The sequence below is a fragment of the Cellulomonas algicola genome (assembly GCF_019024305.1).
Lineage (GTDB): Bacteria > Actinomycetota > Actinomycetes > Actinomycetales > Cellulomonadaceae > Cellulomonas > Cellulomonas algicola.
The window spans coordinates 1-57,545 of record NZ_JAHKSJ010000008.1; the positions used below are offsets into that span (position 1 = coordinate 1).

48 protein-coding genes, 2 tRNA genes and 1 pseudogene are annotated in these 57,545 nt (G+C 70.9%); 23 read left to right on the top strand and 28 right to left on the bottom strand.

Annotated elements, in window-relative coordinates; all coding sequences use genetic code 11:
- Together KOV94_RS07310 and KOV94_RS07315 are read right to left on the bottom strand one after the other, a co-directional pair.
- The coding region (locus KOV94_RS07310; protein ID WP_218051670.1) for a hypothetical protein at positions 1-609 on the bottom strand (609 nt) is incomplete at its 3' end.
- A gap of 260 nt (positions 610-869) precedes the next feature.
- A complete protein-coding gene (locus KOV94_RS07315) occupies positions 870-1,469 on the bottom strand; it encodes a DUF6318 family protein (RefSeq protein ID WP_124344333.1) in 600 nt (199 codons plus the stop codon).
- Between the two features lie 164 nt (positions 1,470-1,633).
- Here KOV94_RS07315 and KOV94_RS07320 point away from each other — a divergent pair, with 164 nt between their 5' ends.
- The 5 genes from KOV94_RS07320 (at position 1,634) to KOV94_RS07340 (ending at position 7,855) form a co-directional block, all read left to right on the top strand.
- Positions 1,634-1,990, top strand: coding sequence for a VOC family protein (locus KOV94_RS07320; RefSeq protein WP_218051671.1), 357 nt, complete (start codon positions 1,634-1,636; stop codon positions 1,988-1,990).
- Between the two features lie 388 nt (positions 1,991-2,378).
- On the top strand, positions 2,379-4,409 hold the full coding sequence (locus KOV94_RS07325; RefSeq protein WP_308160420.1) for a family 43 glycosylhydrolase: 2,031 nt from the start codon (positions 2,379-2,381) through the stop codon (positions 4,407-4,409).
- A 60-nt stretch (positions 4,410-4,469) separates the two neighbouring features.
- Positions 4,470-5,954 (top strand): glycoside hydrolase family 10 protein, encoded by a 1,485-nt coding sequence (locus KOV94_RS07330; RefSeq protein WP_218051673.1) that lies wholly within the window; start codon positions 4,470-4,472, stop codon positions 5,952-5,954.
- A gap of 71 nt (positions 5,955-6,025) precedes the next feature.
- Positions 6,026-7,531: a non-reducing end alpha-L-arabinofuranosidase family hydrolase gene (locus KOV94_RS07335; protein WP_218051674.1), complete on the top strand. Its 1,506-nt coding sequence runs from the start codon at positions 6,026-6,028 to the stop codon at positions 7,529-7,531.
- Positions 7,532-7,782: 251 nt separating this feature from the next.
- A tRNA-Arg gene (locus KOV94_RS07340) sits at positions 7,783-7,855 on the top strand.
- 207 nt (positions 7,856-8,062) lie between these two features.
- Here the strand turns inward: KOV94_RS07340 and KOV94_RS07345 are convergent.
- On the bottom strand, positions 8,063-8,656 hold the full coding sequence (locus KOV94_RS07345; RefSeq protein WP_218051675.1) for a hypothetical protein: 594 nt from the start codon (positions 8,654-8,656) through the stop codon (positions 8,063-8,065).
- Between the two features lie 272 nt (positions 8,657-8,928).
- Here KOV94_RS07345 and KOV94_RS07350 point away from each other — a divergent pair, with 272 nt between their 5' ends.
- Positions 8,929-10,896 carry a hypothetical protein gene (locus KOV94_RS07350; RefSeq protein ID WP_218051676.1) on the top strand — a complete coding sequence of 656 codons (1,968 nt, stop codon included), beginning with the start codon at positions 8,929-8,931 and terminating at the stop codon, positions 10,894-10,896.
- A gap of 1 nt (position 10,897) precedes the next feature.
- On the opposite strand, the gene KOV94_RS07355 is transcribed toward KOV94_RS07350, so the two are convergent.
- The 4 genes and pseudogenes from KOV94_RS07355 to KOV94_RS07365 all read right to left on the bottom strand — a co-directional run bounded on the left by KOV94_RS07355 (position 10,898) and on the right by KOV94_RS07365 (position 14,983).
- The gene (locus tag KOV94_RS07355; protein ID WP_308160421.1) at positions 10,898-12,436 is read right to left on the bottom strand and encodes an ATP-dependent DNA helicase; all 1,539 of its coding nucleotides are present in this window, start codon (positions 12,434-12,436) and stop codon (positions 10,898-10,900) included.
- Positions 12,437-12,995: 559 nt separating this feature from the next.
- Positions 12,996-13,313: pseudogene (locus tag KOV94_RS20650) on the bottom strand (relaxase domain-containing protein); the annotation flags it as partial.
- Positions 13,252-13,914, bottom strand: coding sequence for a MobF family relaxase (gene mobF / locus KOV94_RS20655; RefSeq protein ID WP_263974734.1), 663 nt, complete (start codon positions 13,912-13,914; stop codon positions 13,252-13,254). The pseudogene KOV94_RS20650 and the gene mobF, both read right to left, overlap by 62 nt.
- A gap of 235 nt (positions 13,915-14,149) precedes the next feature.
- The gene (locus KOV94_RS07365; protein ID WP_218051677.1) at positions 14,150-14,983 is read right to left on the bottom strand and encodes a hypothetical protein; all 834 of its coding nucleotides are present in this window, start codon (positions 14,981-14,983) and stop codon (positions 14,150-14,152) included.
- An 846-nt stretch (positions 14,984-15,829) separates the two neighbouring features.
- On the opposite strand from KOV94_RS07365, the gene KOV94_RS07370 reads away from it, so the two are divergent.
- The 4 genes from KOV94_RS07370 (at position 15,830) to KOV94_RS07385 (ending at position 20,096) form a co-directional block, all read left to right on the top strand.
- On the top strand, positions 15,830-17,668 hold the full coding sequence (locus tag KOV94_RS07370; RefSeq protein WP_218051678.1) for an AAA family ATPase: 1,839 nt from the start codon (positions 15,830-15,832) through the stop codon (positions 17,666-17,668).
- Positions 17,668-18,531: a GHKL domain-containing protein gene (locus KOV94_RS07375; RefSeq protein ID WP_218051679.1), complete on the top strand. Its 864-nt coding sequence runs from the start codon at positions 17,668-17,670 to the stop codon at positions 18,529-18,531. Before KOV94_RS07370 ends, KOV94_RS07375 begins: the two co-directional genes overlap by 1 nt.
- Entirely contained in the window at positions 18,524-19,924 is a 1,401-nt protein-coding gene (locus KOV94_RS21195; RefSeq protein ID WP_218051680.1) for a phosphotransferase, read from the top strand. The genes KOV94_RS07375 and KOV94_RS21195 overlap by 8 nt, the downstream gene beginning before the upstream one ends.
- 34 nt (positions 19,925-19,958) lie before the next feature.
- Positions 19,959-20,096 (top strand) — tRNA-OTHER (locus tag KOV94_RS07385).
- Between the two features lie 49 nt (positions 20,097-20,145).
- Here the strand turns inward: KOV94_RS07385 and KOV94_RS07390 are convergent.
- The 9 genes from KOV94_RS07390 to KOV94_RS07425 form a co-directional block, all read right to left on the bottom strand.
- Complete coding sequence (locus KOV94_RS07390) at positions 20,146-21,765, bottom strand: LCP family glycopolymer transferase (protein WP_218051681.1); 1,620 nt, start codon at positions 21,763-21,765, stop codon at positions 20,146-20,148.
- 215 nt (positions 21,766-21,980) lie between these two features.
- Positions 21,981-22,667 (bottom strand): Type 1 glutamine amidotransferase-like domain-containing protein, encoded by a 687-nt coding sequence (locus tag KOV94_RS07395; protein WP_218051682.1) that lies wholly within the window; start codon positions 22,665-22,667, stop codon positions 21,981-21,983.
- An 86-nt stretch (positions 22,668-22,753) separates the two neighbouring features.
- Positions 22,754-23,023 carry a metal-sensitive transcriptional regulator gene (locus tag KOV94_RS07400; RefSeq protein ID WP_218051683.1) on the bottom strand — a complete coding sequence of 90 codons (270 nt, stop codon included), beginning with the start codon at positions 23,021-23,023 and terminating at the stop codon, positions 22,754-22,756.
- A gap of 63 nt (positions 23,024-23,086) precedes the next feature.
- Positions 23,087-23,206, bottom strand: coding sequence for a DUF8730 family Cys-rich protein (locus KOV94_RS21450; protein ID WP_504739650.1), 120 nt, complete (start codon positions 23,204-23,206; stop codon positions 23,087-23,089).
- Between the two features lie 34 nt (positions 23,207-23,240).
- Complete coding sequence (locus KOV94_RS07405) at positions 23,241-25,058, bottom strand: FAD-dependent oxidoreductase (protein WP_218051684.1); 1,818 nt, start codon at positions 25,056-25,058, stop codon at positions 23,241-23,243.
- Between the two features lie 178 nt (positions 25,059-25,236).
- Complete coding sequence (locus tag KOV94_RS07410; RefSeq protein ID WP_218051685.1) at positions 25,237-25,752, bottom strand: putative immunity protein; 516 nt, start codon at positions 25,750-25,752, stop codon at positions 25,237-25,239.
- A 59-nt stretch (positions 25,753-25,811) separates the two neighbouring features.
- Positions 25,812-26,099: a hypothetical protein gene (locus tag KOV94_RS07415; RefSeq protein WP_218051686.1), complete on the bottom strand. Its 288-nt coding sequence runs from the start codon at positions 26,097-26,099 to the stop codon at positions 25,812-25,814.
- A 97-nt stretch (positions 26,100-26,196) separates the two neighbouring features.
- Positions 26,197-26,898 (bottom strand): ribulose-phosphate 3-epimerase, encoded by a 702-nt coding sequence (locus tag KOV94_RS07420; protein ID WP_218051687.1) that lies wholly within the window; start codon positions 26,896-26,898, stop codon positions 26,197-26,199.
- Complete coding sequence (locus KOV94_RS07425; RefSeq protein WP_218051688.1) at positions 26,895-27,890, bottom strand: sugar-binding transcriptional regulator; 996 nt, start codon at positions 27,888-27,890, stop codon at positions 26,895-26,897. Before KOV94_RS07425 ends, KOV94_RS07420 begins: the two co-directional genes overlap by 4 nt.
- A 110-nt stretch (positions 27,891-28,000) precedes the next feature.
- On the opposite strand from KOV94_RS07425, the gene KOV94_RS07430 reads away from it, so the two are divergent.
- From KOV94_RS07430 to KOV94_RS07455, 6 genes are read left to right on the top strand one after another with little or no spacing between them, the layout of a single operon-like run.
- Positions 28,001-29,092 carry an ABC transporter permease gene (locus tag KOV94_RS07430; RefSeq protein WP_218051689.1) on the top strand — a complete coding sequence of 364 codons (1,092 nt, stop codon included), beginning with the start codon at positions 28,001-28,003 and terminating at the stop codon, positions 29,090-29,092.
- 41 nt (positions 29,093-29,133) lie between these two features.
- Complete coding sequence (locus tag KOV94_RS07435; protein ID WP_124342704.1) at positions 29,134-30,153, top strand: substrate-binding domain-containing protein; 1,020 nt, start codon at positions 29,134-29,136, stop codon at positions 30,151-30,153.
- A 1-nt stretch (position 30,154) separates the two neighbouring features.
- Positions 30,155-31,762, top strand: coding sequence for a sugar ABC transporter ATP-binding protein (locus KOV94_RS07440; RefSeq protein ID WP_218051690.1), 1,608 nt, complete (start codon positions 30,155-30,157; stop codon positions 31,760-31,762).
- A gap of 52 nt (positions 31,763-31,814) precedes the next feature.
- On the top strand, positions 31,815-32,459 hold the full coding sequence (locus KOV94_RS07445; RefSeq protein ID WP_218051691.1) for an SIS domain-containing protein: 645 nt from the start codon (positions 31,815-31,817) through the stop codon (positions 32,457-32,459).
- Positions 32,459-33,931 carry a xylulokinase gene (gene xylB / locus KOV94_RS07450; protein ID WP_218051692.1) on the top strand — a complete coding sequence of 491 codons (1,473 nt, stop codon included), beginning with the start codon at positions 32,459-32,461 and terminating at the stop codon, positions 33,929-33,931. The genes KOV94_RS07445 and xylB overlap by 1 nt, the downstream gene beginning before the upstream one ends.
- A gap of 2 nt (positions 33,932-33,933) precedes the next feature.
- Positions 33,934-34,575, top strand: a complete 642-nt coding sequence (locus KOV94_RS07455) for a transaldolase family protein (RefSeq protein WP_218051693.1) — start codon at positions 33,934-33,936, stop codon at positions 34,573-34,575.
- Positions 34,576-34,601: 26 nt separating this feature from the next.
- On the opposite strand, the gene KOV94_RS07460 is transcribed toward KOV94_RS07455, so the two are convergent.
- From KOV94_RS07460 to chvE, 7 genes are all read right to left on the bottom strand, one after another.
- Positions 34,602-35,810: a Fic family protein gene (locus KOV94_RS07460; RefSeq protein WP_218051694.1), complete on the bottom strand. Its 1,209-nt coding sequence runs from the start codon at positions 35,808-35,810 to the stop codon at positions 34,602-34,604.
- Positions 35,811-35,962: 152 nt separating this feature from the next.
- Positions 35,963-36,409, bottom strand: coding sequence for a hypothetical protein (locus tag KOV94_RS07465; RefSeq protein ID WP_162350995.1), 447 nt, complete (start codon positions 36,407-36,409; stop codon positions 35,963-35,965).
- A complete protein-coding gene (locus tag KOV94_RS07470; RefSeq protein ID WP_124342711.1) occupies positions 36,406-37,185 on the bottom strand; it encodes an ATP-binding cassette domain-containing protein in 780 nt (259 codons plus the stop codon). Before KOV94_RS07470 ends, KOV94_RS07465 begins: the two co-directional genes overlap by 4 nt.
- A gap of 58 nt (positions 37,186-37,243) precedes the next feature.
- On the bottom strand, positions 37,244-38,428 hold the full coding sequence (locus KOV94_RS07475; protein WP_124342712.1) for an ROK family transcriptional regulator: 1,185 nt from the start codon (positions 38,426-38,428) through the stop codon (positions 37,244-37,246).
- 132 nt (positions 38,429-38,560) lie between these two features.
- On the bottom strand, positions 38,561-39,742 hold the full coding sequence (gene mmsB / locus KOV94_RS07480; protein WP_218051695.1) for a multiple monosaccharide ABC transporter permease: 1,182 nt from the start codon (positions 39,740-39,742) through the stop codon (positions 38,561-38,563).
- Positions 39,742-41,277, bottom strand: a complete 1,536-nt coding sequence (gene mmsA / locus KOV94_RS07485; protein ID WP_218051696.1) for a multiple monosaccharide ABC transporter ATP-binding protein — start codon at positions 41,275-41,277, stop codon at positions 39,742-39,744. Before mmsA ends, mmsB begins: the two co-directional genes overlap by 1 nt.
- 115 nt (positions 41,278-41,392) lie before the next feature.
- Positions 41,393-42,550: a multiple monosaccharide ABC transporter substrate-binding protein gene (gene chvE, locus KOV94_RS07490; protein ID WP_225916283.1), complete on the bottom strand. Its 1,158-nt coding sequence runs from the start codon at positions 42,548-42,550 to the stop codon at positions 41,393-41,395.
- Between the two features lie 394 nt (positions 42,551-42,944).
- On the opposite strand from chvE, the gene KOV94_RS07495 reads away from it, so the two are divergent.
- Both KOV94_RS07495 and KOV94_RS07500 read left to right on the top strand, forming a co-directional pair.
- Positions 42,945-44,471 (top strand): MATE family efflux transporter, encoded by a 1,527-nt coding sequence (locus tag KOV94_RS07495; RefSeq protein ID WP_218051697.1) that lies wholly within the window; start codon positions 42,945-42,947, stop codon positions 44,469-44,471.
- 170 nt (positions 44,472-44,641) lie between these two features.
- A complete protein-coding gene (locus KOV94_RS07500; protein WP_218051698.1) occupies positions 44,642-46,636 on the top strand; it encodes a hypothetical protein in 1,995 nt (664 codons plus the stop codon).
- A gap of 168 nt (positions 46,637-46,804) precedes the next feature.
- On the opposite strand, the gene KOV94_RS07505 is transcribed toward KOV94_RS07500, so the two are convergent.
- Positions 46,805-47,221: a DoxX family protein gene (locus KOV94_RS07505; protein WP_218051699.1), complete on the bottom strand. Its 417-nt coding sequence runs from the start codon at positions 47,219-47,221 to the stop codon at positions 46,805-46,807.
- Between the two features lie 75 nt (positions 47,222-47,296).
- Here KOV94_RS07505 and KOV94_RS07510 point away from each other — a divergent pair, with 75 nt between their 5' ends.
- A complete protein-coding gene (locus tag KOV94_RS07510) occupies positions 47,297-48,061 on the top strand; it encodes a glycerophosphodiester phosphodiesterase family protein (protein ID WP_218051700.1) in 765 nt (254 codons plus the stop codon).
- Positions 48,062-48,138: 77 nt separating this feature from the next.
- On the opposite strand, the gene KOV94_RS07515 is transcribed toward KOV94_RS07510, so the two are convergent.
- The 4 genes from KOV94_RS07515 to KOV94_RS21200 form a co-directional block, all read right to left on the bottom strand.
- Entirely contained in the window at positions 48,139-48,642 is a 504-nt protein-coding gene (locus KOV94_RS07515; RefSeq protein ID WP_124342726.1) for a GrpB family protein, read from the bottom strand.
- Between the two features lie 7 nt (positions 48,643-48,649).
- Complete coding sequence (locus tag KOV94_RS07520; protein WP_218051701.1) at positions 48,650-49,135, bottom strand: PPOX class F420-dependent oxidoreductase; 486 nt, start codon at positions 49,133-49,135, stop codon at positions 48,650-48,652.
- Positions 49,136-49,139: 4 nt separating this feature from the next.
- Complete coding sequence (locus KOV94_RS07525; RefSeq protein WP_218051702.1) at positions 49,140-50,414, bottom strand: WS/DGAT domain-containing protein; 1,275 nt, start codon at positions 50,412-50,414, stop codon at positions 49,140-49,142.
- A gap of 66 nt (positions 50,415-50,480) precedes the next feature.
- Positions 50,481-51,773, bottom strand: coding sequence for a GntR family transcriptional regulator (locus tag KOV94_RS21200; protein ID WP_218051703.1), 1,293 nt, complete (start codon positions 51,771-51,773; stop codon positions 50,481-50,483).
- A 116-nt stretch (positions 51,774-51,889) separates the two neighbouring features.
- Here KOV94_RS21200 and KOV94_RS20970 point away from each other — a divergent pair, with 116 nt between their 5' ends.
- The 4 genes from KOV94_RS20970 (at position 51,890) to KOV94_RS07550 (ending at position 57,503) form a co-directional block, all read left to right on the top strand.
- A complete protein-coding gene (locus KOV94_RS20970) occupies positions 51,890-54,208 on the top strand; it encodes a MucBP domain-containing protein (RefSeq protein ID WP_218051704.1) in 2,319 nt (772 codons plus the stop codon).
- 174 nt (positions 54,209-54,382) lie between these two features.
- Complete coding sequence (locus KOV94_RS07540) at positions 54,383-54,760, top strand: YciI family protein (RefSeq protein ID WP_124344503.1); 378 nt, start codon at positions 54,383-54,385, stop codon at positions 54,758-54,760.
- Complete coding sequence (locus tag KOV94_RS07545) at positions 54,757-55,959, top strand: RNA polymerase sigma factor (protein WP_218051705.1); 1,203 nt, start codon at positions 54,757-54,759, stop codon at positions 55,957-55,959. The genes KOV94_RS07540 and KOV94_RS07545 overlap by 4 nt, the downstream gene beginning before the upstream one ends.
- A gap of 239 nt (positions 55,960-56,198) precedes the next feature.
- Positions 56,199-57,503: a family 16 glycosylhydrolase gene (locus KOV94_RS07550; RefSeq protein WP_225916284.1), complete on the top strand. Its 1,305-nt coding sequence runs from the start codon at positions 56,199-56,201 to the stop codon at positions 57,501-57,503.
- The last annotated feature ends 42 nt before the right edge of the window (positions 57,504-57,545 follow it).

Sequence of the window (57,545 nt, forward strand, 5' to 3'; positions counted from 1 at the left end):
GTCGGTGCAGAGGTCGTCGACGAGCCGCGACCTGCGCTCGACGACCTCGAAGGGCGCGCTCGTCGTCGACGTCTGGGCCGTGCCGGTCACCGGGTACCAGGTGCCGTCGCCCGCGATCCGGTACCGACCCGACCACTCGGTGGTGAGCGTCACCGTGTACGTGCCCGTCGCCTCGTAGACGCGGAACGTGTCGTGGTCGGGGTAGGGGTGACCGGCCGACCGGGTCCAGAGGTCGGTGCCGTCGCCGAAGTCGTAGTGGAACCGCTCAGGGCTCGCGACGACCTCGACGTCGTACCCGGCGAGGTTCGTCTGGAACGTCTGCTCGACGCGCTCCGTCCGGACGATCGTCTCCTTGTTGACCAGCACCCACCCCCGATCCGGCTGCAGGATCAGCACGGGCGGCGCCAACGGCAACCGCCGAAAGTCCTCGACGGTGAAGACAGGCAGGTTCTCGCCGCACCCGCCTGCGTCGATCTGCTGCCACGGGGTCCAGTCCGCGGCACCAGCAGGCAGCCTGCGCCACAGTGGCTGTTGGAACTGCTCACCCTGGCAGTCGATCGTCATCGCCTCGTCGATGCCGGTCGGGCACGAGCCGTCTTCGTTGCCCATCACCCACCGACCCGCCGCCTCGCGACACGCGGCCGCCCGCCGGAACTCCGGTTGACGAGTCGGAGCGCCGTCCACGTACTGCGCCCGCGCTCGGGCCGCCGCTTCTCGCGCCTCGCTGCCCCACAGCTCGAACACCTCGCCGCCTGCTGCATTGGCCCGGTGGCCCGCCAGTCCCTGCTTTGGCGGTGCCGCAGGTGTGGGAGCCGGCGCGCCGAGCGTCAGGGCGGTGAGAACGACAAGAGCCGGGGCGACGAGTCCGTTCACCACTTCGGGGCTTCGTCAGGATCGAGGACGTCCACCTCGTCTACTTTCCACCCGTCAGCCCAGCTCAGCGCCAGCGCCAGACGGAACTCACCGCCGTCGTCGGTCGCCACGGTCGCCCCGGTCGCGTCGACCTGAGTGGAAGGGGCCTCTCGGACGATCAGGTCCGCTCCGAACCACTTCGCCGGCTCGATCATCCAGACCCTGGACGTGACGATCGACGTCGGCTCGTTCAGCGTGCGGTTCCCGCTCTGACCGATCTCTGCCACGTCGGCCGCGATGTCTCGGCAGAAGTCACACGTCTCGCTCGCCAAGCCGTTCCATGGCTCGAGGTTGCCCGAAGCGAACGAGTAGTCGTAGAGCTGCACGAAGTACTCGGCAGCGGCTGCGGCTCCGGCCTCGTCAGGTGACGTCATGGCGGCGTCAGGAATGGGCCGGACGACCGGGTCGACAGAAGATGTGGAAGCGGACGTCTCGCGGCCGTCCGCGGTCGGTGTCGGCGGGGCAGGATCGTCGTCGAGGGCACATGCTGCCAGGGCTGGACCAAGGGTCAGCAGTGCGATGGCGAACGCCCCCTGCGCGGTTCGTCGTCGAAGCATGGGCGCGAAACTACCGAAATCGGACAAGTGACGGTGGGGTCGGCTCGAATCTGTGGACAAGCCATCACCCCCGAGCCAGACGGCAGGCCCGAGCGTTAGGGGGACGGCGCAGCCCGCCAGCGCAGCAATCGAGCGTGTGGGTGGCGCGGCGTAGCGTCCGGCGCATGGCCATCGCCCGATACCCAGGTCTCGTCATCGACTGCCCCGACCCGCCGGCGCTCGCGCGGTTCTACGGGGAACTCCTCGGATGGGAGGTGTCCGGCGACGACGGCTGGGCGGAGATTCGCGAGGGCGACACCCAGTGCATCTCGTTCCAGCGGGTCGAGCCGTTCACGCCTCCGCAATGGCCCGGTCAGGACGTGCCGCAGCAGATGCACCTCGACGTGATGGTCCTGGACCTTGACGCCGCCGAGCCGGAGGTGCTGGCGCTCGGTGCGACGAAGGCGGAGCACCAGCCGGGGGAGACGTTCCGCGTGTTCCTCGACCCGGCGGGTCATCCGTTCTGCCTCTGCGTGAGCTGACCCGGCACGTCGGTAGACGTGCCGCTGCTTGATCAGCCGGCACGTCCGCCGCGTCGCCTCGCACCAGGGTGGCGCAGCGCTTCGACGCGGTCCGCACAGCCACCTCCCCGACACGGCGACGCGGTCGCGCGCGTCCCGAAACGGTCCGGTCCCTTCACCGGTGAAGAACTGCCCTCTTCCGAATCGTTTCGCATCCGGTCGTTTCTGCCCTGCTCCGTGCCAGAGTGTCCGCGTCCTGCCGTGTTAGCGCTAACACACGGCGACGCGTGAGCCCTCACACCCGCACCTGGAGACGGCCATGAGCGACGACGACGTCGACTTTCGTGAGCGAAGCGGTTCGACCCGAACGAGAGCACCCCACCGACGACGCACCTGGGCCGGCGCGCTCGTGCTGACGCTGGCCGTCACGGCCGCGTTCGCGGCGACCGCGTCGCCCCCGGCGGAGGCGGCGTCGATCGACACGAGCGCGTCGTACGTGCTGGTCAACCGCGGCAGCGGCAAGGCGCTCGACGTGTACAACCTGGCGACGACCGACGGCGCGAAGATCGTGCAGTGGGCGCGCAACGACGGCGCGCAGCAGCAGTGGCAGTTCGTCGACTCGGGCGGCGGCTACTACCGGCTCAAGTCGAAGCTGTCGGGCAAGGTGCTCGACATCAACGCCCGCTCGACCGCCGACGGCGCAGCCGTCATCCAGTGGTCCGACGCGAACTCCACCAACCAGCAGTTCAGCGTCCAGGACGTCGACGGGTACATCCAGCTGATCGCGCGGCACAGCGGCAAGGCCGTCGAGGTCCAGGGCGCGTCGAACGCCGACGGTGCCGCCGTCGTCCAGTACTCCGACTGGAACGGCGCCAACCAGCAGTGGCAGCTCGTCCGCGTCGGCGGCACGGACCCGGACCCCACCCCGACCCCGACGCCGTCAGGGACGTTCACCAACCCCGTCGTCTGGCAGGACTTCGCCGACGGCGACATCATCCGCGTCGGCGACGCCTACTACTACTCCGCGTCGACGATGCACTACTCGCCGGGCGCCCCGATCCTGCGCTCGTACGACCTCGTCAACTGGGAGTACGCCGGCCACTCGGTCCCGCGCCTCGACTTCGACGACAGCGGGTACGACCTCAACGGCGGCCGCAAGTACGTCAAGGGCATCTGGGCGTCGGCGTTGACCTACCGCCCGAGCAACAGCACCTATTACTGGCTGGGCTGCACGGAGTTCAACCGCACGTACGTCTACACGGCGCCCGCGGTCGACGCGACGTGGACCAAGAAGGCCCGCATCAACGGCTGCTACTACGACGCGGGCCTGCTGGTCGACGACAACGACACGATGTACGTCGCGTACGGCAACGGCACGATCAGCGTCGCGCAGCTCAACGCGGACGGCACCGCGCAGGTGCGCGCGCAGCAGGTGTTCCAGACGCCGTCGAGCGTCGGGACCCTCGAAGGCGCGCGCTTCTACAAGCGCAACGGCTACTACTACATCTGGCTGACGCGGCCGGCGAACGGCCAGTACGTGCTGCGCTCGTCGTCGCCGTTCGGGCCGTACGAGATGCGTCAGGTGCTGCTCGACCTGCCGGGCCCGATCTCGGGCGGGGGAGTGCCGCACCAGGGCGGCATCGTCCAGACGCAGGCGGGCGACTGGTGGTACATGGCGTTCACCGACGCGTACCCGGGCGGCCGCGTCCCGACGCTCGCGCCGCTGACGTGGAGCGCTGACGGCTGGCCGTCGGTGCAGACGGTCAACGGTCGCTGGGGAACGACGTACGACAAGCCGCGGATCTCGACGACCAAGACGGTCGCGTCGATGATCGGCCGCGACACGTTCACCGGCCCGACGCTCGGGCACCGGTGGGAGTGGAACCACAACCCCGACACCAGCCGGTTCAGCGTGAACAACGGCCTGCGGCTCCAGACGGCCACCGTCACCAACGACCTGTACAACGCGCGCAACACGCTGACGCACCGCATCCAGGGGCCGACGTCGACGGCGACCGTCGAGCTCGACTACTCGACGATGGCCGACGGCGACCGGTCGGGCCTGGCGATGCTGCGGCAGTCGTCGGCCTGGATCGGCGTGGTCAAGAACAACGGCCAGACACGCGTCGTGATGACCGACGGCCTCACGATGAACAGCTCCTGGGCGACCACCGGCACGGGCGTCGAACGCGCCGGCGCCAACGTCAGCGGCGGCCGGATCTGGCTGCGCGCGAAGGCCGACATCCGCCCCGGTTCCGGCCGGACGGCGACGTTCTCCTACAGCACCGACGGGACCACCTTCGTCCCGCTCGGGCCCTCGTTCACCCTGAACAACTCGTGGGAGTTCTTCATGGGCTACCGGTTCGGGATCTTCAACTACGCCACCCGAGCCCTCGGCGGAGCCGTCACGGTCCGCAGCTTCGACCTCACCACGCCCTGACGAGGCGTGCCCCAGTCCGACGGCGCACCGGTGCGCCGTCCCGGCAGAGAGCGAGTGACGATGCACACGAACCACCAGACCCGACGCCACGGTTGGCGACCACGGGTCGCGGCCCTGGCGGCCACGACCGGCCTGGTGCTGACGACGTTCGCCGCCGTGGCGAACCCGGCGCAGGCCGCGTCGACGCTCGGCGCGTCGGCGGCGGAGAAGGGCCGCTACTACGGCACCGCGATCGCGGCGGGGCGGATGAGCGACAGCACCTACATCAACATCGCGAACCGCGAGTTCAACATGATCACCGCCGAGAACGAGATGAAGATGGACGCGACGGAGCCGTCGCAGGGCCGCTTCAGCTACACCAACGGCGACCGCATCGTGAACTGGGCGCTCAGCAACGGCAAGCGCGTCCGCGGGCACACCCTCGCGTGGCACGCCCAGCAGCCCGGGTGGATGCAGAACATGTCGGGCTCCGCGCTGCGCAGCGCGCTCCTCAACCACGTCACGCAGGTCGCGTCGTACTACCGCGGCAAGATCTACGCGTGGGACGTCGTCAACGAGGCGTTCGCCGACGACGGGCGCGGCAGCCGTCGCGACTCGAACCTGCAGCGCACCGGCAACGACTGGATCGAGGCCGCGTTCCGTGCCGCCCGCTCCGCCGACCCGGGCGCGAAGCTCTGCTACAACGACTACAACACCGACGGCATCAACGCGAAGTCGACCGCCGTCTACAACATGGTCCGTGACTTCAAGTCGCGCGGCGTGCCGATCGACTGCGTCGGCTTCCAGGCGCACCTCGGCACCAGCCTGCCCGGGGACTTCCAGGCGAACCTGCAGCGCTTCTCCGACCTGGGCGTCGACGTGCAGCTCACCGAGCTGGACATCCAGCAGGGCGGCAACCAGGCGAACATGTACGCCCAGGTGACCAACGCGTGCCTCGCGGTGGCGCGCTGCACCGGCATCACCGTGTGGGGTGTGCGCGACTCCGACTCGTGGCGCACCGGGGCCAACCCGCTGCTGTTCGACTCGTCGGGCAACAAGAAGGCGGCGTACACGTCCGTCCTCAACGCCCTCAACGCGGGCACGAACAACCCCGACCCCGGCGGCAGTTCCTCGATCGAGGCCGGCGCCTGGTACGTGCTCGTCAACCGCAACAGCGGCAAGGCGCTCGACGTCTACAACCTGGCGACCAACGACGGCGCCCGGATCACGCAGTGGAGCCGGAACGACGGCAACCAGCAGCAGTGGCAGTTCCAGCTCAACAGCGACGGCTACTACGAGGTCAAGTCGCGGCTGTCCGGCAAGAACCTCGACGTGTCCGGCAAGTCGACCGCCGACGGCGGCGCGATCGTCCAGTGGACCGACAACAACGGCGCCAACCAGCAGTGGCGCGTCACCATCAACAACGGCTACGCGACCCTGATAAGCCGCCTCAGCGGCAAGGCCCTCGAGGTGCAGGGCGCGTCGACGGCCGACGGCGCCAACATCGTCCAGTACTCGAGCTGGAACGGCGCCAACCAGCAGTGGCAGCTCGTCCGCGTCGGCTGACCGACACCTCTCACCGGGGTGGGGTGCCGACCGGGCACCCCACCACCGAGAACCCCGAAGGAGTGGGACACATGAGAACGACCCCAGGAGCGCTCGCCGTGAGCGGGCGACGACGCCTGCAGGCGGGCCTGATGGTGCTGAGCGTCGCCGCCGCCGGCATGGTCGCCGCGGTGACGGCGTCGCCGCCGGCGCAGGCCGCGTCGATCGACACCAACGCGTCGTACGTGCTGGTCAACCGCAGCAGCGGCAAGGCGCTCGACGTCTACAACCTCGCGACGACCGACGGCGCGAAGATCGTGCAGTGGGCGCGCAACGACGGCTCCCAGCAGCAGTGGCAGTTCGTCGACTCCGGCGGCGGCTACTACCGGCTCAAGTCGAAGCTGTCGGGCAAGGTCCTCGACATCTCGAGCCGCTCGACCGCGGACGGCGCCGCCGTCATCCAGTGGTCCGACGCCAACTCGACCAACCAGCAGTTCAGCATCCAGGACATCGACGGGTACATCCAGCTCATCGCCCGGCACAGCGGCAAGGCCGTCGAGGTGCAGGGTGCGTCCGGCTCCGACGGTGCCGCCGTCGTCCAGTACTCCGACTGGAACGGCGCCAACCAGCAGTGGCAGCTCGTGCGCCTCGGCGGTGGCACCGACCCGACGACGCCGCCGCCCACCGGTCAGTGCTCCCTGCCGTCGACCTACCGCTGGTCGTCCACGGGTGCGCTCGCGCAGCCGCGGTCCGGCTGGGCCTCGCTGAAGGACTTCACGACCGCGCCGTACAACGGCCAGCACCTCGTCTACGCGACGACGCACGACTTCGGCACCTCGTGGGGCTCGATGAACTTCGGGCTCGTCTCGAACTTCTCCCAGCTGGGCTCCGCGTCGCAGAACGCCATGTCGTCCGGGACGGTCGCGCCCTCGCTGTTCTACTTCGCACCCAAGAGCATCTGGGTGCTCGCCTACCAGTGGGGCGGCGCGGCATTCTCGTACCGCACGTCGAGCAACCCCACCAACGCCAACGGCTGGTCGTCGCCGCAGACCCTGTTCTCCGGCTCCATCAGCGGCTCCGGCACCGGCCCGATCGACCAGACCGTCATCGGTGACAGCCAGAACATGTACCTGTTCTTCGCCGGCGACAACGGCAAGATCTACCGCGCCAGCATGCCGATCGGGAACTTCCCCGGCTCGTTCGGGTCCTCCTCGACCGTCGTCATGAGCGACACCACGAACAACCTGTTCGAGGCGCCGCAGGTGTACAAGGTCAAGGACCAGAACCTCTACCTGATGATCGTCGAGGCCATCGGCGCCAACGGCCGGTACTTCCGCTCGTTCACCGCGACCAGCCTGTCGGGGACGTGGACGCCCCAGGCCGCGACCGAGAGCCGCCCCTTCGCCGGCAAGGCCAACAGCGGTGCGACGTGGACCAACGACATCAGCCACGGTGAGCTGATCCGCACCTCCGCGGACCAGACCAACACCATCGACCCATGCAACCTGCAGCTGCTCTACCAGGGCCGCTCGCCGTCGTCCGGTGGCGACTACGGCCTGCTGCCGTACCGGCCTGGTCTGCTGACGCTGCAGCGCTGACGGTCGCACCCCCGCGTCGCCACTGGGGTCGCTGAGGGGCACGGATGCATCACCCGGGCGAGGTGGGACAGAGAGGGCGGGCTTCCTGTGGGGAGCCCGCCCTCTCTCGTCGTCTCCCGCGCGTGCGCCGCTCCGGCGGGCCGCTCGATCCGACGCGCGCGAGCGACCCGGCGCTACCGCGTGCCGGTAGGCTGACCACCGCGTCGGCACGCCCCCGGGCTGCCGACGACGCACGGGCTCATCGAGCCCGAGCGCCTGTAGCTCAGGGGATAGAGCACCGCTCTCCTAAAGCGGGTGTCGGCAGTTCGAATCTGCCCAGGCGCACAGCGTGTTGTTGCAGGTCAGACCCTCGAAGGGCGACTCGGGCGCCCACTCTGCAGTCTCCGTGTGGGGCTCGTGGTCAGCGTGTGGCAAGCCACTTGTCTCAGGACGTGGACGGCCTGGCAAGGACCTGGACGGACGCCAGCGGACGGGCGAGGAGTCCCGCGGCGCCCGTGGGCGTATGCATGCCGGGGAGGCGGAGATGCGGGTTCACAAATGCTGCTCTTCCTCGCCGGGGCCGTGCGTCTGCCCTATGGACCTCGACCGATCAGCGGGCCCAGCTGCGCCGTGAGGACTGCCGCGGTCGCGAGAGTGTCGACGCCTTCTCCTTGGGAGCTGGGACGCGAACCAATCCTCCTCGACCGCTCCCCTCTCCCATGCCATCAGCATGGAGACGGTGGTGGACACAGACTCAACGAGTCTCATGCGGCGTCGCCGGTCGCCGGGTAGGAGCCAACCGCGTTCCGCCGCGCGAAGCCGCGTGCTGAAGTGCTCGAGCCTCTCCTGCGCCCATAGCGCCACGGCCGGGTGGGCAGACAGTTCGCCCACCATCACCTCTGCGAGCGCTCTCGCGAGTGGCAGCGCCGCGCCGCCAATCGGCCGCCAGCGCCAGGCAAGCCTCGGAGCAAGATCCGTCCATAGGGCCACATGCAGCGCCGCAATCCTCAGCTGGCGGGCGCTCTCGACTGCGTCACGGCGGTCGGCGACGCGGGTACGCCAGAAGACGAGCACAGCGCTCGTGAGGCCAATGAGGGCCGCCCCCGAACTTGCGAACACAGAGATCCAGAGGGCTGGCCAATCCATGATGAACACGCTAGCGAAGCGCAGGCCCGAGGGCTGGCATCTAGCCGGCGCGAGGTCAACGTCAACCTGCGCTCGCTCGACGTCGCCTCGCGTGTCCTATCCCGGCCTTACGGACCGTCCGACCTCGAGAGGTCACCATCAAGGTGCGACGCGGTCCTGCACGGGGTACGCCCGCGACATGCGCCGTCCGCACGTTCGGCAGTTGGCCGTGGACGGTAGTTTCCGTAGTGAAGAGCGTGGCAAGCGCCCGCAAGAGTGAAGGGTGAAGCGGTGTGAGCGAGGAAGTGCAGCGCGCTCGACGCGTGGTCTTCTATGGCCCGGGTGACCTTGCGGCCGGGGTCCACGCGGATCGCGTCGCCGATCTCGTTGCGCAGTTCGATCCGGCGAACGTCCCCGACGCCATCAATGATGTGCTCGAGCTCCATCACGTGGCGCTCTACCTTGAGAACGGAATGCTGCCGCGCGCATGGACGGCGGAAGAAGTTCAGGAGGCGCGTGATAAGGAGCCTCGGATCAGGGGTGCAATCTTGCGTTTCTTCTCGAGGATCGATGACTCCAACGTCCATACGGCTATTGCCGGGATTGACCACGAGTACCACCGCGCGCTGGTAGACCTGCTCGGTCGTAGCAAAGCATATGAGCGCTGTGACGCCGCACGAATGCTCGATGCTCTGCGGTCCACGGGTGTCAGCCTCGTGACGATGCTCACCAGCAAGAAGCTTGTGCGAGCGTACGACTCCGAGATCCGTACCGAGCTCCTCTCGGAAGTCAAGAATGCGGAGTACTTGGTCAGCAAGTTTCTCGACGGCGAAGGCCGCGAATATATCCATCTCCCGCCGAGCTTCAGCGCTATCGACGCCCGGATTTTGATGGATCGCTACATCGACGGGGCCGATGCCAACCCGAACTATGTCGGGTTGGTCGGATCGGCTCCAGTCGACCCTGTCTCGGGCGTGGACGCGAAGCTCAAGCTGAAGGCGAGGCGACGGCGCGAACGAATGGATGAGGAGTTCTTCAAGACCAACGAAGGCGTGCGCAGCGGGGTTGAGTTGAGTATCTCCGAGACCCAGGACGAGCCGGTCAGTTCCGAATCGGAGGAGATGGTCACAAAGGTGGTCTTCAGCGCCCGGTGGCTGGAAGACACGACCGACTACCCGAGCATCTTGAACAACGTGCAGCACGTCTTCAAGTTCGCTGACCACCAGTGTCTCCTGACCCTGCCGGCCTACCCGGCGGACCTGGGCACCATCGAGCGGCTCATCGGGGTGCGGGGCAAGGCGGACTACCACCGTGGCATTGCCTTCCGAACCGCGGACACCAAGTCCTTGCTCGAGGTCCGCATGCTTCACGACTTCCTAAGGTCCAAGAAGATCGACCTTGAACACGTCATCTCCTGGTTCTTTGGCGACTACCTCGCCCAGGAGTTCGGTGCGGTGAATTTCTCGTTCACCCCAACGGGGGACGGGACCAATTACCTGCAAAAGGTCCGTCACGTGTTCGCCGAGATGGAGAGCGTTGCTAGCCAGTTCTCACTGTATGTGGAGGATGGTGAGCTCGATCGCGACCTCCTCTCGATTTCGGCTGACCAGGTGCGCTACAGGTCGATTCCGACGTTAGTTCAAGGAAAGTACCTACGCATCACGGATGTGGCGGAGATCAGCAACGTCCTCCATCTCCTGTTCTCCGACCAGTCGCGGCTCAACTACATCCGCAAGGAATTGAGGGAGCGCAACGCTGCGCAGTTGCTCATCCAGCACGAGGTGGCCTACGCGGACTTTCGAGAACACCAAACGGCATCGCTCGACTACCTGCTCGATCTTGGGATCCTGAAGGATACCGGTGCGCGGGTGGAGCTGGCAGATGCCGAGCAGTTTATGATCCTTTGGTCGTTGTTTCACAAGGAAGCTGCCAACTACTACCATCTCTCTCCAGCCGGCCGGACTGTGGCGGATGGCTTGGTCGCCCAGGGCTGGGTGGCCAGGCATTCGACGTTGCTCTCGGAGGCTGAAGCCAAGTACTTCAATTACTTCTTGAACAATATCGAGTTCAGCAATGGCCCGCAGTTGCGCAACAAGTACGCGCATGGCGCACAACCGGACTCCGGTGGAGAGGATGCTTACTATCGCGATTACCTCATCGCGCTGCGTCTCGTCTTGGCATTGGTTATCAAGATCAACGACGACTTCTGTCTCGCCGACCAGGAAGCGGCGGACGGCGTCCAAGGCCCGGAAACCGCATAGTTCAGGCGCGAGCAGTGCGGCGGCCGTGAAGCCGCGCCGGGCCAGTGCCGCCGCGCGGGTCGGCGCCGTGGCGCTGGTCGGATACGCGGTCCGACGGCTCATCGAGGATGACAGAGCGTCGGCCACCCGCCCTTAGTACGAGCGGCCGCCTTCCGATGGGGGCTCGATCGCCCGGGGCGCCTGCATCAGCGGTATCACGTGGCAGGCGCTCCATCGCCTGCCACGTCGCCTCCGAGAACAGGTGCCCGTAGAGGTCCATCGTCGGCCCGGCCGGGGGGTAGGCGTCCCAGGTGTCGGTGGCGCTGGGCTCGGCATGGCTCGTCGCCAGGATCTGCTCGAGCACCTCCCGGCCCGACGACGGCGCATGGCCGGGCAGGCAGTCCGGGTCGGGTTGGTCGACGACGACGTACGTGCGGTTGGTGTGGCGGCCGCGGCTCATCGCGACGTAGAGGTCCTCGCGGCCCATGCCGGGGGTGGCGATGGTGTGGGTCTCGTCGACGGGCATGCCCTGGGTGCGGGCGATCGTGGTGGCGTAGCCGAGCTCAACGTGATCCGCGACGTACTCGGCCGGCAGCCGGACGCTGGCCGCGTCGCCTTGGCTGGCCGGTCGGACGCGGAGGGAGCCGTCGGGCAGGACGGCGGTCACGTCCCACAGGGCGCCGTTGCGCACGAACCCGTCGCCGGTGGTCAGGCGGCGGTGGTTGCGGCGGGTGACGATCCGATCGCCGACGCCGGCCGTCAGTCCGTCGTGCAGCACCACACCGGCGGGCGCGACGTCGCCGGCGGTGATGCGGTCGGCGCGGATTCGAGCGTTGAGCTCGCGGACGGTCCGGTTGTCGACAGCCTGAAGCACCGCGACCCGGCCGTGCTCGCTCGCGGTCGTGACGGTGTCAGTCGCGGCGTCCAACATCGCGTCGTGCCCGCCGCACGCGATCGCGCCGTGTGCTTCGTAGGCGTCGAGCGCGGCTGGGTGGGCGCGGCGCAGCTCGAGGCTGGCCCGCGCCTCCCACGGCTGGCTGAACCGCCAGAGGCTGGTGAGCTCGGCTGCGGGTCCGCGGCGGGCGAGCATGCCGAACGCGCCGCCGGCGTCGACCGACCCACGCTGCAGGTGGTCCCCGACCAGCAGCACCTTCGCCGTGGCCGCCCGCGCCCGCTCGACGATCGCGGCCAGGGTGCGGGTGTCGGCGAGGGAGGCCTCGTCGACGATGACGAGTTGGCCAGAGGAGAAGCGCCACTGGTCCTGCTCGGCGCGCAGCCGCCAGTGCTCCTCGTTGGCCGCACGCTGCTCCCGGTAGTCGCGGCTGGCCTTGCGGGCAACGGCGTCGGCGTAGCGGAGGGCGCGCATGGTGGCGCCGTCGCCGGTGGACTCGTGCAGCCACTTCGCGGTCGTCTCGCACGGCACCCGGAGCGACTCCGCCAGCGCCCGCGCAGCGGTGGCCGACGGCGCCAGCCCGACCACCGTACCGATCCCGTGCCCCCAGAACGAGCTCAGCGCGGCCAGCGTGGTGGTCTTGCCCGACCCGGCGGGCCCGACGAGCACGTGAGCAGCCGGCCGGAGGTGATGACGGCCTCGGCGGCCGCGCGCTGGACAGGACGAGCCTGCCGAGGTGGTGCTCGGTCTGCAACTGGATGGCGCCAAGCGTCTCCGCCGGCCGGTGGGGTGCGCCGGAGGTCTCGGCGGCGTAGATGAGGACCTTCTCCGCCCCGAGCAGCTCGGTCGAGGTGAACAGCGACTCCCCGGTGCGACGCGTCATCGGGTCGCGGTTGTCGTCCAAGTGCACGCACGCCTCGGCGGCGTCAGTGGTGACCTCGTTGAGCTGCGCCCGCCGCTCCGCGGGTGACGCCATCCGCAGCTTCGACGCGCGCACGGCTGCGGCGCCGAGGTTCCACGTCGTCCACACCGACCGCCGCGTCGACACGTCATCGAGCACCTGGGCGACCATCGCCGCCCGAACCTCCAGCCCGACGTCGTGCGCGTGCAACGCCCGCGCGCCGGCCAGCGCCCGGGAGGCGAGGTTGCGCGGCTCGAGCCCGGTCAGGGCGCGGGCGCGGTTCGCCCAGTCCGCCAGCAGGTCGGCCAGCGGCCGAACCGTCTTCGGCGGCCGCGTCGCCCGCGTCAGGTGCTGGCGCGCCCGCGTCGTCTCCACCCGGGTCGGCGCCCGGCCGTGGGTGGCTTCGAACTCGGCGAGCCACTGCTGCTCGGCGCAGTGGATCGCTTCGGCTCGGGTCGAGAAGTGCGCCAGCAGGTCCTCGCCGATCCCGTCGACCTCGAACGCCGGGTTCCGGCGCGGGCCGCGGGCGCGCATCGACCACTCCACCGGGAGCCGCCGCGCGAGTTCGTCCGCGAGCAGCGCGTCATACAGCTCGGACACAGTGACGACGGCGCGTGCACGGTCCGCCCGTCGAGGGTCCGCCACGCGCCGTCGGGCCCTGGACCTTGTTCGCGATAACGACGTGGGTGTGCAGGTTCGGGTCGCCGGCCCGGGTGTCCCAGTGGTCGAACGCCGCAGCGACCATCCCGCGGGTGCGGACCTGATGACCCCCTGCCTCGCCGATGCGCGTGCGGATGACGCGCTGCTCGACGAACTCCAGCGATGACACAAGCGCCGCCCGGTGCGCGTCATAGACGATGACGCGCGTCGCGTCATCGGCCAGCGCCCACAGCACCGAAACGGACTTCGGCGCGGTAAAGGTCAGGTCGAACCCGACCACCGCATGACGCTTCCCGTCATCGAACCGGCTATACCGCCGGCCGAGCGCGTCATCGGTCAGCGGGTCGACGCCGTCGCGGAACACGGCCGTCATCGCCGCCTCGGTTACCAGGTCGCCCGGGCGGAGCCGCCGCGTGGCGTCACCGAGGCCGGCCAGCCCTTCGCCGAACCAGCGGCCCGCCGGGTTGCCGGTCTGCTCGTAGTACGCGGTCAGCGATGCCCCGGCGTCGAGCCCAGCGTCGCCCGCGGCCACGTGCCGGGTGAGGTAGGTGTACCCGTCCCCAGCCGTCAGCTTGTGCATCGACATCACCCGGACCACCTCCCCTCGCGACTCCGTCGCTACCTGCAGGTGTGCGGCACCGGGGGAGAAGATGCGCAACTGCCGCCGCGACGGCGTTCAGGAAGAGGTGTGCCAGCGGACCTACCAACCTGGGGCAGTCCGGTTGATCCGCGACGGGAAGTGGGCAAACCCGCTGATCAATCGACGTGCCGCTAGGGGCACGCGCCGAGGCTTGCCGCCGCCGACGCCTGCCCCAACGGCGTCACCCGCCGAGGCGGGGACGGATCCTGTGAACCACCGTGGTGGGCTCCTCCTCGCGCATCACGTAGCCGACGAGCCCACGAAGGGCGCCGCTGCTCCACAGCTGGCGCAGCGCAGCGCTGCCGGGGTCGTCACCGCCGACCTCGAACGCGGCGCGGACGAGCGAGAAGGTCGCCTCGCGCCGGAGCTTGGCGATCTCCGCCACCGCGTCGCCGAAGTAGCCACGGTATGGCTGGGCAATCGTGCGCTCTGCGTCGCTTGCGTTCTTCCATGCGACGCTCCGAGCCTCGGCCCAGGTACGAGGAATGGGGCCGATGACCGGGTCGTCCTCGACGAGCTGGTCACGGACCGTCTGTATGGGGAGGCCGCTGGTCTGGTCGAGCTCGACGACCTCTCCCTCTGGCTCGCCCGCCTCGTCCAGCCACCTCAGCACCAACTTGAGTCTCTGCTCGAGGTAGGGACGCCCGCGCTCGTTCTGCCAGTCAGAGACTCTGCGGTCGAGCTCCACGATTTCGGCCCGTAGCTGCTCCGTGGTCGGCGGTGGTGTCAAGGCGCTGAAGTGGTTCCGGAGCGTGCGGCCGTACGGCGAGAGCAGCACGTCGACGTCGTCGATCTGATGAAGCGCGACCTCCAGTGCCTCGATGACGTCTTCCTGGGCCGGAGGGCGCTGCGCGGCGGTGCGCAGGGCCTGGTCGGCGCTGATCCAGTCAGGGTAGGTAATTCGGCCGTCTCGACACTCATCAGCGAGGTGGTGGAGCTCGTCGAGCACCTCGACGGGCCAGCCAGCGAGCTCGGTGTAGCCCTCGGCGGGCAGGGCGGTCAGGTGTGCGTTCATCGTTGAGCCTTCGGTTCGGTGGGGAGTACCGGTGACCGTAGGAGACGGCCTACTCGCTCGCCAGGGGCATTTGTTCCTGCTAGCGCAGGAATCCACAATCGGGCCTCTGGGGCGGAAATCTCACCCGTTTGGGTGCTCGGCGGCTCGCGTCCGATGGTTGGCCGCGGCGACCACAGCGAGGACGGTGGTCCCCAGCTCGAAGAGCTCATCGCTGGGCTCCTCGCCGGCTGCGGCAGCGCCTGCTCGAGTACCGCCGCCACGGCCTGGACAACCGCGCCGGGCACTGGGGCGGCCGGTACATCTGGCAGCTCGCAGACGCGTGCCCGCTCCTCGTGGCGTGGAGGCTAGGGATCGGTGGTGAGGACGCCGAGGACCTCGAGTCCCAACCGATGGCCCGCTTCGTGGCCGCCCCACGGCAGGTTGCCGGTCGCGAAGCTGAAGAAGGGCCGCGCGTCGGGCTCGTGACAGCGCCTCGAAGAGGCGCGCCCGGACCGAGGGGATGTCACGGCGCGTGAGCCAGCCGTCCGCTCAGCCCTCCAAGGTGCTGGCCGGCCCCACCAGGGCCGGGAGGTGCACCAGTCGCCGCTGCCTCCTGGCTCGATACCGCGTCCTGCGCGCTCCAGGTCGATGACGGCGACTGACTCCTCTTGCATAGCCGATGCCGTCGCTCACGGGCAGCAGGCATGAGGCGTGTCGAGGGCCGCAAGTCGATCCCGCAGGGTGCGACCGAGCGAGCGGCGCCAACCGACCCGCCGTCCCACGAAGCGGCCGGGCGAACGGCGGTCCCTCTATCGTTAGCGCGAAGCTTTACCAGAGTCCGGTGCCGTACCCGCAAGGAAGAGGAACATGGTGAGTTGGATCTCGCGGGTTCGAGTCACGGGCGGATTCCTCGACGGTCTCGATCTTGAGTTCGCGCCCGGGCTCAACGTCATCGTTGGCCCCCGCGGCGCCGGCAAGACGACCCTGCTCGAGCTGCTTCGGCATACGCTGGCGCTCCCTCACGGGTCGGAGATGCGTGACCGCGCGTCATACCTCCGCCATGCCCTCGGTGCCGGCGAGGTCGTACTGGACTTGAGGACTGCTGCGGGAGCCGAGCGACTGGTAGTGGACGCGAGCGGCGGGGGTAGTCGTGCCGACGCGACCGCCGACCTCGCGTTGATGCTTGGCCAGAACGAGCTGGAGGAGATTGCCGACAGCGCGACGCGGCGACTCGCGCTCATAGACATGAGAGCTGGGATCAAGCCGACAACCGAACTCGAAGCCCTTGAACAACTTAGGAACATGACGGCGCGCGCCGCTGACCTGAGAGTCCGCCAGGAGGAACTCCGAGACCTGCTGAAGCAGAAGTCGTCGCTCCTAGAGGATCGCCAGCGAGCTCAGGATCGGGAGGCGGAGCTCCTCGCCCGAAGTTCAGCGGCCGACCTCGCCCCACAGCGAGCGAAACTGAACATGCTTCAGAAGGAATTGATTCGGGTAAACGAGAATCTCCGTGGTGCGACCTCGCTCAGTGCATCCCAGGCTGAGATCAGGAGAGCGACTGCGCCCGCGCGCGAAGCCGCGGCAAGGATGGTGGATCTCCCAATCGAGGCTGCCATAAGGGGCGAGGTTGATCGCCTCGCTGGCACCATCGAGCAGGCTCTTGAAGAAGTATCAGCTGCCGCCGAGCGCCTTGAGCGACTCTCCGTCGGCTCGAGCAACAGGCTCGCACAGGAAGATCTGCGGTTGCGGGCCGAGGCTGAGCCGGTTCGGGCGAGCCTTGACCAACTCGAGCGCGGCCTTGGCGCAATCACGGCGGAACTTCGCGACCTTGAAGTGCAAATTACGAGGCTCGACTCCGTCGAGCGAGAGTTGCTCGAACTGGAGGGGCTTGAGCGTCGAGTTCTGGCCGAGCGCCAGACGGCGCAGGAAGTGCTCGAGGATGCCGCGGAGCTCATTTTCGACGCGCGTGATCGTGCGGCGCGCTCAATCACTGATCAACTTGACCACCGCGTCCAGATCGCGGTCCGCCACTTCGCCGATACCAGCGCGTATCGGCGCACTTTGGCCGACTTGCTCCAAGGCAGCGGTCTGAAATACAGCGCACTCGCCGACTCGCTCGCGTCTGCGACGCTTCCCTCCGCCTTGCTGAGGTATGTCGAGCAGCGAGACGTCGACGGTCTGGCCGAGGTCGCGGGCGTCCCGCTGGACAGGGCAACTCGGATCATTGTCGCGCTTGACAAGCCTGAAGCACTCTCGAGCATTGCGGCCGCTACTTTGAGGGATGCGGTTGACTTTCGGCTGCAGGACGGCGCTACGGTGAAGAGTGCGGCGCAATTGTCGACTGGCCAGAAGTGTGCGGTGACTCTGCCGATCGTCCTAACCGACCCCGAAAGGATTGTGATCCTCGACCAGCCTGAGGACCATCTAGACAACCAGTTCCTTGTCGACCGGATCGTCACGAGTCTCGCCGCTCGAACGACCGCTGGCGCTCAGTCGATCGTCGCAACGCACAATCCTAATATTCCTGTGCTGGGAGGCGCGGCTCAGGTCGCCCACCTATCGAGTGACGGGTCGCAGGGACTTGTCGACGTTAAGGGCGCGTTCGATGCGCCGTCGGTCGTGCGGGTCATCACGACACTCATGGAGGGTGGGAGACGAGCTTTCCAGCTACGAGCACGCTTTTACGCTGAGCATGCGAGCGAATGATGAAGGACGATCTGAAGCGGCTCCTGCAGTCTGAGAGACCCTCGCACCGCTCAGTTGCAATTGATCGCCTCAGGCGGGAGGCCACTCCAGCAGACGCGAAGCTCGTGCGCGCCGCGATGACGTCCGAGACGGTCCCTGCCCTACGTCGCCAGTTGTCACAGATCGCGAGGGACCTGACCCGAGAACCGGGAACAGCGACGGCGAGCGGCGTCCCCGAGCAAGCGGGGCGCGCGACCCGACTTGAAGAGGACTTCGTGCATTGGATGCGTCACGAGCTCGAGCCGGGTATCGGTTGGCTCGCCCTGGCCGCCAGTGACGAGCTTGAGGAGTTCGACACAAGTGAGACCCGTGCGGCAATCGAAGGGCTGTCAAAGCGACTGGACAGCGTAGAAGCGCTTGTGCGCGCGAGTGCGCCACCGCGCTACGAGCAGCTTTCGCTGCTGGAGGCGCTGGAGGAAGCCGTCGAGATTAGCCGGGTGCCGAAGTCGCGCGTCGCCCTCGATGCGAGCGCAGGAGGTTCTGACAACATCACTAGTGACCCAAATTTACTGCGGCTGCTTCTTTCGAATGCCATCCGGAATAGTTACGAGGCACTACTCGACGTGCCCGGTGACCCGCAGGTGTACATCGCCTCAGGCGTGACGCCCCAGGCGTTCTGGGTGAAGATTAGCAATCGCTTCCAGGGTGCCGAATTCTCTTTCGACGAGGTCTCGGGGAAGGGTGTTTCGGCAAAGATCGGCCATCAAGGACAGGGTTTCGGGATTATGCGCATCGTCGCGGCGCGGCTGGGGTACGAACTTAGTATGGAAGCCGAGGCAGGTCTAGCCATCTTTACACTTAGGGGAGGGCGAGCCGGTGGCTAGCCTCTGGGCGCTCTATGTGGAAGACGAAGTCGGCGGAGCCGCCGATCGTTTCCAGCGCGAGATTGAGGAAGCTGGATTCGAGGTTGCCCGAGCCCATAGTGCCGCGCAGGCGAGGGCGCTTCTTGCCGAGGTCGCAGCGTCGGCGGGCATCATTGACTTGGTGGTCCTAGACCGAAAGCTGCCAGAAGAGGACGGTGGTCGGGCGGGCGAGGGTACAGGCGACGCTCTGTTTCAGGCGGTGGCGGCAGAACTCCCTGACACACCGATTATGGTTCTAACCGGCTACTCAGATGAGGATTTCGCCATACTGGTCCTCCAGCGCAGGAATGTCCTCGACGTGGGGGCCGTGGAGCCGGTGCAGCGAGTGGTCCATTTCAAGAAGGGCGCGGCCCTAGATTTTCGAAGGGCAGTAAGGGATCTCGGTGCCGCGCTCCGCGCGACTGAAGACGTATCCCTCGAAGGTCCCGTCGTCGCTCCGCCGGCGAGGCGCGTGCTCAAACGGGTCGGACAACTGTTTGATGGAGCGGTTGTGGAAGCGAAGCCGGCCGCTGGCGGACTTAGTGACGCGTCGGTGTGGATCTGTGATGTCAGAGCTTCGGACGGTCGACTGCTGACGTCCGTAGTGGTAAAGGCGGGGCATCACGGCGACACACGCCCGTCGGGCGGATTTATGGCGTGTATCCCTCCAGCGAGTGCTGCGCAGCCGATCCACCTCGTGACCGGGGCTTGCGGGGGCGCCAGCGGACATGTTGCGCCACTGGCGGGCAACGATAGCATTTCGCTTGCAGACCTGATCGCCTTGGATGAGCCCCGTGCCGTCGAAGCGGTAACTCGGGTCGTAGAGGTGTTGAGTGGCGTCGAAAGCGCGATGACAAGCCTTCCCCTCGAGCGCTTCGTCGCTCCTTTGATCGAGTGGCCACGGGCGGAGCAAATTGCGGCCGCCTTGGCGATCGAGTTGCCGAGCGGCGACTTGCCGATACCCGCGCATCTAGGGTGTTTGCACGGAGACCTACATCCCGGGAACGTGCTCCTCGTCGAGGAGCGGCCGGTATTCATCGATTTCGACCGGCAGCGCGTGGGGTCGCTCATACTGGATGGGCTCGCGTTGGCGCTCGGGGCGGTCTTCAACAAGGCTGGCCCGCTCCGTGATCGAGTGCCGTCACTCGATGAGATCCAGGCGGCGATCCTGGGGGATCAAGAGGCGTCGACGTGGTTCGGATCCTGTGCGAGCGCCTGGTCGGGGAGGGCGTTCGGGCACCGCGAGCGATGGGCGGGCGCGCTGGCCTATGCCTTGCGGCAGCTTAAGTACCGAGACGTTCTGGAGGATGAAGCACGTCGCGAACTCGCTGTGGGCCTCGCGCAACGGGCGTCGGAAGCCTTGCGCGCGTCTTAGCCTGCCGAAGTGGTGAGGCTCGCCTTCGTGGTCAGCGGTTGGTCAGCGCGCAGCCCGGAACCGGGTCATTCGGCGAACTACCCGCATGTATTTCCGCAGTTCACCGCGTTGTCCACAGTCCAAGATCGAACTTCTAGAGCGGGTGCCGGCAGTTCGAATCTGCCCAGGCGCACGTCGGTCCGGTCGACAGGCATCGAGTTGGCGTGGTGGTGGTCGCCCGTCTAGGGACCGGCAGCGAGGTGCTCGTTCAGGGTGTCACTGCGTAGCGCGTCCATCAGGATGCCGAAGGGTGCGGCGTCGGGTACCAGGGACGCGGAGTCGCCGGTGGGCATGACCGTCGTCGGGACGGGCACCACCCGTACCTCCTCGGGGCCGAGGTGGCGGACGCTCGTGAGCAGACCGACCAGCTCGGACCGGTCGAAGCTCTCGTCGACGGCGACGGACCCGGAGACGATGCCGAGCAGCCGTAGCCACGTCGCCGGGTTGCGCCGGACGTCGTCGTCCCCCAGGCGGTCGAGGATCGCGCGCAGCCACACCGCGGAGCGCTCCGCCCGCGACGTGTCGTCGAAGCCGTCCCCGCGGACCCAGACGAGGGCCTCCTCGCCCGTGAGCCGGTGACGCCCGGCGGGGAACGTCTGACCGCCCTCGACGACCAGCCTGCTGTCCAGGGCGATCTCCACGCCGCCGAGCCCGTCGGTCACCCGGGCGAACGTCTCGGAGTCGGTCAGCGCCACGTGGTCGAGGCGCACGTTCGTCAGCTGCTCGACGGTCTGCACCGCGCCGGTCGGGCCGCCCTGGGCGAAGGCGGAGCGCAGCGTCCCGGGGCCTGAACCGGGCACGTCGGCGGAGAGGTCGGGGGGCATCGCGATGACGTTCACGCTGGACCGGTCAGCCGAGATGTGCGCGAGCATGACGATGTCGGTCTGGGCGGCCGCGGCGGCCCAGTCCTGGCCGCTCTCGGTGCGGACGTCGTTCGTCGAGCCGAGCACGAGGATGGTGACGGGGGCGGGGCCGCCGGCCTCGGCCGGCGGGAGAGGGGCCGGGCGGTCCGTCAGGGCGACGGGGTCAGGGAAGCGCTCGAGCCGGTTGTCGAGAGTGCCGGCGACGACGAGTGCCCCACCCGTGGCGACCATGATCAGCAGGACCAACGATCCGAGGACCGCGAGCGCGATGTTCCGGCCGCGGTGGCTGGGCGGGGGAGTCCGGGGGACCTCCGGCGGGGGCGGGCTCGGCTGGTCGGGAGGGGTGAGCACCGTCCACGCGATGCCGTCGACCGCGGCCCGGACCTTGGCGAACGACTTCTCGTAGCCGCGTCGACCGGTCTCGCCGGGGTCGGGGACGTCGTCGTCCTCGGCCACCGGCGGGGCGGTGCCCACGCGGTGGACCGGTGCGAGCTGGGCCAGCGCGGACAGGCGCGCCGCGACTTCACCCTCGGGCAGGGCCGACGGGCCGAGGGATGTGGCGACCCGGGCCAGCTCGCACAGCGTGAAGGTCCGCCGGACCGCCGCGGGAACCTTGCGGACCACCGCCGAGCGCTCGTTCCGGGTGGCGGTGAGGACGAGGTCGGCCTCCGCCACCATGGTCGCGTCGACCTCCCGCGCGTGGTGGCCGTCGACGGCGAGGCCCTCGCGCGCGAGGAGCTCGTTGAGGTGCTCGGGGACGGGGTCGTCCGGAGCGACGTCGATCCCGGCGCTCGTCACCGTCACGGCGCTGTCGTCGCCGAGCCGAGCGCGCAGGAGTCGTTCGGCCGCGAGCGAGGGGCCCACGTCCGTGGCGCCGACCAGCAGCACGTCGAAGTGGTTCGCCACTGCCGTCGTCGGGACGGCACCGGACGGGCCCATCGAGCCAGTGTGTGGGGACATCCCGGACGCCCGCTATAGAGGTCTTCGGGGCAATTGTCCGTCGCGAAGAAGCCACCGTCCCGGCTGCGCGCCACCGCTGCATCTCGCGAATCTGTCCCTCTCCTGATGCCACTGGTCACGGGCCCGAGCGCACGGTGATGACGTCGCATCAGGTCGGCGAGACGTCGAGGGTGCTGCTGGTGATCCGGACGCGACTACGGGTGCCGTGCCGTCGAGGATCCCGCCTCGAACCGCCTCCACCGGCCTTCGGAGACGACGGCGGCAGAGCCGTCGAGGACGGCGATCGCGGTCCGCTCGTCGAGGACGTACGACGGGACGTCGAGGTCGGCCGCCCAGCGTTCGGCGTCGGCCATGGTGTTCGTCGGGAACGCGTCGAGGTGGGGGAAGATCGCGAAGTCGACGAGGCCGAGGGTGCGGTCGTCAGGGGCGCCGGGCCATTCGACGAACAGGTCGCCGATGCGGGGTGTCATCACCATGCTGCCGGCGCTGACGCCGACCCAGACGGTGTCGGGCATCGACGGGAAGAGGTCGTCGAGGCCGGACTCGCGGATCCAGTGGGCGAGGTAGGTCGCGTCACCGCCGTCGACGAGGAGGGCGTCGGCCTCGCGTACCCAAGGGATCCAGCGGTCGGGGCCGATGGTCGGCAGGGCGGTGAGCTCGAGGATGCCGAGGGACGCCCAGCCCAGGCCGGTGAGGTGCTCGGCGCCCGACCCCGCGGCCACCGTCCTCTGCACCGACGACGGCCCGCACATCGGGTGTCCCCACTGCGCGGTCGGGACGACCAGCGCGTGGCTCTCCTCGATCGGCTTGCCGAGCATCTCGACGAGCGCGGCCCGGATCGACGGGTTGGTCACACCGCCGGACGTGAGCAGCAGCTTCAACGCAGGCCTCCAGGTCGCGCACGAGAACGGAGCGGTCGACGTAGAGACTGTCGGGCCCGCCCGGACTCAGCGGCAACCGGAGGACGTCATGCGAGGGAGAGGAAGAGCTTCTCCAGCTTGGCGACGTCGAGCGTGCCCTCCTGGCCGTCGGCGCCGGGGGTCATGCACTGCTTCATGCCGGACGCGATGATCGCGAACCCGGCGCGGTCGAGCGCGCGGGACACGGCGGAGAGCTGCGTGACGACGTCCTCGCACTCGCGGCCCTCGTCGAGCATGCGGATGACGCCGGCGAGCTGGCCCTGCGCGCGCTTGAGACGGTTGGTGACGCTCGTCATCTCGTCAGGGTCGAGCTGCATGGCGGTTCTCCTCGTCGGACGCGTGTGGCGACGATACCCCCGCGGGTACCGGCTGGAGCGAGGTCAGCGCGGGCAGGTGCAGCGGTCGGCGGGCGGGACCGCGCCCATGACGTCCTGGGCGTGCATGCCGCAGCCGTCCCAGGTGGTCTTGCCGCAGGTGGGGCAGGTGACGGGGTAGCACATGGTGGTTCTCCTCAGGGAAGGGCGGAGCAGGGGGTCAGGCGGACAGGGACGGGTGGACGGCCTGCAGGGTCTGCCAGCCGCCGGAGAGGTTGCGGGCGTCGAGGCCGACGCCGCGCAGGATGCGGGTCGCGAGGTAGGAGCGGACGCCGCTCGCGCAGTGCACGCTGATCGGGCGGCCGTCGGCGGCGGTACGGACCTCGTCGAGGCGGTCGCGCAGCTCGGTGTGCGGGACGTGCAGCGAGCCGGGCAGGTGGGCGGCGGTGCGCTCCTTCGCCGAGCGGACGTCGAGGACCAGGGTCGACGCCATGACCTCAGCCAGCTCCGTCGCCTGCCACTGGGGCATCGTGCCGTCGAGCGCGTTCTGCGCGACGAAGCCGAGCATGTTGACCGGGTCCTTCGCCGAGCCGTACGGCGGGGCGTAGGCGAGCTCGAGCTCGGCCAGGTCGTCGGCGGTCATGCCCGCGCGCAGCGCCGTCGCGAGGACGTCGATGCGCTTGTCGACACCCTCGCGGCCGACGGCCTGGGCGCCGAGGAGGCGACCATCGGGCGAGAACGACGCGACCAGGTGCACGGCTGCCGCGCCCGGGTAGTAGCCCGCGTGGTGGTTCGGGTGCAGGTGGACGACCTCGTGCTCGATGCCGGCGCGCAGGAGCGTGGCCTGGCTGGCGCCCGTGACGGCTGCGGTCAGGCCGAAGACGCGGACGATCGCCGTGCCGAGGACGGCGGCTTGCGGGGTCGTGCGGTGGCCGAGCATCGACTCGGTGGCGCGACGGCCCTGGCGGTTGGCGGGACCGGCTAGTGGCATCGGGCCGGCGTCGCCGGTGACGGCCTGACGGACCTCGATGGCGTCGCCGACGGCCCAGATGTGCGGGTCGGACGTGCGGTGGTCGGCGTCGACGCGGATCGCGCCGCGCACCCCGAGGTCGAGGCCGGCGTCGCGGGCCAGGTCGCTCGCGGGGCGCACGCCGACGTTGACCACGACGAGGTCGGCGTCGAGCGCCGAACCGTCGGAGAGGGTCACGGTCACCTGCCCGTCGGGGGCATCGGCAGGACCAGACGCGCTGCTCGTCGCGCTCGTCGCGCGGTCAGTCGCGGCCGCGCTCGACGGGACGGAGGTGGCGGCCGGGCCGGCATCCGCGACAGAGGTCGCCGACACGCCGAGGTGCAGCGCGACGCCGTGGGCCGTGAGCTCGTCGGCGAGCAGGGGAGCGAGCTCGGCATCGAGGGGCGGCAGGACGTGGTCCGCGAGCTCGACGAGGTCGACCTCGAAGCCGCGCTTGACGAGCGCCTCCACGGCCTCCAAGCCGATGAAGCCGGCGCCGACGACGACGGCCCGCGGGGGACGCGTGCCCGTCGCGCGGGCGAGCACCTGGTCGACGCGGTCGCGCAGGGCGTCGACGTCGGGGACCGTCCGCAGCGCGTGGACCGCGGGGTGGTCGAGGCCGTCGATCGGCGGGCGGACCGCGACCGCGCCGGGCGCGAGCAGCAGGGCGTCGTAGGGCAGCGCGTACGCACCGTCGGCGGTCGCGACGGTCACCGTGCGGGCGGCGCGGTCGATCGCGGCGGCGCGGTGGCCGGTGCGGACGTCGAGGTTGAGGGCGGCGCGCAGGCTCTCGGGCGTGTGGAGCAGCAAGTCATCGCGGTCCGCGATCTCGCCGGACAGGTGGTACGGCAGGCCGCAGTTGGCGAACGACACGTACGGCGACTGCTCGAGGACGACGATCTCGGCCGACTCGGACAGCCGACGGGCCCGGGCGGCGGCGCTCATGCCGCCCGCGACGCCACCGACGATCACGAGGCGGCGCGGGGCGTCGCTCGGGTGCGCGGGGAGAGGGGCCTCGGTGCTGGGCATGGGTCGACGATACCCCCGGGGGTATTTGATCATCAAGCCGCGGCGTCCGTGAAGCCTGGCACAGGAAGCCGACGCGCGCCGGAGCGGAACCGCCGAGCCGGCCCGCAGTCCGCAGCCCGCAGCCCGCCCCCGGACGCCGCGGCTGCGCAGGGAGCGCCGTCGTCGACACCACCCGGTCTCAGTCGGAGAAGACGCCCCAGCAGATCGCGTTGCGCCGACGCTGGTCGTCGAGCACGAGGTCCCGCAGGTCATCGGGGATCAGGTCGCGCTGCCACCGCAGCTCGGCGACCCGGGTGGCCTCGCGCTCGGCCTCCGGGACCTCCGCCGTCGCGGCGCGGATCGCGTAGGCGGCGGCTCCCAGGTCGTGCGCGGCGACGTGCGCGACCGCGACCGCCTGACCCGCCGAGAGGGCGGCGAACCGCGCGGGGTCCGGCAGCCCGCGACCGGCGGCGTTGGCCCGGAAGGCCGAGTCGTGCGCCTGCCGCATGGTCGCCTCGCCACGCGTCCAGGCGTGCCCGATGCGCAGCGCCTCCGCGGGGCGGTCGTCGTCGCTCTCGCGCTCGAACAGCGGCAGCACGTGCTCCGCGCACGCGAGCGCCCAGCGCGCGAGCAGGACGTGGTGCTCGTCGGTCAGCGTGCCGCCGCGACGGATCGTGATGAGCCGGGGGTCGCGTTCGCGCGGGAGGATCGGCACGCGTTCATCCTGGCGCAGAGGGCTGACGTGCGCGTTCGGGCTGCGACCGCCCGGTGGCGTCAGTCGTCCTCGCGCTGGATCAGCTCGAAGAACGGGGGTGTGTGGCCGCCCGGCGTGGCCGGGAGCGGGTACTGGAAGGCGAGGTTCGACGCGTCGAGGGCCGCGAAGAACTCCTCCCACGTCGCGCGCTCGGCGCCGTGCCCGCTCGGGCCCTCCGGGAAGATGACCGCGGGCATGCGCGGGTCCTCCGGGTAGACGGCGCGGATCAGCGCGGGGACCGCCTGGTGGCCTTCGACGAACCGGCGGATCTCGTCGGGGTCCGTCGTGGTCCTGGTCAGATCGCTCATCGTGCGCTCCCGTCGTCGGCGACGGTCCCATGCTCCCGCCGGGAGAGCGTCGCCGCAGCCGGGAGCCTCCGCGGCACGTCCCTCCGCGGTACGGGCCTCAGCGGCGGGCGGCCGTCCCGCCGACGGGTGCGGCGCTCGCGGTCTCCAGCCAGGACGCCGGGTCGGGGGCGCCGCACAGGGCGGAGCCGCTGACGACCCAGGTGGCGCCGTGCGCGGCGCAGTCGTGCGCGTGGTCGAGCGTGACGCCGCCGTCGACGCCGAGCGCGCGGCGACCCGCGCCACGGCCGACCGCCGCGACGCCACCGCCGGCGTCAGCATCGCGGCCACCTGCGAGCGCGTCGAGACGGGACAGCGTCGACGGCAGGAACGTCGAGCCCGCCTGGCCGGGGGTGATGGACATGACGAGGACCGCGACGTCGGGTGGGAGGTCGTCGAGGGCGGAGAGCGGCGTCGACGGGGAGATCGCGACGCCAGCCCGGCGCCCGGCGGAGCGCACCCGCGAGACGGCCGTCGCCCAGCCCGCGGCCTCGACGTGCACGATCACGGTGTCGCACACGGCGGTCCACGCGTCGACCTCGGCGAGCGGGTCGCACACCATGAGGTGCGCCTCCCCGGGCAGGCCGGTCAGGTGGGACAGCCGGGACACGGTGTCCGGGTCGAAGCCGCCGGGCGCGGCGAAGACCCCGTCGGACACGTCCCAGTGCCAGCGCGTGAGCCCGGCGGCGGCGAGGCGCACGGCCTCGCCGGCGAGGCGGTCGGGCGGGGTGGACCAGAGCGACGCAGCGACGACCAGCGTCACGAGCTCGCCCCTGCGTCGCCACCCTCGACGGGCGCGACCCGCGGCAGCGCGAGCAGCGCCTCGGCGAGCGCACGGTCGGTGACGAGCTCGGTGCACAGCCCGGCGCGGACGATCGCGGCGACGGCCTGCGCCTTCTGCGCCCCGCCGGCGGCGGCGACGATGCGCGGGATGGCGCGCATCTGCGCGAACTCGATGGTCACGCAGCGGTCCTGGAAGTGCGGGGCGACCAGGTCGCCGGAGTCGGAGACGAGCAGCGACGCGACCTCCGCGCGCACGCCCGACTCCAGCAGGGCGGAACGCTCGGCGTCGCTGATCGTGCGCAGGAGCTGCGAGTCCGGCGGCTCCCACGAACCGACGGACACGACCGCGGTCGTCACGGAGTCGAACATGCGCAGGGCGGCGGCGACGTCGGGCTGGCGGCGCAGCGCGTCGGCGGTGCGGGCGTCGTCGACGACGAGCGGCGCGAAGATCGGGCGCGCGGTGCCGCCGGAGCGCAGGGCGACGCGGCGGACGATCTCGACGGGCGACTCGTCGAGGTCGGTGCCGATCGCGCCGGTGAGCTGGACGACGTCGACGCGGGGGAGCGGCGGCAGCGCGGCGCTCATGGCGGTGAGCGTCCGGCCCCAGGCCAGGCCGAGCACCTCGCCCTCGCGCAGGGTCGCGCCGAGGACCTGCGCGGCGGCCTCGCCGACCTGGTGGCGGACGGCGTCGGCGTCGCCGCTGGTCTCGACGACCGTCACCGACGTCAGGCCGAGGTGCTCGCGCAGCGCAGCCCCCAGCGCCGGGTCCTGCAGCCCGTCGGCGTGGATGGTGATCGTGACGACGCCGGTCGCCTTCGCGTGCTCGAGCAGGCGCGCGACCTTGAACCGGGACACGCCCAACTCCTCCGCGATCTGCACCTTCGACACGTCGTCGACGTAGTAGCGCCGGGCCGCCAGGACCATCAGTCCGCGGTCCTCGGCGCCGTTGCCGCGCACCTCACTCTCGCTCATGTGAGCACCATAGCGCGCTCGAACGTTTCCCAATCGTGATCTGGCCGAGTTGATCCGAGCGAGAACCGCGACGTAGTGTCGAAGCCAGATGAGCAACGCACGGTGCTCATATGAGCAAGAACACAGGCTGCGAGGAGGCAGACATGGTGAAGCGCCGCCGGATCCCGGAGGAGCTCGGCATCGGCGTGGTGATCGTGCTCGTCGCGGTGATCTTCAGCCTGATGTCCCCGACGTTCCGCACGTTCGACAACGCCAACCTGCTGCTGCTCAACGGCACGGTCATCGCGTTCCTCGCGATGGGCCAGGCGTTCGTGCTGCTCACCGGCGGCATCGACCTGTCGACCGGCTCGAACGTCGCCCTCACCGGCATGGTCGCCGCGCTCCTCATGCGCAACGGGCTGCCCTGGTGGGCGGCGGCGCTCGCCGCGCTCGCGGTTGGCGCGTTCGTCGGCGTCATCAACGGCGCGCTCATCCACTACCTGAAGCTGCCGCCGTTCATCGTGACGTTCGCGGCGTTCGGCGTCGCCGCGTCGATCCCGCTCATCCTCACCGGCGCGAGCTCCGTCAACGTCGCCGACCCGATGTTCGCGATCATCGGCCGCGGGTCGCTGTTCGGGATCCCCATGCCGGTTGTGCTCGTCGCGGTGTTCGCGATCGTCTTCACGGTCCTGCTGCGGCTCACCCCGACCGGCGTCCACATCTACGCGGTCGGCGGCAACGCCGAGACCTCGCGCCTGTCGGGCATCCCGATCGGCCGCGTCACGATGCTCGTCTACGCGGTCTCCGGGCTCTGCGCGGGCATGGGCGGCCTCATCGTCACGTCGCGCCTCATGGTCGGCTACCCGTCGGCCGGCTCGGGCAACGAGCTCTTCTACTCGATCGCCGCGGCGGTCGTCGGCGGTGTCAGCCTGTTCGGCGGGATCGGCTCCCTGCCCGGTGCGCTGCTCGGCGCCGTCCTCATCGCGACCGTGTCCAACGGCATGAACGTCGTCGGCGTCCAGTCGTACTGGCAGCCGCTCGTCATCGGCCTGATCATCCTCGGCGGCGTCATCCTCGACACCTACCGCCGCCAGTCGTCGCTCAGCGACCTGTTCCGCCGCCACCTGCGCGGCGGGCCCCCCAGCGGCACCGACGCCACGGGCACCCCCGCCACCGCGACGCCCGCCACCCCCGTCACCGCGGGCACCCCCGACCACCGGTGAACCCGGCACGACCCCGACCCACCCCCAGGAGAGACAGAGCGATGAAGCTTCGCATCCCCGCCCTCGCGGCCGGCCTGGCCGCCACCACCCTCGTGCTCGGCGCGTGCGGTGCCGTCGACACGGGCACGGGCTCGTCGAACGGCGGCTCGTCCGGCGCGGCCACCGCCGCCTCCGGCGAGATCCCCCGCCCGGACTCGTGCGACGACGAGACCCCGTTCATCGCGGTCGCGCTGCCGAACCTCACCAACCCCTACTACGTCGCCATGAAGGCCGGCTTCGAGGAGGCGGCCGAGGCGAACGGGTTCACGGTCGAGGTGCAGATCGCCGACGACGACGACGCCAACCAGCTCGCGCAGGCGCAGTCGATGCTGCAGAAGAAGCCGTGCGCGCTCGCCCTCAACGCGGTCAAGTCCGAGCCGGGCGCCGCGATCGTCAAGGCCGCGAACGACGCGGGCGTGCCGGTGTTCACCGTCAACGTGGGCATCGACCCCGAGGCGCTCGAGTCGCAGGGCGCGAGCATCGTGCAGTACCTCGGCGCCGACAACACCGCGGGCGGCCGCCAGACCGCCGAGCAGGTCCTCGCCGACCTGGGCGCCGACGCCGAGATCAAGGTCGGCTTCGTGACCGAGCCCGACGAGACCCCGACGCAGATGCGCGACGCCGGCTTCGAGGAGGCCCTGTCCGCGAACCCGAACGCGTCCGTCGTGGCGAAGGTCGACGGCAACGTCAAGCCCGACGACAGCCTGCGCGCGACCACCGAGATGCTCTCCGGCAACCCGGACATCAACGTGATCTTCGCGTCGACGGGCCCGGCCGCCTACGGCGCGCTCCAGGCCCTCGGCGCCAACAGCGCGGTCAAGGTCTACGGGTTCTGCGCCTCCGAGCAGACGCTGACCGAGCAGTACCCCGCGTGCGTCGCCCAGGAGCCGAACGCCTACGGCCAGCAGGTCGTCGAGCAGATCCGGGCGTGGGTCGACGGCGCGACGCCCGAGGCGGAGATCCTGCAGTCGCTCAAGCTGTTCACCGTCGGCCAGACGCCGGGTCCGGGCGAGGTCGGCTGACATGACCACGACGTCGACCGGGACGCCGGCAGGGCTGAGCGTCCGAGGGATCATCAAGCGGTACTCGGGTGTGTCGGTGCTGCACGGCGTCTCGGTCGACGTGCGGCCGGGGGACGTCGTCGGGCTCGTCGGCCACAACGGCGCGGGCAAGTCGACGCTCCTGCGGACCATCGCCGGGGCGACCACCCCGGACGGCGGCCAGATCGTCGTGGACGGGCGCGCCGCGACGATCGACTCGCCCGCCGCCGCGATCGACGCGGGCATCGCGACCGTCTACCAGGAGCTCTCGCTCCTGCCGAACCTCACCGTCGCGCAGAACGTCTACCTCGGCGACGAGCGCTCGCGCGGCGGGCTGCTCCGCCGGGACGAGATGCGCGCCGGGGCGCGGAAGCTCGTCGAGTCCTTCGGGCTCGACGTGGACGTCGACCGCAAGCTCGGCGACTACCCCGTCGCGACCCGGCAGATGCTCGAGATCGCGGTCGCCACGCACCGCGACGCGAAGTACCTGCTGCTCGACGAGCCGACGACGAGCCTCGAGGGCGGGCAGGTCGAGCGCCTGCTCGACATGGTCCGGTCCCTCGCGGCCGACCGCGGGCTCGGCATCGTGTTCGTCGACCACAAGCTCGACGAGCTCTACGCGGTCTGCAACCGGGTCGTCGCGCTCGTCGACGGGCGCGTCCGGATCGACGCCCGCGTCGACGAGGTCAGCCGGCACGACGTCGTCGCGGCGATCGCGGGCGACGAGGCAGCCCAGATGGACGACCGGCTGCGCGCCGGCGACGCCCCCACGCAGGCGACGCACGCGGCGCAGGTCGAGACCGACGAGGCCGATGCGGCAGCGCCCGTCGCCGACGTCCGCCGCTGGCTCCCCGACGCGTCACGCGGCCCCCGTGTGGAGGTCCGCGACCTGCACGCCTCGGGCGTGCACGGGGTCTCGCTGACCGCCGAGCCGGGCCGTGTCCTCGGCCTCTACGGGCTGGTCGGCGCGGGTCGCACCGAGGTGATGCGCGCGCTCGTCGGCCTCGCGCCCGTCACGGCCGGGTCGGTGCTGCTCGACGGCCGCCCCTACCGCCCGGGCGCCCCGGCGCGGGCCCAGCGCGCGGGCGTCGTCTACGTCACCGAGGAGCGCAAGAGCGACGGCATCGTCCCGAAGCTCGACTCCCCGATGAACGTCGCCCTGCCCGTCCTGCGCCGCTACCGGCGTGCGGGCCTGCTCGACAAGCGCCGCATGCTGCGCGACGCCGACGACCTGCTCGGCCAGCTGCGGGTGCGCGGCGACGTGCACGGGCCCGTCGTGAGCCTGTCGGGCGGCAACCAGCAGAAGGTGCTGCTCGCGCGGGCCATCGCGCAGCGGCCGCGGGTCCTGCTGCTCGACGAGCCGACCAAGGGCGTCGACCTCGGCGTCAAGGCCGAGATCCACCGCATCGTCCGCTCGCTCGCGCACGACGCCGGGCTCACCGTGCTGCTCGTCTCCTCCGAGGAGGAGGAGATCTGCGAGGTCGCCGACGACATCGTCGTCGTCTCGCACGGCCGGAGCACCGGTGAGCAGCTGTCCGCCGAGCACCGCACCCCGCAGGCGCTGCGCCTCGCGGCGTGGGCCGCCGCCTGATCCCGGCCTCCTCATGACGCACCACGGACCACCGACGGAAGAGAGCACCCCCATGACGACGAGCGCTGCGGCGACCCTCCAGACCGCGCGGGACATCGTGCGGCGCGAGGGCCAGGGGGTCGCGGACGTCGCCGACCAGCTCGACGAGTCGTTCGTCGCGGCCGTGGAGCTCGTGGGCCGCGTGACCGGCAAGGTGTTCGTCACCGGCTCGGGCACGTCGGGCGCGGTCGCCCGGCGCATGGCGCACCTGCTGTCGGTGTGCGGCACCCCGGCGGTCTTCCTGCCCGGCATGGACGCGCTGCACGGCACGATGGGTGCCGTGGTGTCCGGCGACCTGCTCATCACGATCTCGCGCGGCGGCGAGTCGGACGAGCTCAACGACCTGTCCCGCCGCGTGCAGCAGCGGGGCGTGCCGGTGATCGCGCTGACAGCCTCGCCCACGTCGACGCTCGGGACCCTCGCGGACCTCACGGCCGTGGTCGACGCCGGTCCCGAGGTCGACCCCGGCGGCGTCATCGCGATGGGGTCGACGCTCGCGACCGCCGCGTGGGGCGACGCGCTCGCCGCAGTTCTTATGCAGATCCGCGGCTACGGCTGGGAGCAGGTGCTGTTCACGCACCCCGCCGGTGCCGTCGGGCGCATCGAGGAGCTGCCCGAGGCGCTGCCGTCGCTCGCCGCCGAGCGTCCGGAGGCCTGATGGGCGTCGTCGCGGGCGTCGACTCCTCGACGCAGTCCTGCACGGTCGAGCTGCGCGACGCCGAGTCCGGCCGGCTGCTCGGGTCGGGCCGCAGCCCGCACCCGCCGACGTCGCCGCCGGTCAGCGAGCAGGACCCGGCGGACTGGTGGGCGGCGTTCGGGCTCGCGCTCGGCCACGCCCTGTCGGACGCCGGGCTGAGCGCGCGCGACGTCGACGCCGTGAGCGTCGCCGCCCAGTGCCACGGTCTCGTGCTGCTCGACGCGCAGGACCGCGTGCTGCGGCCCGCGAAGCTCTGGAACGACACGACGTCGAGCCCGCAGGCCGCCGCGCTCGTGCGCGACCTCGGCACCGCCGGCTGGGCGGACGCCGTCGGCTCGGTCCCGACGGCCGCGTTCACGATCACCAAGCTCGCGTGGGTCGCCCAGCACGAGCCGGCGCTCCTCGACGCGACGGCCCTCGTCCTGCTGCCGCACGACTACCTCACCTACCGGCTCACCGGCCGCGCGGTGACCGACCGCTCCGAGGCGTCGGGGACCGGCTACTACGCCGCGCACGAGGACCGGTACCTGGTCGACCACCTGAACCGCTGGGTCCGTGCCGGGCTGCCGTGGGCCACGATGCTGCCGTCCGTCCTCGGCCCGTCGGAGGCGGCGGGCACCGCCTCGACACCCGACGCGCGCGCGCTCGGCCTGCGCGACGACGTCGTCGTCGGTGCCGGCGCGGGCGACCAGCACGCGGGCGCGCTCGGCATCGGGCTCGCGCCCGGGCAGGTGCTGTACAGCCTCGGCACGTCGGGCGTCGTCATGACGACCTCGCCCACGCCCGTGCACGACGCGACCGCGTGGGTCGACGGCGTCGCCGACGCCGCGGGCGGGTGGCTGCCGCTCGTCTGCACGCTCAACTGCGCCAAGGTCACCGACACCGTCGCGCGCCTGCTCGGCGTCGACCATTCCGAGCTCACGCGCCTCGCCCTCGCCGCACCGCGCCGCGCCGACCGCATGGTCCTCGCCGCGTACCTCGACGGCGAGCGCAGCCCCGACCGTCCCGACGCGCGCGGCGTGCTCGCCGGCCTGCGCTCCGACACGACCCGCGAGGAGCTCGCGCTCGCCGCCTACGAGGGCGTCGTCCTGGGTCTCGTGCGCGGCCACGACGCGATCCGCGCCGCCGGGGCGACCGCCGACGGCGAGGTCGTCGTCACCGGCGGCGGCGCGCGCTCGCTCGCGTACCGGCAGGTGCTCGCCGACACGCTCGGCGCGCCCGTGCACACGCGCGACGTCGACGAGGCCACCGCGCGCGGCGCCGCGGTGCAGGCCGCCGCCGTGCTCACCGACGCCGACGTCCACACCGTGCGCGACGCCTGGACCCCCGCCACGACCGGTGTCGTCGAGCCGCAGCACGCGGTCGACGCCGACGTCTGGCGCCGCTACCGCGCGCTGGCCGACGCCCGCCAGCCCGACGAGACCCCGGAGTGACGATGGACCTCTACCTCGACAGCGCCGACCGCACGGCCCTCGAACCGCTGCTCGCCACGGGCCTGTTCCGCGGCGTCACGACCAACCCGCTGATCCTCCAGCGCGGCGACGTGCGCCTCGACGCCGTGCCCGACCTCGTCGGCTGGCTGCTCGAGCGCACATCCGAGGTCTTCGTCCAGACGACGGCCCACGGCGTCGACGCGATCGTGACCGAGGGCCATGCGCTGCGCGCCCTGTCCGACCGGCTCGTCGTCAAGGTCCCCGCGACGCAGGACGGCCTCGCCGCGACCCGCCGCCTCGCCGACGACGACGTCCCCGTGCTGGTCACCGCCGTCTACGACGCCCGCCAGGCCGTCCTCGCCGCCGCCGCCGGCGCCCGGTGGATCGCCCCCTACCTCGGCCGCATGACCGAGTCCGGGCGCGACGGGCACGGCCAGGTCGCCCGGATGGTGCGCGCGCTGGAAGGCACCGGGACGCAGGTGCTCGTCGCGAGCATCCGGACCGTCGACGACGTCGTGACGCTCGCCGTCGCCGGCGCCCACGCCGTGACCCTCGGCGCCGCCGTCGCGCAGGACCTCTTCGTCGAGCCCCTCACCGACGCCGCGCTCGCCCAGTTCGACGAGGCGGTCGCGACACTGCGTTGAAGGACGTGGGTGCGTCGGCGAGGACGTCAGCGGCGCCGGCCGGCGCGTGCCGCGAACTCGTCCATCGCGACGAGGACGTCGTCCGCCTGCCAGACGCGTGAGCGGCGGCCCGTCGAAGGCGAGCGCAGGACGCCGTCGCGCTCGAGTACCTCGATCGCGTTGTATGCCGCTCGTTCCGACACGCCGAGCGTCGTCGTCACGAAGTCCGCGGTGACGACGGGCTGCGCGAAGAGCGCGTCGGCGAGCCGCCACGCGGTCGAGTCGGTACGCGCGTGGATCATGTCGTGCCACCGAGCTCGGGTCGTCGTGATGTCTGCGGCGAGTGCGCGACCGTTCACCGTCGCGGCCGTGGCGGCATCTGCCACCTGTTCGATGATCGGCCCGATGTCGCCGAGCCGGTACGACCCCAGTGCAGCGAAGTACGCATCGGGATCACGGAGCAGGCCGGCCGAGACGGGCACCGTGGTGTGCAGCGCGAGGCCGTGGCGGCGAAGCAGGGTGTGCACGAGGACGCGTCCGGTACGACCGTTGCCGTCGGTGAACGGGTGGATCGTCTCGAACTGCGCGTGGACGACCGCGGCGTGCACGATCGCGGGGACGTCACCCCGGGCGGCGAACGTGACGAGGTCGTCGATGGCCGCGGGGACCCGCTCGTGGTGCGGCGGTACGAAGTCGGCACCGTGCGGGCTGATGGCCGACGAGCCCACCCACACCTGCTCCTGACGCCACCGACCCGCCACGTCGGGCTCGCTCTCGCGCAGGAGCGTGGCGTGAACGCTCAGGATGTGCTCGGGGGTCACCTCGTCACCGCCCGCGAGGGCGGTCGTCATGGCCCGCACGTTCGCGGCGACGAGCTCGGCGTTCTGGCGCGACGGCGCGCCCAGCGCGGCGAGGGCGAGGTTGCGCGCGTTGGTCGTCAGGTGCTCGATCTGCGAGCTCGACGCGGACTCGGTCCGCAGCAGGACGGCGGGCATCGGGACGGGCAGGGCTGCCATCTCCTGGTCGAACCGGGCGACGTCGAGCGTCGCCTGCTCGGCGATCGCCCGCACGCGCGGCGGCGTGTCGACGGTGAGATCGCCGATGGCCGGCGGGATGGCGGCCTGGTACGGGCGGGTCGTCCGTAGACGTTGGAACGCGTCCAGGTGCGGATTGTTCGGCGTCCAGTCGCGTGCCTCGAACGACAAGGCGGGCCACGGCGCAGCGGGTGGCTCGGCAGCCGTCGTCGGGGCTTCCATCCTTCACCTCCTGCGCTCGTTAATGAAGGCTACCGCCTTAGCCTTCAGTAACGGTACGTCGTTCCTGAAGGATCGACGCCTCCGTGCAGTGACTTCCGTCTGTGACGTCGACCAGGAGGTGACGTTCGACGACGCCCGTCGACAGAAGACGGTCAGCGGTCGTCGTCGTCGTCCTTCGGCCGCAGGATCTTCAGCGGGATCCCGGCGATCGACGGGTCGGGCACGGGGAGCGTGTCGAGGTCGTCGGCGGGCGCGGGGAAGGAGGACGGCTCCGGCCCCACCCACAGCCGCCACAGCCCGTCCTGGTGGTAGACGACGCCGGGCACGACGAGCAGCGCCCTCCCGGACGGCAGCTGCGCGGCGAGCAGGGGCACCTCGTCGGGCGGCACGAACCCGATGACCACGTTGCGCGCGCTCAGGACCAGCCGCGTGCCGCGGCCGCGGTCGACGCGCAGCTCGACGGTGACGGGCCGCTCGGCGGCCCGCTCGTGCATCGTGAGCGCGGCGACCAGGGACGTCTGCAGCGCGGGCGCCTCGGCGGCGACGAAGCCGTCACCGACGACGCCGGTGACGTGCGGGCGACGGCCGAAGATGCTCATCCGTACCGCCGGTCCCCGCCCTGGGTGTACTTCGTCGCGCCGGTGATGGCGGCCAGGATGCTCTCGTAGCTCGCGGTGCCGGCGTCGAACGACCCGTTGTTGCGCCCGTGGCGCAGCACCTCGATGCGGTCGGACACCGCGCGCACGTCGACCATGTTGTGGCTGATGAGGATGACGCCGAGGCCGAGCTCGCGCAGGCGCTCGATGTGGGTGAGCACCTCGGCGGTCTGCGCGACGGACAGCGCGGCGGTGGGCTCGTCGAGCACGACGATGCGCGGGTTGCCGATGAGCGTGCGCGCGATCGCGACGGACTGCCGCTGCCCGGCGGACAGCGCGCGCAGCTCGGTCTTGACCGACGGGATGGGGCTGTTGAGGTCCTGCAGGATCCGCTTGGTGGTCTGCTCCATCTCGCCGTCCTTGAGCCCCGACCCGCCGCGCGTGAGCTCGCGGCCGAGGAACAGGTTCGCGGTGACGTCGAGGTTGTCGCAGAGCGCGAGGTCCTGGAAGACGGTCGCGACGCCGAGCGCGTGCGCGGCCGACGGGGACGTGATCGAGACGGGTTCGCCGTCGATCTCGACGATGCCGGAGTCGGGCGTGAGCACGCCGGACACGATCTTGGCGAGCGTCGACTTGCCCGCGCCGTTGTCGCCGACCAGCGCGACGACCTCGTGCGCGTGCACCTCGAAGTCGACGCCGACGAGCGCCTCGACTGCGTTGAAGCTCTTGGTGATCTGCTTCATGGACAGCAGCGGCACGCGGGGTGGCATCGTCGCCATCGGTCGCACCTGCCCTTCGTCCTTCACGGTCGTCCCAGTCATCATGCCTCCGAGCGGTTCATGCGTCGGCCCGCTCCTGAGCGGTCACCGGCGGGTCCAGGTCGACGTCGGCGTGCTGCATCACCAACGCGATGGCCCCCGCGACCTCGGCGGCGTTGCCGAGCTCGGCGGGGATCACCTCGAGCGGGGCGATCTGGTTGAGCAGGACGCGCCGCCGCAGCGCCTCCCGCATGGGCCGGAGCAGGATCTCGCCGGTCTCGGCGAGCTCGCCGCCGACGACGACGCACTGCGGGTTGACCGTCATGGCCACGCCGGACACGACGGCCCCGATCTCGGCGCCCGCGTCGGCGATGACCTGGGCGCACCCGGGGTCACCCTCGCGCGCACGCTGCACGACGTCGCGCAGCGTGAGGTTGCCGTGGGTCGCGCGCAGGGGCTCGACGATCGCGCGCGCACCGACGACGGTGTCGAGGCACCCGCGGCTGCCGCAGCGGCAGATGTCGCCCTGCGGGTCGACCTGGACGTGGCCGATCTCGCCGGCCGTCCCGGCGAACCCGCGGTGGAGCTGGTGGTTGATGATGATGCCGGCGCCGGTCCCGTAGGACGCGCGCACGTAGACGCTGTCGCGGTACTCGCGCGACGCGCCGCGCGTGCTCTCGGCGAGGGCGCCCAGGTTGGCGTCGTTGTCGACGTAGACGGGCAGCGCGAGGCGCTTCGACAGGACGTGCCCGACGTGCACCTCGTCCCAGCCGCGCATGACGCCGCGCACGGAGATCATGCCGGTCGCGTCGTCGACGGGGGCGGGCAGGCCGATGCCGATGCCGACGACGTCCTGCATCGCGAGGCCGAGGCGCTCGAGCAGGTCGACGACCAGGAGCGCGGTGCGGTCGAGGGACGTGTCGACCGGGTGGTCGACGGGCATCGGGAGCACGCGCTCGGCGAGCACCTCGTGCGTGAAGTCGGCGATCGCGACGCGGATGTGGCGCTGGCCGACGTGCACCCCGACGGCGAGCCCGACGCGGTGCGCGAGCGTGACGAGCTGCGCGCGGCGGCCGGTGCGGATCGTCGTGCGGACCTCGACGACGCCGTCGGAGACCAGCTGCTTGACGATCGTGGAGACGGTCGCGGGGGAGAGGCCCGTGGCACCGACGAGCTCGACCTGGGTGAGCCCGCCGTGCCGTTTGACGGTCTCGACGACGGCGCTGCGGTTGGCTTCACGCAACGAGGACTGCGAACCGGCCACCGCCTACCGTCCTCTCACGCGGCAGAGACTACCTGGCCTGCGCGAACGCGTCGGTAGGCCGGAAGTCGGATGTGTGTGCGAAAGGCCGGGCCCCGCGGCGTCGAGCGCCGCCGGGACCCGGCCGGTGCGCGATCAGCGAGCGGCGCCCGCGCGACGCTTGTTGTAGATGTCGAACGCGACGGCGAGCAGCAGCACGAGGCCCTTGACCATCTGCTGCACCGACTGGTCGATGCCCATGAGCTGCATGCCGTTCGACATGACGCCCATGATCAGACCACCGACCATCGCGCCGGTGACGCGGCCGACGCCGCCCGTGGTGGACGCGCCGCCGATGAAGCACGCGGCGATCGCGTCGAGCTCGAACATGTTGCCGGCCTGCGGCTGCGCGCCGTTGGACCGCGAGGAGTACACGACGCCGGCGACGGCGGCGAGGAAGCCCATGTTGACGAAGATCCAGAAGTTGATCTTCTTGACCTTGACGCCGGACAGCTCGGCGGCGTGCAGGTTGCCACCGATCGCGTAGACGTGGCGGCCGAACACCGTCTTCGTCGTGACGATCTGGTAGGCGAGGATCAGGACGCCGAGGATGATCAGCACGATCGGCAGGCCGCGACTGCGCGACAGCTGGTAGGCGAACGCCATGACGACGGCCGCGATGAGCACCAGCTTGAGCACGAACAGCGGGAACGACTCGACGGCCTGCTGGTACTTGATGCGGGCCTGGCGGGCGCGGAGCTGGCTGAAGGCGTAGCCGGCGATCGCGATCGCGAAGATCACGAGCGTGAAGACGTCGAAGCCGTTGCCGCCGAGGATGCCGTTGAGGAAGCCACCGGCGATCTTCTGGTAGGCCGCGGGGAACGGCGACAGCGAGACGTTCTCGAGCACCTGCAGCGTCATGCCGCGGAACAGGAGCATGCCGGCCAGCGTCACGATGAACGCGGGGATCCCGACGTACGCGACCCAGAAGCCCTGCCACGCCCCGACGAGGAGGCCGACCGCCAGCGCGGCGAGCACGCCGAGCCACCAGGGGTTGTCGTTCTTGATCACGACGACCGCCGCGACCGCCCCGGTGAGCGCCACCACCGACCCGACCGAGAGGTCGATGTGCCCGGCGATGATCACGATGACCATGCCGATCGCCAGGATCAGGATGTACGAGTACTGCAGGACGATGTTGGTGATGTTGCCGGGGCTCAGCAGCATGCCGTCCGTGAGGATGGTGAAGAGCCCGATGATGGCGACGAACGCGATGTAGATGCCGCTCGTGCGCAGGTTGCGCGTGAAGATGTCCTTGAGACCCGCGACGGCAGTCATCAGGCGTTCTCCCTTTCCTTGGTCATGAGCTCCATGAGGCTCTCCTGGGTGGCCTGGCCGCGGGGCAGCTGACCGGTGACCCGGCCGAAGGCCAGGGTGTAGATCCGGTCGCAGATGCCGAGCAGCTCGGGCAGCTCCGAGGAGATGACGACGATCGCCTTCCCCTGGTCCGCGAGCCGGTTGATGATCGTGTAGATCTCGTACTTCGCGCCGACGTCGATCCCGCGCGTCGGCTCGTCGAGGATCAGCACGTCCGGGTCGGTGTAGATCCACTTGGAGAGGACGACCTTCTGCTGGTTGCCCCCGGAGAGCTTCCCGGCGAGCGCCATGACGGTCGGGCTCTTGATGTTCATGGACTTGCGGTAGTCCTCCGCGACCTTGATCTCCTCGTTGCCGTTGACGAAGCCCAGGCGGGACAGCTTGCGCAGGCTCGCGGCGGAGATGTTGGTGCGGATGTCCTCGATGAGGTTGAGGCCGTACTTCTTGCGGTCCTCGGTCGCGTACGCGATGCCGTGGCCGATGGCCTCGTCGACGCTGCGGGTGCGGATCTCCTCACCGCGCAGGTACACGCGGCCGCGGATGTCGCTCCCGTAGGTGCGGCCGAACAGGCTCATCGCGAGCTCGGTGCGACCGGCGCCCATGAGTCCGGCGATGCCGACGATCTCGCCGGCGCGCACGGAGAACGAGGCGTTGTCGACGACCACGCGGTCGGGCTGCGTCGGGTGGTGGACGGTCCAGTCCTCCACGCGCAGCACCTCCTCGCCGGGGGTCGACTCGTGCGGGGGGTACCGGTGCTCGAGGTCGCGGCCGACCATGCCGCGGATGATGCGCTCCTGCGTGACGCCGTCACGCAACATGTCGAGCGTCTCGATGGTCTTGCCGTCACGGATGATCGTCGTGGAGTCGGCGATCTCGGCGATCTCGTTCAGCTTGTGGCTGATCATGATCGAGGTGATGCCGTGGTCCTTGAGCTGGCGCAGCAGCTCGAGCAGGTGCTCGGAGTCGTTGTCGTTCAGCGCGGCGGTCGGCTCGTCGAGGATGAGGAGCTTGACCTTCTTCGACAGCGCCTTGGCGATCTCGATGAGCTGCTGCTTGCCGACGCCGAGCTGACCGACGGGCGTCACGGGGAGCTCGTCGAGGCCGACGCGCGCGAGGAGCTGCGCGGCCTCCGCGTTCGTGCGGTTCCAGTCGATGAGGCCGCCGGCGCCCCGCTGCTCGTTGCCGAGGAAGATGTTCTCGGCCACCGACAGGTAGGGGACCAGGGCGAGCTCCTGGTGGATGATGACGATGCCCTTGTCCTCGGAGTCGTTGATCGACCCGAAGGCGACCTCCTCGCCCTCGAACAGGATCCGGCCGTCGTAGGTCCCGTGCGGGTACACGCCCGACAGGACCTTCATGAGCGTCGACTTCCCGGCGCCGTTCTCCCCGCAGATCGCGTGGATCTCACCGCGCTCGACGACGAGGTTGACGTCCTGGAGGGCCTTGACCCCAGGGAACGTCTTGGTGATCGACTGCATCTCGAGGATGGTGCTCATCCGCGTCCGACCGCCTCTCTGGTTGCTCGTGGCGTGGGCCCGCCGGCCGGGCCGGCCGACGCCCTCGTGGGGCGCCGACCGGCCGCGGCGTGCGGCGTGACCCGCGGGTGGAAGGTCAGGCCTGACCCTTCTCCACCTGCTCGGCCGTCCAGTAGCCGGAGTCGATCAGCAGCGCCTGGATGTTGTTGGCGTAGACGATGTCCGACTCGAGCAGGTACGACGGCACGACCTTCACGCCGTTGTCGTACGTGTCCTTGTCGTTCGACTCGGGCGTCTCACCGGCGAGGAACTCGCTGGCGGAGGAGACGGCCTGCTCGGCGAGCTTGCGCGTGTCCTTGAAGATCGTCGAGAACTGGACGTCGTCCTGGATGAGCTTGACCGACGCGATCTCGGCGTCCTGGCCGGTGATGACCGGCATGGGCTTGGCGTCGGAGCGCGTCGGGCCGTAGCCCGCGTTCTGCAGCGCCGTGATGATGCCGCGCGACAGGCCGTCGTACGGGGAGAGCACGCCGTCGAGCTTGGTGCCGCCGCCGTACGTGGAGGTCAGGAGGTCCTCCATGCGCTTCTGCGCGGTCTCCTGCTGCCAGCGCAGGATGGCCGCCTGCTCGATGTCCGTCTGGCCCGACGGGACGGTGATGACGCCGTCCGTGATGTAGGGCTCCAGCGTGTCCATCGCGCCCTTCCAGAAGAAGTGCGCGTTGTTGTCGTCCAGCGAGCCCGCGAAGAGCTCGACGTTGAACGGACCCGCGACGTCGGGGACGGCGACGCCGTCCTCGTCGAGGACGCCGAGGCCCACGAGCAGCGAGGTCGCCTGCTGCACGCCGACGTTGTAGTTGTCGAACGTGACGTAGAAGTCCACGTTCTCGGTGTCGCGGATGAGGCGGTCGTACGCGATGACGGGGATGCCCGCGTCGGCCGCCGCCTGCAGCTGGTTGGCGAGCGCGGTGCCGTCGATCGAGGCGACGATCAGGAGCTTGGCGCCCTTGGTGATCATCTGGTCGATCTGCGACTGCTGCGTCGGGATGTCGTCGTTGCCGTACTGGAGGTCGACCTTGTAGCCGGCGGCCTCGAGGCCCTCCTTGACCGCGTCGCCGTCGGCGATCCAGCGCTCGGAGGTCTGCGTCGGCATGGCCACGCCGACGAGCTGGCCCGCACCGCCGTCGCCGCCACCGCTGGTCGAGTCGTCCGTGCTCCCGGCACCACCGCCGGAGCATGCCGCGAGCCCGAGGGCCAGCGTTGCGCCGATGGCGGCGATGGAGATCTTGCGTCGCATCGTCCACTCCTTCTCGTCGTTGAGACGGCCGCCACTGGGGCGTGCCTGGGTTGTCGAACCGCGGGAGCGACCCGCTCGCTGCGCGGTCCCCCGTGGGGCCTGGTCGTCGGGCGACAGCGCCCGGCAGCACGCACCACGCTCCTGTGTTCGAGAATCGAAGTCAAGCGGGCGGCTCTGATTTTGGGTTTCGAATCCATAACGGTCCAGACGCCGTCGCATCACGGAGGGGAGCGCTTCCCCCGAGCGGGTGAAAGCCGATCGGGCGACGTCGGGACACGATCAAATCGTTTCGTCCTCGACGGGTCGTATCGATACGATCGATGCCTGACGCGACCGGCACGACCCGACCACCGCGCTCCTCCCCAGCCCGCCCACTCCTGTCCCGGGAATCGCTGTGCCCAAGGTCCTCACCGCCGGTCGCCCCTGGCGCGTCATCCTCCTCTTCGCCGTCCCCCTGCTCGTCGGCAACGTCGTCCAGCAGCTGTACCAGGCCGCCGACGCCATGGTCGTGGGCCGCATCCTCGGCGTCGACGCGCTCGCCGCCGTCGGCGCCACCGGCTCGCTGCTCTTCCTGCTGCTCGGCTTCGCGTGGGGCATGACGAACGGCTTCGCGATCCCCACCGCGCAGGCGTTCGGCGCCGGCGACCACCACGCCGTGCGTCGCTCCGTCGCGGCCGGCGCGATCCTGTCGGGCGTCACGAGCCTCGTGCTCACCGTCGGCGCGCCGCTGCTCGCCGCGCCCGCGCTGCGCCTGCTCCAGACGCCCGAGGAGCTGCTGCCGCAGGCGACGACGTTCGCCGTCATCAGCTTCCTCGGCGCGAGCACGATGATGTTCTTCAACTTCCTGTCCGCCGTGATCCGCGCCATCGGCGACTCGCGCACCCCGCTCGTCTTCCTCACGGTGAGCTGCCTGCTCAACATCGTGCTCGTCGTCGGTGCCGTCGCGTGGCTCGACTGGGGCGTCGGCGGCGCCGCGCTCTCGACCGTCGTCGCGCAGGGGGTGTCCGTCGCGCTCTGCCTCGACCACGTCCGGCGGCGCGTGCCCGTGCTGCGCGTCCACCGCGAGGACTGGCGCGTCACCGGCGACGAGCTGCGCCTGCACCTGCGGCTCGGCCTCCCCATGGGCTTCCAGGCGTCGATCATCGCGATCGGCACGCTCGCCGTGCAGGTCCGGCTCAACGAGCTCGGCTCCGACGCCGTCGCCGCCTACACGACCGCCGCACGCGTCGACGGGCTCGCCGTCGCGCTGCTCGCGTCGCTCGGCCTCGCCGTGTCCACCTTCGTCGCCCAGAACCTCGGCGGCGGGCGCCCCGACCGCATCCGCCGCGGCGTCGTCCAGGCCGCCTGGATGTCCGTCGTGGGGTCCGTCCTCATCGGCGCCGTCCTCGTCGCCGGCGGCGGCGCGATCGTCCGGCTCTTCGTCGGCGAGGGCGAGGAGTCCGTGGTCGGCATGGCCGCGCACCTGCTGCTCGTCAACGGCCTGCTGTACGTCGTGCTCGGCGTGCTCTTCGTGCTGCGCGGCGCCCTGCAGGGCCTGGGGCAGACCGTCGTCCCGACCGTCACGGGCGCGATCGAGCTCGTCTGCCGCGTCGGCGCCGCCGTCGTCCTCGGGGCGTCCTACGGGTACGACGGAGTCGTCTGGGGCAACCCGCTCGCCTGGATCGGCGCGGTCGCGCTGCTCGTCCCCGCCTACGTCGCCGCCGCGCGCCGCCTCGCGCAGCAGCCGGTCACCGGCGTCGGCGAGCTCCCGACGACGCTCGTCGCCGACGGGCCCGCCGAGGGGTCGGCGGTGCTCGAGTCTGTCGTGCCCGACGTCGACGCGCTGCCGTCGCCGCGGCCCGCGCCGGAGGAGCCGACGCTCGTCGACCCGTCCGGCGCGTCTGCGACATCACGCGACGCAGAGGGAGCGGGGGATGTGTAATCGTCGCACTGCGCGACGAGGCCGCAATCTGTAACCCGCCAGTGCACTAGGCAATAGCCGCGACCCGCTGGCGGGGGTCCGCCCGACAGATGATGGTCAGGCACCGCCCCGCAGCGCTATCGTTCGAACCCGCGAGCGTCGCGACCTTCGGCCTGACAGGGAATGATGCAGTGACCTCATCGACGGTCGGCGCAGCGTCGGCTCTGACTAGCCTCGCGATCGTAAAGGTCAATTGGGATAGTCGGTCCACCACCTACGTCGACAATTTTATCCCGTTCGCGGCTACGTCCCTGTCGCGCCTGGGTGGCGCTCGGACGCCGACGGACGTCGCCGACCGGATCCGCATCGACTATGGCCTTAAGTTGCCAGTCGGTGTCGTCTCAAATCTGCTCGAGCGAGCAGTGCGGGCTGGTCTGGCCGAGAAGCGGGCGCGTGGCAACTTCGTGGGAACGGTTGCAGCGAGCGACGCCGTTGCGGATCTCCAGAACCAGTTGGCGGCGCTTGACCGCCAACGCAGATACCTGCTTGAGGCGCTCATCGCGAGCGTTGCCGAGGCGGGTATTGACTGGACCCTCGAGCAAGCTGAGCTCGCGCTTGTGGAATTTATTGAGCGACATTCCGTTCCGCTGCTTGCTCGGCTTCTAGGTGACAACTCTGGAAACCTTCCTTCCGTAACGGAGGAGCGCGAGTACTTAGTGGCGCAGTTCGTGACGCGAGTCATCGACCGCGAGCCGGTTCTCTCTGAGGCTCTTGGCGACATTGTGAAGGGATCGATGCTCGCCGCGTCTCTGTATCTCTCCTCGCCGGGAGAAATTGATCGTCGATTCAAGTCGACGACGTTGTACCTAGACACTCCGTTGGTTTTGAAGGTCCTCGGGCACGAGGGCGAGCGAGGTGCGGATCCCATCGTCGAGATGGTCACGATGGCCACTAGGGCGGGGGCGTCAGTTGCGTGCCTGGAGCACACGGTGGACGAAGTGAGAGGTGTGCTACATGGTGCTGCAGACGTTTTGCGATCGGGTCGACAACCGCCTGTCGTTCGGGGCGTTCTTGCTCATTACCTGAGTAACCAGTCGAGTGCGAGCGACGTCCTCGAGAGGATCGGCGCGATTGACGAGGAACTGCATCGTCTAGGAATCGAGATAGCAGAGCGCCCCCCGTACGAGTATGAACTTACGATTGATGAGACGGCCCTTCGCGAAGCGCTCGCCGACAGAATTAGCTATCATAATGAGGCGGCGCTGGACTACGACATCAAATCGCTCACGGCGATTCACCGCCTCCGTCGAGGGCGACGCGTTGAGCAGATCGAGCGGTCCACGGCAACGTTGGTGACGGACAACGCGTCATTGGTTTCCGCTGCGCAGCGCTTCTTCAGGCGTGAGGAAGCGGCGGACGTGGGGCCCGCATTTCTCGATCACAATCTCGCCACGCTGCTGTGGCTGAAACAGCCGCAGGTCGCTCCCGATCTGCCGCTTGCGCAGGTGGTTGCCGATAGTTACGCGCTGCTTGATCCCGGGCCGAGGTTGTGGCGCGCTTACATGGAGGAAATCAATCGGCTCGTCGGTCGGGGCGAGATAACCGCGAGTGAGGTTGTCGAACTCCGATTCTCCATCGAGGCGCATCGCTCCATCATGATAAACACTTCTGGGGACCCAGAAGCGCTTTCAGCAGATGTGGTTAGGGAGGCCTTGAGTGCGTCGCGTGCGGCGGCTGCGGACCCAGAGGTCCGAGCGCGAGAGGAGGCAGAGCGACAAGCTGAGTCCGCACGTTCGGCTCTATCGACCGCCGAGTCCCAGTTGGGCACATCGCGGTCGGAAATCGAAGAGCTGCGAGCAAGCGTTCGGGCGCTGCAGGAGCGAAACCAGAATCAACTTGCGACGATCGATCGGAATGCGGAGCGTTTCGCGCGACGGGTGATAAATGGAGCCCTGCTTGCGCTGGTACTTGTGGGTGTCATGTCGTATCTCGCCGTCGAACTGAAGTGGTTCGACGACGGGGTTTTGTTCACGTTGGCGTCCAATGTTGGTCGCGCGGTCGGTGTCTTAAGTGTGCTCACCTTGGTGGTGGGTGAGAGTTTCCGATCGGTCGGACATCGAATGCGTGCACCGCTTGCTCGGTGGCGTCGGCGGCACATGCGGGCGCGGCTCCATATTGAAGGGTGACGGAGTTCAGGATGGCTGCAGAGGAGTGCCGATTCGATGTGCGACGCGGTGACGCGCGTAGCGGACCGTGCATCGCAGGCGGAGGTCCCGTTTTTCGACTGACGCTGACCTCTGTTGCGAGGCGTCCGCCGGCAAGCGGGCACGCGGCTCAGGGTGCGGTGAATCGGGTCAACGAGGCCCGAGCGACCGGCGGGCGTCTGTGACCGCGGTCGCCCACCAGACCAGCGCGGGCTGGAGCACGAGGCGGGCCGCGCGCTTCGCGTCGGAGTCGAGCCCGAAGCCGTCCTTGCGCTCGACGAGCTGCGCGACGTTGCCGGGGAAGATCGCGACGAAGAACGCGGCGGCCGCGGCTCCGACCCACGCGCGCGCCGGCTGCTTCCATGTCGCGACGAGCGCCGTGCCGAGAGCGAGCTCGACGACGCCCGACACCACGACCACGGTGTCGGCGTCGGCGGGGAACCACGACGGGACCTGGGCCTGGAACTCCTCCCGGGCGTTGGTCAGGTGGCCGGTGCCGGCGGTGAGGAGCGCGGCCCCGAGGCCCAGCTGACCGGCGGCGCGGGCGGCACGTGCGAGGTTCGTCATGAGGCCATCGTCGCCGCCCTCGACGGATCGCGCAGGTCAGCGGGGCTGTGCTGTGCTGGGACCGGGAGGGCCGACGTGAAGCATCCGTACCTCGACGCACCCGGTGGCGTCGCCGCGCTCGCGCACCGCGGCTTCTCGCCCGACGGGCTGGAGAACTCGCTGACCGCGTTCCAGGCCGCGGTCGACCTCGGCTTCACGTACGTCGAGACCGACGCGCACGGCACCGCCGACGGGCGGGCCGTGGCGCTGCACGACGCCACGCTCGACCGCACGACCGACGGCACCGGACGCGTCTCCGACCTGCCGTGGGACCGCGTGCGGGAGGCGCGGATCGGCGGCGTCGCACCGGTGCCGCTGCTCGAGGACGTGCTCGGCACGTGGCCCGACCTGCGCGTGAACGTCGACGTCAAGGAGCGGTCGGGCATCGTGCCCGTCGCCGACGCGATCGAGCGGACCGGCGCGCACGACCGCGTGTGCGTCGCGTCGTTCTCGGCGGCGCGGCGCGACGCGACCGTCGCACGGCTGTCGCGGCCCGTCGCCACGTCGGCCGGGACGACCGAGGCCGTCGCCTTCCTGCGCAGCGGCGGTCGCGTGCGGTTCCACGCGCGGTCCCGTCGACGGTTCGACGTCTACCAGGTGCCGTGGCGGTTCCGCGGGCGGCAGGTGCTCGCCGCTCGCCACGTCGAGGCAGCCCACGCCGCCGGGGTGCTCGTGCACGTGTGGACGGTGGACGACGCCGACGACATGCGGACGCTGCTCGACCTCGGCGTCGACGGACTGATCTCCGACCGCGCCGACGTGCTGCGCGACGTGCTGACGGAGCGCGGCCTCTGGCGGTGACGCCCCGTGCGTCGTCTGGTGCCGCCGCGTGCCTCGCGCGGTGCCAACGCGTGCCTCGGCCGGTGCCGCCGAGCGCGTCAGCCGGTGCCGTCACCGGCAGGATCGCCGGTCCCGTCGGCGGCGAGGACCCGGTCGAAGAACGCGGACTTGCGCGCCTCGTACTCGTCGGGCGCGCTCTCGTCCGCCTCGGCCTTCACGCGGTTGTGCTCCACGAGCAGGGCTGCGTCGGCGCGCAGCAGCGCCCACGTGCGCGTGAACCGCACGTCGTGCTCGGAACCCAGCGGTGTCACGGCCAGGCCCGCGGGCAGGGGTGCGTCGACCGCGAACGTCGCGAGCGTCGCGCACCAGATCTCGGGGTGGACGACGGCGTGGTCGCGCCGGACGAGCGCGACGGCCGCGTCGAACTCCTCGGGCGGGACGCGCAGGTGCAGGTCGACGTCACCCCTGGTCAGCGCACCCGGCACGCTCGACGCGCCGACCCACACGAGCTCGCCCGGGACGCCCGCCGCGGCCAGCGCGGCGCGCTCGGCGGCGACGACCGCGACGGCCGCGTCGTGCAGCTCCTCCGCGCGGCGCAGCACGGTCGGGTCAGCCGTCGAGCGCGTCGAGGCGCTCCGCCACGTCGGCCGGGAAGCCGCCCGTCGCGACCGGGCCCCAGCGTGTCGGCGTCACGCGGATCAGCGACTTGTCCTGCAGGCGCATCGCCGCGCGGTACTCGTCCCAGTCCGGGTGCTCGCCCGCGATGCAGCGGTAGTAGTCGACGAGCGCGTCCTCCGCCTCGGGCATGTGCAGCACCTCGGCGTCGCCGTCGACCTGCACCCACGCGCCGCCGAAGTCGTCGGACAGGACGCACACGCTCACGCGCGCGTCGCGCTCGGCGTTGCGCGTCTTGGCCCGGCCCGGGTAGGTCGAGATCACCAGACGGCCCTGGTCGTCGACGCCGCCGCTGACCGGGGACACCTGCGGGCGGCCGTCGGTGCGCGTCGTGACGAGCAGGAAGTGGTGGCGCGGGCGGACGAAGTCCAGGAGCTCGGGCAGCTCGACGGTGCGGTGGGTGGCGACGGTGCGAGGCATGCCCTCACGGTAGGCGCCGGGCGAGGTCCGCGACCTGTCGGAGGCCGTCGCGCAGGTCGTCGGCGAGGGTCTGCACGAGGTCGGCGGACTCCGGCGCGCACAGGACTGCCGCGTCGAGCCGCCCGCTGATCGAGAGCGCGGCGACGCACGTCGTGACGTTCCCGACGAGCGGCACGAGCGGCGCGGTCGCCACGAGCGGCACGTCGACGAGCCGGACGGGACCCGGCGGGCCGGGCGCGTGCGTGACGACGGTGCTGATGAGGCGCTGGCGGCGCAGGAACCAGGGCAGCAGGCCGAGCCGGGCGACGAGCCGGGCGCCGAACGGGGCGAGCGGCCACGCCCACGGCCGGAGCCGCCGCTTCGCGGACCGCGTCCGGGCGGCGAGCCGGGCGAGCCCGTCGGCCGGGTCGCCGAGGAGGTCGGCGGGCACGGCGACCCGCAACGTCCCGAGGTGGTTGCCGAACCGCGTCCCGGGCAGCGTCGCCGGCACCGACAGGGCCACCTGCTCGCCCGGCCCGCCGCGCGCGAGGTCGGCGCGGTGGTACGCGCGCGCCCACGCCCACAGGAGCGCGTCGTTGACGGTCGCCTCGCACGTCCGGGCGCCCGCGCGCACGGCGGCGGCCTCGACCGAGACGGGCACCGCGACGGTGCCGCTGGTGACGGGCCGGACGAGCGGGCTGCGGCCGGCGCGACCGGTGCGTGGCGGTCGCTCGTCGTCCGCTCGGGAGCGGGAGCCGGTGCCGCCGCCGGCGCGGGAGCCGGGGCCGGAGTCCGGGCCGGTGCCGGACCCGGCGCGCACGCGCGGTCGGCCGGGCGTGCGCCACGGTGAGCCGCGTGGGACGTCGCCGAGCGTCTCCAGCAGGAGCCCGAGCAGGCTCGGGCCGTTGCCGAGCAGGTGGTGGCTCGTCCACACGAGCGCGGAACGCTCGGGGTCGCCGACGTCGACCACGGTCAGCCGCCACGGTGGCGCGCCGGTCGGCAAGGGACGCGCGAGGTCGTCGAGCGCGACGTCGACGGGATCGCCACCGGGGGTGAGCCGGGCGGTGACGTGGTCGGGCACGTCGATCGGGACAGGCTCCCAGACCGGCGGCCGTGCGGCGCGGTGCCGGACGCGCGCGGACAGCCTCGGCTCGGCCGCGACCGCGCGCCGCATGCGTCGGCGCACCTCGTCGACGCCCGGCGCCGGGCCGGCGAGTGTGAGCAGGACCGTGATGTGCCGCGGGTTCGGCCCGACGTCGGTCGCGAGCTCCGCCCGGTCGTACACGGTCAGACGTTCCACGTCGGCAGTCTTCGCCGTGCGTCCGACCTGCGGCAGAGCCGAACGTCCTGCGTGGGGCGCGGTCGGTCAGGCGGTGGTGGGCGGCTCCGGCGCGACGTCGTAGAAGCGGGCGTCGACGGCCGCCGCGCGCGCGACGTCGCCTGCCCGGACGGCGTCGCGCAGCTCGCGGAGCGCGGCCGCGTCGAACGCGTCGAGCACGGACGGCTCGTGCGTCGCGCACCAGCGCACGCGCGGCGCGAGCCGGTCGAGCACCACGGTGAGCACCTCGTCGCGCGCGCCGGCGAGCGTCGCGTCGACCACCCGGGTGGCCGCGGCGAGCCGGCTGCCGGGGGAGTCGTCGTCGGCGAGGACCGCGATCTCGGCGTCGAGCGCGTCGAGGAGCGCCTGGGGCGAGCGTGCGACGCACAGCCGCTGGGCGTAGCCGCGCAGGACCCCCGCCGTCCGCATGGCGTCGACGAACTCGCGGCGGTCGAGCGTCGCGACGCGTGCGGGCTGGTGGTACCGCTGCGTGACGATCCCGATCTCCGCGAGGGTCGCGAGCGCGTCGCGGACGGGCGTGCGGGAGACGCCGAGCCAGCGCATGAGGTCGGCCTCGCGGAGCAGCTCGCCGGGCAGGAGCGTGCCGTCGAGGATCGCCCGGCGGATCGCGTCGCGCACGCGGTCGCGGATGAGGGGCGTGGTCGGTCGACGCGCCGGCACGTCGGTCGCCTCGCGGACCGCCGTCGGCACGGCCGCTGCAGCGTCGCGCCAGGCGCGCACGGTGGCCTGGCCGTCCCCGGCGAGGGCGGCGTCGACCAGTGCGCGCTGGGTGCGACGGGCGGCGGCCGCGTCGGCTGCGTCGCCGTGCAGGCGGTGGAAGCGCACGATCCCGGGGGACAGCCAGGACCGGACGCGGTCGAGGTCGGCGTTCGCGGCGCGGCGGTAGAACACGTCGTGGACCGTGCTCACGCGTGACTCGCGCAGCGCGGTGAGCGCGGCAGCGTCGTCGACGAGCCACGTGTCGCGGTAGGCGACGAGGGTGTCGCGGTCGGCGTCGGTGAGCCGGGGGAACCCGTCGACGATCGCGGCTGCGGTGACCTCGCCGAGCACGCCGAGCGCCTGGTGGACCCGTCGCGGGTCGACGGCCGTGACGTGCGTGGAGCGGCGCGGGACGACGTCCGTGAGGCCGACGAGCGACAGCCGCGCAAGCGCCTCGCCGAGCGCGGCGCGGCTCGTCCCGAAGCGCTCGCAGAGCTCCTGCTCGCCGAGGCGCTGCCCGGGGGGCAGGTCGCCGGTGACGATCGCGTCGAGCAGCCGGTCGTAGAGCGCGGCGCGCTCGGCGGCTCCGGTGACGTCGATCGGCGTGGTGGGGATGGGCACGCCCTGATCGTAGGTCGGTCATCCGTGAAAGTCGGGCCGTAAGTCCTGACCGTGGACGGTGAACGGTGAAATACATTGAAGACGTCATCGCACCGACAACCCCAGGAGCGCCTCCCATGTCCGTCCTCCGCACCGTCACCGCGACGGGGCTCGCCGCGACCCTCGTGGTCGCCGGAGCCTCGGCCGGCCTCGCGAACCCCGGGACCCCGGGTGAGCCGCAGCCCGCCACCGTCGTCTTCCACGAGGACTTCCAGAACGCCCCCGTCAGCGGCCTGCGCACGGTGATCGACCAGTACGTCGGCGCCGACGGTCACACCTACGACGCGGACCCCTACTGGAAGAACGCCGTCAAGGCGAACGGCATGGTCGTCTCGGCGCAGAGCACCTTCGCGACCACCGACGCGACCGGCGCCAAGAACGACACCGAGACCACCGCCCGCGCCACCCTCCGGCAGCTCGCCGAGGCCCTCGGGAAGGTCAACGGCAGCTCCGACCCGCGCAGCAACCTCGCCATCTCGGCCTACACGCAGGACGTCAAGGCGTCGAACGTCGCCGACAACCTCGTGATGCTGCGGACGAAGGACGACATCGAGCTCAAGGACGCCAACGGCCGCTTCCTCGCGTTCTCGCTGAACGCCGCCGCGACCAACGGCGTCGACAAGGCGCACCCCGACCGCGAGAACCCGCGGCTCATGTTCTACGTGAACCAGGCCGGCACGGGCGAGCAGGCGCTCACGAGCACCCCGATCGACCCGATCACCGACCCGCGCTCGCAGACCATCGCCGTCACGGCCTCCGCCAACGGCACCAAGGAGCCGGTGCGCGGCGGGCAGTTCGCGTCCGACCGGTCCTTCCTCTACGAAGGCGGCGCGTTCGGCGTCGTCGTGCGCAACCTGACGTCGGGCCACCTCGGCAACGACGGCGCGTTCGACGACCTGCAGGTCATCGACGTCACGCCGCAGCTCGACAAGGCGTTCGACCGGCCGGTCGCGACCACGGGCGAGTCCGTGCGCCTGGTGCTGACCGTCACGAACACCGACGAGCTCGCCGCGAAGGAGGGCTGGACGTTCGCCGACGAGCTCGCCGACGGCCTGCGCGTCGCGGACCAGCCGAACCTCGTCTCGTCGTGCGTCGGCGACGCCTGGGCGCAGGGCACCAAGGTCGCGGTGACGAACGGGTCGCTCGCCGCCGGGCAGGCGTCGTGCACTGTCGAGGTCGACGTCACGTCGACGACCTCCGGCACCTACAGCAACGGCCCGGCGAACATCGTCGTGCGCAAGGGCATCGACGCGCCGGCCGAGGCCGTCGTGCGGTTCGAGGCGCCCGGTGACCTCGTCGTGCACCACGTCGACGAGAACGGCGCGCCCCTCGCGGCCGACCAGACGTCGTCCGGCAGGCCCGGCGAGGCCTGGAGCAGCGGCCCGCTCGACATCGACGGCTACACGGTCGTCCGGGTGGACGGCCCCGCCACCGGCACCTACGCCGAGGGGACGACTGCCGAGGTCACGTACGTCTACAAGCCCGTCGCCCCCCTCCCCGTGCCCGGAGCGCTCGTCGTCCACCACCAGACCGCCGACGGCATCTCGCTCGCTGACGACGAGCACGTGACCGGCGACGCCGGTGACCCGTACAGCACGCAGCCCCAGCAGATCGACGGCTACGTCCTCGTCCGCGTCGAGGGCGACCCGACGGGCACGCTCCCCGACGGCACCGCGGTCGTGACCTACGTCTACGCACCCAAGGCCGACCCGGACCCGGAGCCCGCCGACGCGACCGGCACCCTCGTCGTGCACTACGTCGCGGAGGACGGCAGCCCGCTCGCCGACGACACGACGTCCACCGACGAGGTCGGCGCGGCGTACGGCACCGCAGCGAAGTCGTTCGACGGCTGGACGCTGGTCCGCGTCGACGGCAGCACGACCGGGACGTACGTCGACGGGACCGTCGAGGTCACCTACGTCTACCGGCCGGTCCCGCCGGCCCCGAAGCCCGGCTCCCTCGTCGTCCACCACCAGACCGCCGACGGCACCCCGCTGGCGGACGACGACACCACGACCGGCGACGCGGGCGACCCGTACAGCACGCAGCCCCGGCACATCGACGGCTACGTCCTGGTCCGCGTGGACGGCGACCCGACCGGCACGCTCCCCGACGGCACCGTGGTCGTGACCTACGTCTACGAGCCCGTCGCGACGCCGGACCCGACGCCGACGCCCGACCCGGAGCCCCAGCCGCAGCCGGCGCCGGAGCCGACGCCCACCGTGGTGCCGGTCCTGAGCGAGGTCCTCGCCGCCGACCCGGTGTCGGGCGGCCGCACCGGGAGCCTGGCCCACACCGGCAGCGAGGGCGTTCCCCTCGCGGGCCTCGCCGGTCTCACGGCCGCCGCCGGCCTGGCGCTCGTCCTGGTGACGCGCCGGTCGCGCCGCGAGCGCTGACCCGCACCACCGACGGCCCCCGCCGAGCCACGTGCTCGACGGGGGCCGTCGGTGGTGCGGGCGTGGGCCCGTCGACGGTCGGCGGCCCGGGTGTCTGTCGGGCGGGCGCGAGATCGTCATCCTGGTGTCGCGGCCCTGCTCGCGACCTACGCTGACGACACCGAGGAGGACCCCATGCGGTACACGATCCTGCTGCACTACCCCGAGATGACCCCCGAGGACCTGGGCGAGGGCGGGTGGGAGGAGGGCGAGCGCGAGTTCAGCGCCTACGCCGCGACCCTGCACGCCGCGGGCGTCCTGGTCGGCGCCGAGGTGCTCCAGCCGTCGAGCAGCACGACGACGCTGCGCACGGTGGACGGTGCCCTGCAGGTGCAGGACGGGCCGTTCGCCGACACCAAGGAGCAGCTCGGCGGCACGTTCGTGGTCGACGTGCCCGACCTCGACGCGGCGCTCGAGTGGGCGAAGCGTGCCCCGTCGGTCGAGTGGGGCGCGGTCGAGGTCCGGCCGGGTGCGACGCACGTCGTCGACGGCGTGTGGGTGCCGAACGCGTGACCGCGGGAGCGCGCGCGGCCGCCTCGCGTGCCGCGTGCGACTCCTACGGCCGGCTGGTCGCGCTGCTCGCGGCCTCGACGGGCGACCTCGCGCAGGCGGAGGACGCGCTCGCCGACGCCTTCGAGCGAGCGCTGACGACCTGGCCGGCCGACGGTGTCCCGCGCAACCCCGATGCCTGGCTGCTCACCGTGGCCCGCAACCGGCTCCGTGACGTGTGGCGCTCCGCCGCGACCCGCCGCGCCGCGCCGCTCGACGACGCCCACGCGCTGACGTCGACCGACGGGGTGGACGTCGACCCGGACGCGATCGAGGACCGGCGGCTCGCGCTGCTGTTCGTGTGCGCGCACCCGGCGATCGCGCCCGACGTCCGCACCCCCCTGATGATGCAGACCGTGCTCGGCCTGGACTCGCAGGTCGTCGCGCGGGCGTTCGCGGTGCCGCCGGGTGCGATGCAGCAGCGGCTCGTCCGGGCCAAGCGGCGCATCGCGCGCACGCGCATCCCGTTCGTCGTGCCGGACCGGCGCGCGATGCCGGAGCGGCTGCCCGCGGTGCTGGAGGCGGTCTACGGGTGCGCGGCGGTGACGTGGCGGCAGGACGGGCGCGAGCTCGCGGGGGAGGCGCAGCACCTGGCCGTCGTGCTGGCGTCACTGCTCGACGACGACGCCGAGGCGTGGGCGCTCGCCGCGCTCGTGACGCTGTCCCTGGCCCGGCGGCAGCCGGGCGACGTGTTCGTGCCGCTCGACGAGCAGGACCCGGCGACGTGGGACGAGCACCTGGTCGCCGAGGGGGAGCAGTACCTGCGCCGGGCGACGCGGCCCGGGCCGCCGGGGCGCTTCCGGCTCGAGGCCGCGATCCAGGCGGTGCACTGCGACCGGCGGCGCACCGGGGTCGTCGACTGGGCGGCGCTGCGCACCCTGTACCTCGCGCTGGACGCGGTCGCGCCGAGCCTGGGGTCGCGGACGGCGCTCGCGGCGGTGGTCGGGCGGCTCGACGGGCCGGTCGCCGGGCTCGCGGCGCTGCCGTCGGAGCCGGTGCCGGCGTTCCAGCCGTGGTGGGCGGCGCGCGCGGACCTGCTGGCGCGTGCGGGCCGCGCCGACGAGGCGGGACGCGCCTTCGCGCGCGCGGCCGAGCTCGCGGACGACGACACCGTGCGCGCGTATCTCGACGCCCGCCGGCGGTCCGACGGACACCCGTCGTGACTGCGGCGGCGCGCGGTCGGTGTCCGATGGATCCCGAATCGTTTCGCTGACCGCGCGCGTCGTCGCAGGTCAGCGGGGTCCTGGCCGCACGATCGGGTGGCCTCGGTAAGGATTACTTGCCTGTCAGTAAGCAGGGCCGTTACGGTCGGTCGCCGGACGGCAGGGCGCGCCCGGCACAACGAAGTGACACGAGTCAGCCGCGCCTGCGTCGTCCACCAGACGACCCCGAGGAGGCACCGATGCCCGTCGCACTCGTACGTCCCCGCACGTCCCGCCCACGCCACGTCCGCCGCAGCCGCATGATCGGCGCAGGCGTCCTGACCGTCGGCCTGGTCGCCAGCGCCCTCACCGCCGCCCAGCTCACCGGCGGTCCCGCCGCCCCCGCGTCCGCCGCGGTCGGCGACGTCATCTGGTCCCAGGAGTTCAACGGCGGCGCCGGCAGCGCCCCCGACGGCAGCGTCTGGAGCTACGACACCGGCGCCGGCGGCTGGGGCAACGGCGAGCTCCAGAACTACACGACGTCCCGCGCGAACTCCGCGCTCGACGGCCAGGGCAACCTCGTCATCACCGCCCGCCGCGAGGGAGACGGGTCGTACACGTCGGCGCGTCTGCAGAGCAACAACAAGTTCGAGCAGAAGTTCGGGCGGATCGAGGCGCGCATCCAGATCCCGCGCGGCCAGGGCATCTGGCCCGCCTTCTGGATGCTCGGCGGCGACTTCCCCCAGACGTCGTGGCCCAGCAGCGGCGAGATCGACATCATGGAGAACGTCGGCAAGGAGCCGCACCGCATCTACGGCACCGTGCACGGCCCCGGCTACTCGGGCGGTGCGGGCATCACCGGCATGTACCAGCACCCGCAGAACTGGTCGTTCGCCGACGACTTCCACACCTACGCGGTCGACTGGAAGCCCGGCTCCATCACCTGGTCCGTCGACGGCAACGTCTACCACCAGGTCACGACGAGCCGCGTCGGCGGCAACCCGTGGGTGTTCGACAAGCCGTACTTCCTCATCCTCAACGTCGCCGTCGGCGGCCAGTGGCCCGGCTACCCCGACGGGTCGACGCAGCTCCCGCAGCAGATGAAGGTCGACTACGTCCGCGTCTACGACAACGGCTCGACCGGCGGCGGTGGTGGCGGGGGCGGCGGCTCGCTGCCGACCGGCACCGGCACGATCCGCGTCGCGAACCAGCTGTGCCTCGACGTCCCGTGGGCGCAGACGCACGACGGCAACCCGATCCAGGTCGTCGGCTGCAACGGCAACGCCGCGCAGTCCTGGACCCGCGGTTCCGACGGCACGGTCCGGGCGCTCGGCAAGTGCCTCGACGTGAGCGGCGGCGGGACGGCCAACGGCACCGTCGTGCAGCTCTGGACCTGCAACGGCACGGCCGCCCAGCGCTGGACCTACGACTCCGGTACGCGCGCGATCAAGAACCCGCAGTCCGGCCGCTGCCTCGACGGCGTCGGCGGGCTGCCCGTGCACGACGGCCAGCGCGTGCAGATCTGGGACTGCAACAACCAGGCCAACCAGCAGTGGTACCTGTGACCCGCTGAGCACAGCCTGACCTGATGGACCCGACGGGGCGGG

What these genes read in the sequence shown, in the direction of transcription:
- KOV94_RS07315 (WP_124344333.1), bottom strand. Translation starts at nt 1,469, where the DNA reads ATGCTTCGACGACGAACCGCGCAGGGGGCGTTCGCCATCGCACTGCTG.
- KOV94_RS07320 (WP_218051671.1), top strand. Translation starts at nt 1,634, where the DNA reads ATGGCCATCGCCCGATACCCAGGTCTCGTCATCGACTGCCCCGACCCG.
- KOV94_RS07330 (WP_218051673.1), top strand. Translation starts at nt 4,470, where the DNA reads ATGCACACGAACCACCAGACCCGACGCCACGGTTGGCGACCACGGGTC.
- KOV94_RS07335 (WP_218051674.1), top strand. Translation starts at nt 6,026, where the DNA reads ATGAGAACGACCCCAGGAGCGCTCGCCGTGAGCGGGCGACGACGCCTG.
- KOV94_RS07345 (WP_218051675.1), bottom strand. Translation starts at nt 8,656, where the DNA reads ATGGATTGGCCAGCCCTCTGGATCTCTGTGTTCGCAAGTTCGGGGGCG.
- mobF (WP_263974734.1), bottom strand. Translation starts at nt 13,914, where the DNA reads ATGTCGATGCACAAGCTGACGGCTGGGGACGGGTACACCTACCTCACC.
- KOV94_RS07365 (WP_218051677.1), bottom strand. Translation starts at nt 14,983, where the DNA reads ATGAACGCACACCTGACCGCCCTGCCCGCCGAGGGCTACACCGAGCTC.
- KOV94_RS07370 (WP_218051678.1), top strand. Translation starts at nt 15,830, where the DNA reads ATGGTGAGTTGGATCTCGCGGGTTCGAGTCACGGGCGGATTCCTCGAC.
- KOV94_RS07375 (WP_218051679.1), top strand. Translation starts at nt 17,668, where the DNA reads ATGAAGGACGATCTGAAGCGGCTCCTGCAGTCTGAGAGACCCTCGCAC.
- KOV94_RS07390 (WP_218051681.1), bottom strand. Translation starts at nt 21,765, where the DNA reads ATGGGCCCGTCCGGTGCCGTCCCGACGACGGCAGTGGCGAACCACTTC.
- KOV94_RS07400 (WP_218051683.1), bottom strand. Translation starts at nt 23,023, where the DNA reads ATGCAGCTCGACCCTGACGAGATGACGAGCGTCACCAACCGTCTCAAG.
- KOV94_RS21450 (WP_504739650.1), bottom strand. Translation starts at nt 23,206, where the DNA reads ATGTGCTACCCCGTCACCTGCCCCACCTGCGGCAAGACCACCTGGGAC.
- KOV94_RS07405 (WP_218051684.1), bottom strand. Translation starts at nt 25,058, where the DNA reads ATGCCCAGCACCGAGGCCCCTCTCCCCGCGCACCCGAGCGACGCCCCG.
- KOV94_RS07415 (WP_218051686.1), bottom strand. Translation starts at nt 26,099, where the DNA reads ATGAGCGATCTGACCAGGACCACGACGGACCCCGACGAGATCCGCCGG.
- KOV94_RS07425 (WP_218051688.1), bottom strand. Translation starts at nt 27,890, where the DNA reads ATGAGCGAGAGTGAGGTGCGCGGCAACGGCGCCGAGGACCGCGGACTG.
- KOV94_RS07430 (WP_218051689.1), top strand. Translation starts at nt 28,001, where the DNA reads ATGAGCAAGAACACAGGCTGCGAGGAGGCAGACATGGTGAAGCGCCGC.
- KOV94_RS07435 (WP_124342704.1), top strand. Translation starts at nt 29,134, where the DNA reads ATGAAGCTTCGCATCCCCGCCCTCGCGGCCGGCCTGGCCGCCACCACC.
- KOV94_RS07440 (WP_218051690.1), top strand. Translation starts at nt 30,155, where the DNA reads ATGACCACGACGTCGACCGGGACGCCGGCAGGGCTGAGCGTCCGAGGG.
- KOV94_RS07445 (WP_218051691.1), top strand. Translation starts at nt 31,815, where the DNA reads ATGACGACGAGCGCTGCGGCGACCCTCCAGACCGCGCGGGACATCGTG.
- xylB (WP_218051692.1), top strand. Translation starts at nt 32,459, where the DNA reads ATGGGCGTCGTCGCGGGCGTCGACTCCTCGACGCAGTCCTGCACGGTC.
- KOV94_RS07455 (WP_218051693.1), top strand. Translation starts at nt 33,934, where the DNA reads ATGGACCTCTACCTCGACAGCGCCGACCGCACGGCCCTCGAACCGCTG.
- KOV94_RS07460 (WP_218051694.1), bottom strand. Translation starts at nt 35,810, where the DNA reads ATGGAAGCCCCGACGACGGCTGCCGAGCCACCCGCTGCGCCGTGGCCC.
- KOV94_RS07465 (WP_162350995.1), bottom strand. Translation starts at nt 36,409, where the DNA reads ATGAGCATCTTCGGCCGTCGCCCGCACGTCACCGGCGTCGTCGGTGAC.
- KOV94_RS07470 (WP_124342711.1), bottom strand. Translation starts at nt 37,185, where the DNA reads ATGGCGACGATGCCACCCCGCGTGCCGCTGCTGTCCATGAAGCAGATC.
- mmsB (WP_218051695.1), bottom strand. Translation starts at nt 39,742, where the DNA reads ATGACTGCCGTCGCGGGTCTCAAGGACATCTTCACGCGCAACCTGCGC.
- mmsA (WP_218051696.1), bottom strand. Translation starts at nt 41,277, where the DNA reads ATGAGCACCATCCTCGAGATGCAGTCGATCACCAAGACGTTCCCTGGG.
- chvE (WP_225916283.1), bottom strand. Translation starts at nt 42,550, where the DNA reads ATGCGACGCAAGATCTCCATCGCCGCCATCGGCGCAACGCTGGCCCTC.
- KOV94_RS07505 (WP_218051699.1), bottom strand. Translation starts at nt 47,221, where the DNA reads ATGACGAACCTCGCACGTGCCGCCCGCGCCGCCGGTCAGCTGGGCCTC.
- KOV94_RS07520 (WP_218051701.1), bottom strand. Translation starts at nt 49,135, where the DNA reads ATGCCTCGCACCGTCGCCACCCACCGCACCGTCGAGCTGCCCGAGCTC.
- KOV94_RS20970 (WP_218051704.1), top strand. Translation starts at nt 51,890, where the DNA reads ATGTCCGTCCTCCGCACCGTCACCGCGACGGGGCTCGCCGCGACCCTC.
- KOV94_RS07540 (WP_124344503.1), top strand. Translation starts at nt 54,383, where the DNA reads ATGCGGTACACGATCCTGCTGCACTACCCCGAGATGACCCCCGAGGAC.
- KOV94_RS07550 (WP_225916284.1), top strand. Translation starts at nt 56,199, where the DNA reads ATGCCCGTCGCACTCGTACGTCCCCGCACGTCCCGCCCACGCCACGTC.